This window comes from Nocardioides sp. BE266 (genome assembly GCF_031457855.1).
GTDB lineage: Bacteria > Actinomycetota > Actinomycetes > Propionibacteriales > Nocardioidaceae > Nocardioides.
On sequence record NZ_JAURTI010000009.1, the window covers coordinates 1 to 55837 of the forward strand.

At 70.9% G+C, this 55837-nt stretch carries 55 protein-coding genes and 5 tRNA genes (1 of these 60 cut by a window edge); 36 read left to right on the forward strand and 24 right to left on the reverse strand.

The features are described 5' to 3' along the window. Positions 1 to 86: 86 nt before the first annotated feature. Positions 87 to 557, reverse strand: coding sequence for a thioredoxin-dependent thiol peroxidase (gene bcp / locus J2X46_RS21125; protein WP_310254080.1), 471 nt, complete (start codon positions 555 to 557; stop codon positions 87 to 89). Continuing rightward, positions 554 to 1618 (reverse strand): HoxN/HupN/NixA family nickel/cobalt transporter, encoded by a 1065-nt coding sequence (locus J2X46_RS21130; RefSeq protein WP_310254082.1) that lies wholly within the window; start codon positions 1616 to 1618, stop codon positions 554 to 556. The genes bcp and J2X46_RS21130 overlap by 4 nt, the downstream gene beginning before the upstream one ends. 76 nt (positions 1619 to 1694) lie before the next feature. Between J2X46_RS21130 and J2X46_RS21135 the strand changes: the two genes are divergently transcribed. From J2X46_RS21135 to J2X46_RS21150, 4 genes are all read left to right on the forward strand, one after another. Continuing rightward, positions 1695 to 1943: a DUF3618 domain-containing protein gene (locus J2X46_RS21135; protein WP_310254084.1), complete on the forward strand. Its 249-nt coding sequence runs from the start codon at positions 1695 to 1697 to the stop codon at positions 1941 to 1943. A gap of 5 nt (positions 1944 to 1948) precedes the next feature. Next, a complete protein-coding gene (locus J2X46_RS21140; protein WP_310254086.1) occupies positions 1949 to 2296 on the forward strand; it encodes a co-chaperone GroES in 348 nt (115 codons plus the stop codon). Positions 2297 to 2306: 10 nt separating this feature from the next. Then, positions 2307 to 4295, forward strand: a complete 1989-nt coding sequence (locus J2X46_RS21145) for an NAD(P)-binding domain-containing protein (protein WP_310254088.1) — start codon at positions 2307 to 2309, stop codon at positions 4293 to 4295. Between the two features lie 87 nt (positions 4296 to 4382). Next, the gene (locus tag J2X46_RS21150; protein WP_191280429.1) at positions 4383 to 4529 is read left to right on the forward strand and encodes a GPGG-motif small membrane protein; all 147 of its coding nucleotides are present in this window, start codon (positions 4383 to 4385) and stop codon (positions 4527 to 4529) included. Positions 4530 to 4583: 54 nt separating this feature from the next. On the opposite strand, the gene J2X46_RS21155 is transcribed toward J2X46_RS21150, so the two are convergent. From J2X46_RS21155 to J2X46_RS21165, 3 genes are all read right to left on the reverse strand, one after another. Next, positions 4584 to 4656: transfer RNA gene (locus J2X46_RS21155), tRNA-Lys, on the reverse strand. A 66-nt stretch (positions 4657 to 4722) separates the two neighbouring features. After that, positions 4723 to 6291 carry an NAD(P)/FAD-dependent oxidoreductase gene (locus tag J2X46_RS21160; protein ID WP_310254091.1) on the reverse strand — a complete coding sequence of 523 codons (1569 nt, stop codon included), beginning with the start codon at positions 6289 to 6291 and terminating at the stop codon, positions 4723 to 4725. Further along, positions 6288 to 7376, reverse strand: a complete 1089-nt coding sequence (locus tag J2X46_RS21165; protein ID WP_310254094.1) for an NAD(P)-dependent alcohol dehydrogenase — start codon at positions 7374 to 7376, stop codon at positions 6288 to 6290. Before J2X46_RS21165 ends, J2X46_RS21160 begins: the two co-directional genes overlap by 4 nt. 161 nt (positions 7377 to 7537) lie before the next feature. On the opposite strand from J2X46_RS21165, the gene J2X46_RS21170 reads away from it, so the two are divergent. Continuing rightward, positions 7538 to 8428 carry a universal stress protein gene (locus tag J2X46_RS21170; protein WP_310254096.1) on the forward strand — a complete coding sequence of 297 codons (891 nt, stop codon included), beginning with the start codon at positions 7538 to 7540 and terminating at the stop codon, positions 8426 to 8428. Positions 8429 to 8435: 7 nt separating this feature from the next. Here J2X46_RS21170 and J2X46_RS21175 read toward each other — a convergent pair whose 3' ends face one another. From J2X46_RS21175 to orn, 4 genes are all read right to left on the reverse strand, one after another. Next, entirely contained in the window at positions 8436 to 8618 is a 183-nt protein-coding gene (locus J2X46_RS21175; RefSeq protein ID WP_310254098.1) for a hypothetical protein, read from the reverse strand. A gap of 35 nt (positions 8619 to 8653) precedes the next feature. After that, the gene (locus J2X46_RS21180) at positions 8654 to 10108 is read right to left on the reverse strand and encodes a phospholipase D-like domain-containing protein (protein WP_310254100.1); all 1455 of its coding nucleotides are present in this window, start codon (positions 10106 to 10108) and stop codon (positions 8654 to 8656) included. Between the two features lie 185 nt (positions 10109 to 10293). Beyond that, positions 10294 to 10369: transfer RNA gene (locus tag J2X46_RS21185), tRNA-His, on the reverse strand. 47 nt (positions 10370 to 10416) lie between these two features. Beyond that, the gene (orn, locus tag J2X46_RS21190; RefSeq protein WP_310254102.1) at positions 10417 to 11049 is read right to left on the reverse strand and encodes an oligoribonuclease; all 633 of its coding nucleotides are present in this window, start codon (positions 11047 to 11049) and stop codon (positions 10417 to 10419) included. 75 nt (positions 11050 to 11124) lie between these two features. Between orn and J2X46_RS21195 the strand changes: the two genes are divergently transcribed. From J2X46_RS21195 to J2X46_RS21205, 3 genes are read left to right on the forward strand one after another with little or no spacing between them, the layout of a single operon-like run. Then, positions 11125 to 11688, forward strand: a complete 564-nt coding sequence (locus tag J2X46_RS21195; protein ID WP_310254104.1) for a MauE/DoxX family redox-associated membrane protein — start codon at positions 11125 to 11127, stop codon at positions 11686 to 11688. Beyond that, positions 11624 to 12400, forward strand: a complete 777-nt coding sequence (locus J2X46_RS21200; RefSeq protein WP_310254106.1) for a thioredoxin domain-containing protein — start codon at positions 11624 to 11626, stop codon at positions 12398 to 12400. Before J2X46_RS21195 ends, J2X46_RS21200 begins: the two co-directional genes overlap by 65 nt. A 24-nt stretch (positions 12401 to 12424) precedes the next feature. After that, complete coding sequence (locus J2X46_RS21205) at positions 12425 to 13453, forward strand: adenosine deaminase (RefSeq protein ID WP_310254108.1); 1029 nt, start codon at positions 12425 to 12427, stop codon at positions 13451 to 13453. On the opposite strand, the gene J2X46_RS21210 is transcribed toward J2X46_RS21205, so the two are convergent. The 3 genes from J2X46_RS21210 to J2X46_RS21220 all read right to left on the reverse strand — a co-directional run bounded on the left by J2X46_RS21210 (position 13432) and on the right by J2X46_RS21220 (position 16042). Beyond that, on the reverse strand, positions 13432 to 14358 hold the full coding sequence (locus tag J2X46_RS21210) for an aldo/keto reductase (protein ID WP_310254110.1): 927 nt from the start codon (positions 14356 to 14358) through the stop codon (positions 13432 to 13434). The genes J2X46_RS21205 and J2X46_RS21210 overlap by 22 nt on opposite strands. A gap of 133 nt (positions 14359 to 14491) precedes the next feature. After that, positions 14492 to 14567 (reverse strand) — tRNA-Arg (locus tag J2X46_RS21215). An 80-nt stretch (positions 14568 to 14647) separates the two neighbouring features. After that, positions 14648 to 16042 carry a dicarboxylate/amino acid:cation symporter gene (locus tag J2X46_RS21220; protein WP_310254112.1) on the reverse strand — a complete coding sequence of 465 codons (1395 nt, stop codon included), beginning with the start codon at positions 16040 to 16042 and terminating at the stop codon, positions 14648 to 14650. Between the two features lie 253 nt (positions 16043 to 16295). Between J2X46_RS21220 and J2X46_RS21225 the strand changes: the two genes are divergently transcribed. Then, on the forward strand, positions 16296 to 16976 hold the full coding sequence (locus J2X46_RS21225) for a hypothetical protein (RefSeq protein ID WP_310254114.1): 681 nt from the start codon (positions 16296 to 16298) through the stop codon (positions 16974 to 16976). 64 nt (positions 16977 to 17040) lie between these two features. Here J2X46_RS21225 and rlmC read toward each other — a convergent pair whose 3' ends face one another. Together rlmC and J2X46_RS21235 are read right to left on the reverse strand one after the other, a co-directional pair. Then, positions 17041 to 18195 (reverse strand): 23S rRNA (uracil(747)-C(5))-methyltransferase RlmC, encoded by a 1155-nt coding sequence (rlmC, locus tag J2X46_RS21230; protein WP_310254116.1) that lies wholly within the window; start codon positions 18193 to 18195, stop codon positions 17041 to 17043. Between the two features lies 1 nt (position 18196). Then, the gene (locus J2X46_RS21235) at positions 18197 to 19597 is read right to left on the reverse strand and encodes an aminopeptidase P family protein (protein ID WP_310254118.1); all 1401 of its coding nucleotides are present in this window, start codon (positions 19595 to 19597) and stop codon (positions 18197 to 18199) included. Positions 19598 to 19703: 106 nt separating this feature from the next. Between J2X46_RS21235 and J2X46_RS21240 the strand changes: the two genes are divergently transcribed. The 4 genes from J2X46_RS21240 to J2X46_RS21255 all read left to right on the forward strand — a co-directional run bounded on the left by J2X46_RS21240 (position 19704) and on the right by J2X46_RS21255 (position 24916). Then, positions 19704 to 20822: a PrsW family intramembrane metalloprotease gene (locus J2X46_RS21240; protein ID WP_310254120.1), complete on the forward strand. Its 1119-nt coding sequence runs from the start codon at positions 19704 to 19706 to the stop codon at positions 20820 to 20822. Then, positions 20819 to 22657 (forward strand): GTPase domain-containing protein, encoded by a 1839-nt coding sequence (locus J2X46_RS21245; protein ID WP_310254122.1) that lies wholly within the window; start codon positions 20819 to 20821, stop codon positions 22655 to 22657. The genes J2X46_RS21240 and J2X46_RS21245 overlap by 4 nt, the downstream gene beginning before the upstream one ends. Before the next feature lie 40 nt (positions 22658 to 22697). After that, positions 22698 to 24353, forward strand: a complete 1656-nt coding sequence (locus J2X46_RS21250; protein WP_310254124.1) for a YfjP family GTPase — start codon at positions 22698 to 22700, stop codon at positions 24351 to 24353. Positions 24354 to 24493: 140 nt separating this feature from the next. After that, entirely contained in the window at positions 24494 to 24916 is a 423-nt protein-coding gene (locus J2X46_RS21255; RefSeq protein ID WP_310254126.1) for a single-stranded DNA-binding protein, read from the forward strand. Positions 24917 to 24979: 63 nt separating this feature from the next. On the opposite strand, the gene J2X46_RS21260 is transcribed toward J2X46_RS21255, so the two are convergent. Together J2X46_RS21260 and J2X46_RS21265 are read right to left on the reverse strand one after the other, a co-directional pair. Then, positions 24980 to 25918 carry a hypothetical protein gene (locus tag J2X46_RS21260; RefSeq protein WP_310254128.1) on the reverse strand — a complete coding sequence of 313 codons (939 nt, stop codon included), beginning with the start codon at positions 25916 to 25918 and terminating at the stop codon, positions 24980 to 24982. After that, a complete protein-coding gene (locus J2X46_RS21265; protein WP_310254130.1) occupies positions 25915 to 26436 on the reverse strand; it encodes a SigE family RNA polymerase sigma factor in 522 nt (173 codons plus the stop codon). Before J2X46_RS21265 ends, J2X46_RS21260 begins: the two co-directional genes overlap by 4 nt. Before the next feature lie 124 nt (positions 26437 to 26560). On the opposite strand from J2X46_RS21265, the gene ettA reads away from it, so the two are divergent. After that, positions 26561 to 28243 carry an energy-dependent translational throttle protein EttA gene (ettA, locus tag J2X46_RS21270; protein ID WP_310254132.1) on the forward strand — a complete coding sequence of 561 codons (1683 nt, stop codon included), beginning with the start codon at positions 26561 to 26563 and terminating at the stop codon, positions 28241 to 28243. A gap of 117 nt (positions 28244 to 28360) precedes the next feature. On the opposite strand, the gene J2X46_RS21275 is transcribed toward ettA, so the two are convergent. From J2X46_RS21275 to J2X46_RS21285, 3 genes are all read right to left on the reverse strand, one after another. After that, positions 28361 to 28849 carry a MarR family winged helix-turn-helix transcriptional regulator gene (locus tag J2X46_RS21275; RefSeq protein ID WP_310254133.1) on the reverse strand — a complete coding sequence of 163 codons (489 nt, stop codon included), beginning with the start codon at positions 28847 to 28849 and terminating at the stop codon, positions 28361 to 28363. A gap of 16 nt (positions 28850 to 28865) precedes the next feature. After that, entirely contained in the window at positions 28866 to 30080 is a 1215-nt protein-coding gene (locus tag J2X46_RS21280) for an acetyl-CoA C-acetyltransferase (protein ID WP_310254134.1), read from the reverse strand. Positions 30081 to 30141: 61 nt separating this feature from the next. Further along, the gene (locus J2X46_RS21285; protein ID WP_310254136.1) at positions 30142 to 30738 is read right to left on the reverse strand and encodes a TetR family transcriptional regulator; all 597 of its coding nucleotides are present in this window, start codon (positions 30736 to 30738) and stop codon (positions 30142 to 30144) included. Between the two features lie 123 nt (positions 30739 to 30861). Here J2X46_RS21285 and J2X46_RS21290 point away from each other — a divergent pair, with 123 nt between their 5' ends. Both J2X46_RS21290 and J2X46_RS21295 read left to right on the forward strand, forming a co-directional pair. Then, a complete protein-coding gene (locus tag J2X46_RS21290) occupies positions 30862 to 31044 on the forward strand; it encodes a hypothetical protein (RefSeq protein WP_310254138.1) in 183 nt (60 codons plus the stop codon). Between the two features lie 65 nt (positions 31045 to 31109). After that, entirely contained in the window at positions 31110 to 31955 is an 846-nt protein-coding gene (locus J2X46_RS21295) for a thioesterase family protein (RefSeq protein ID WP_310254140.1), read from the forward strand. A gap of 3 nt (positions 31956 to 31958) precedes the next feature. On the opposite strand, the gene J2X46_RS21300 is transcribed toward J2X46_RS21295, so the two are convergent. Further along, positions 31959 to 32336 (reverse strand): globin, encoded by a 378-nt coding sequence (locus J2X46_RS21300; protein ID WP_310254142.1) that lies wholly within the window; start codon positions 32334 to 32336, stop codon positions 31959 to 31961. 43 nt (positions 32337 to 32379) lie between these two features. Next, positions 32380 to 33441: a mechanosensitive ion channel family protein gene (locus J2X46_RS21305; protein ID WP_310254144.1), complete on the reverse strand. Its 1062-nt coding sequence runs from the start codon at positions 33439 to 33441 to the stop codon at positions 32380 to 32382. Positions 33442 to 33471: 30 nt separating this feature from the next. Between J2X46_RS21305 and J2X46_RS21310 the strand changes: the two genes are divergently transcribed. Together J2X46_RS21310 and J2X46_RS21315 are read left to right on the forward strand one after the other, a co-directional pair. Continuing rightward, positions 33472 to 33837, forward strand: coding sequence for a hypothetical protein (locus J2X46_RS21310; RefSeq protein WP_310254146.1), 366 nt, complete (start codon positions 33472 to 33474; stop codon positions 33835 to 33837). Further along, on the forward strand, positions 33824 to 34210 hold the full coding sequence (locus J2X46_RS21315) for a DUF5130 family protein (protein ID WP_310254147.1): 387 nt from the start codon (positions 33824 to 33826) through the stop codon (positions 34208 to 34210). The genes J2X46_RS21310 and J2X46_RS21315 overlap by 14 nt, the downstream gene beginning before the upstream one ends. A 167-nt stretch (positions 34211 to 34377) precedes the next feature. On the opposite strand, the gene pepN is transcribed toward J2X46_RS21315, so the two are convergent. Further along, on the reverse strand, positions 34378 to 36918 hold the full coding sequence (pepN, locus tag J2X46_RS21320; protein ID WP_310254149.1) for an aminopeptidase N: 2541 nt from the start codon (positions 36916 to 36918) through the stop codon (positions 34378 to 34380). Positions 36919 to 37081: 163 nt separating this feature from the next. Here pepN and J2X46_RS21325 point away from each other — a divergent pair, with 163 nt between their 5' ends. The 12 genes from J2X46_RS21325 to tig all read left to right on the forward strand — a co-directional run bounded on the left by J2X46_RS21325 (position 37082) and on the right by tig (position 46938). Further along, a complete protein-coding gene (locus J2X46_RS21325; RefSeq protein WP_310254151.1) occupies positions 37082 to 37708 on the forward strand; it encodes a hypothetical protein in 627 nt (208 codons plus the stop codon). A gap of 100 nt (positions 37709 to 37808) precedes the next feature. Then, positions 37809 to 38408: a disulfide bond formation protein DsbA gene (locus tag J2X46_RS21330; protein WP_310254154.1), complete on the forward strand. Its 600-nt coding sequence runs from the start codon at positions 37809 to 37811 to the stop codon at positions 38406 to 38408. 87 nt (positions 38409 to 38495) lie between these two features. Further along, the gene (gene metG, locus J2X46_RS21335) at positions 38496 to 40298 is read left to right on the forward strand and encodes a methionine--tRNA ligase (protein WP_310254156.1); all 1803 of its coding nucleotides are present in this window, start codon (positions 38496 to 38498) and stop codon (positions 40296 to 40298) included. 30 nt (positions 40299 to 40328) lie between these two features. Further along, complete coding sequence (locus J2X46_RS21340; RefSeq protein ID WP_310254158.1) at positions 40329 to 40907, forward strand: hypothetical protein; 579 nt, start codon at positions 40329 to 40331, stop codon at positions 40905 to 40907. A gap of 14 nt (positions 40908 to 40921) precedes the next feature. Continuing rightward, a complete protein-coding gene (locus J2X46_RS21345; RefSeq protein WP_310254329.1) occupies positions 40922 to 41791 on the forward strand; it encodes an alpha/beta hydrolase in 870 nt (289 codons plus the stop codon). Between the two features lie 27 nt (positions 41792 to 41818). Beyond that, on the forward strand, positions 41819 to 42601 hold the full coding sequence (locus J2X46_RS21350) for a DUF3626 domain-containing protein (RefSeq protein ID WP_310254159.1): 783 nt from the start codon (positions 41819 to 41821) through the stop codon (positions 42599 to 42601). Positions 42602 to 42649: 48 nt separating this feature from the next. Then, positions 42650 to 43156, forward strand: coding sequence for a ribose-5-phosphate isomerase (locus J2X46_RS21355; RefSeq protein ID WP_310254161.1), 507 nt, complete (start codon positions 42650 to 42652; stop codon positions 43154 to 43156). Continuing rightward, entirely contained in the window at positions 43149 to 44045 is an 897-nt protein-coding gene (locus J2X46_RS21360) for a DNA-formamidopyrimidine glycosylase family protein (RefSeq protein ID WP_310254162.1), read from the forward strand. Before J2X46_RS21355 ends, J2X46_RS21360 begins: the two co-directional genes overlap by 8 nt. Then, positions 44042 to 45127 (forward strand): PP2C family protein-serine/threonine phosphatase, encoded by a 1086-nt coding sequence (locus J2X46_RS21365; protein ID WP_310254163.1) that lies wholly within the window; start codon positions 44042 to 44044, stop codon positions 45125 to 45127. The genes J2X46_RS21360 and J2X46_RS21365 overlap by 4 nt, the downstream gene beginning before the upstream one ends. An 85-nt stretch (positions 45128 to 45212) precedes the next feature. Continuing rightward, positions 45213 to 45286, forward strand: a tRNA-Gly gene (locus J2X46_RS21370). Between the two features lie 35 nt (positions 45287 to 45321). Beyond that, positions 45322 to 45394 (forward strand) — tRNA-Pro (locus J2X46_RS21375). A gap of 170 nt (positions 45395 to 45564) precedes the next feature. After that, positions 45565 to 46938 carry a trigger factor gene (gene tig / locus J2X46_RS21380; protein WP_310254165.1) on the forward strand — a complete coding sequence of 458 codons (1374 nt, stop codon included), beginning with the start codon at positions 45565 to 45567 and terminating at the stop codon, positions 46936 to 46938. Between the two features lie 87 nt (positions 46939 to 47025). Here tig and J2X46_RS21385 read toward each other — a convergent pair whose 3' ends face one another. After that, positions 47026 to 48189: a phosphotransferase gene (locus tag J2X46_RS21385; protein ID WP_310254167.1), complete on the reverse strand. Its 1164-nt coding sequence runs from the start codon at positions 48187 to 48189 to the stop codon at positions 47026 to 47028. A gap of 24 nt (positions 48190 to 48213) precedes the next feature. On the opposite strand from J2X46_RS21385, the gene J2X46_RS21390 reads away from it, so the two are divergent. From J2X46_RS21390 to J2X46_RS21410, 5 genes are all read left to right on the forward strand, one after another. Next, positions 48214 to 48639 (forward strand): MarR family winged helix-turn-helix transcriptional regulator, encoded by a 426-nt coding sequence (locus J2X46_RS21390; protein WP_310254169.1) that lies wholly within the window; start codon positions 48214 to 48216, stop codon positions 48637 to 48639. A 125-nt stretch (positions 48640 to 48764) separates the two neighbouring features. Beyond that, positions 48765 to 49370, forward strand: coding sequence for an ATP-dependent Clp protease proteolytic subunit (locus tag J2X46_RS21395; RefSeq protein ID WP_211732383.1), 606 nt, complete (start codon positions 48765 to 48767; stop codon positions 49368 to 49370). A 2-nt stretch (positions 49371 to 49372) separates the two neighbouring features. Further along, positions 49373 to 49981: an ATP-dependent Clp protease proteolytic subunit gene (locus J2X46_RS21400; protein WP_310254171.1), complete on the forward strand. Its 609-nt coding sequence runs from the start codon at positions 49373 to 49375 to the stop codon at positions 49979 to 49981. Positions 49982 to 50114: 133 nt separating this feature from the next. Beyond that, complete coding sequence (clpX, locus tag J2X46_RS21405; RefSeq protein ID WP_310254173.1) at positions 50115 to 51395, forward strand: ATP-dependent Clp protease ATP-binding subunit ClpX; 1281 nt, start codon at positions 50115 to 50117, stop codon at positions 51393 to 51395. Between the two features lie 133 nt (positions 51396 to 51528). Continuing rightward, the gene (locus J2X46_RS21410) at positions 51529 to 52380 is read left to right on the forward strand and encodes a hypothetical protein (protein WP_310254174.1); all 852 of its coding nucleotides are present in this window, start codon (positions 51529 to 51531) and stop codon (positions 52378 to 52380) included. A 244-nt stretch (positions 52381 to 52624) separates the two neighbouring features. Here J2X46_RS21410 and valS read toward each other — a convergent pair whose 3' ends face one another. After that, positions 52625 to 55237, reverse strand: a complete 2613-nt coding sequence (gene valS / locus J2X46_RS21415; RefSeq protein ID WP_310254176.1) for a valine--tRNA ligase — start codon at positions 55235 to 55237, stop codon at positions 52625 to 52627. 77 nt (positions 55238 to 55314) lie between these two features. On the opposite strand from valS, the gene J2X46_RS21420 reads away from it, so the two are divergent. Next, positions 55315 to 55837: the 5' portion of a GNAT family N-acetyltransferase gene (locus tag J2X46_RS21420; RefSeq protein ID WP_310254178.1), read on the forward strand. It continues 407 nt past the right edge of the window; 523 of the gene's 930 nt are visible here — the first part of the coding sequence; its start codon is at positions 55315 to 55317; its stop codon lies beyond the right edge, outside the window.

Genomic DNA, 55837 nt, shown 5'->3' on the forward strand with positions numbered 1-55837 from the left:
GACCGCACCAGACCAAGAGAGGCGCCGTCAGACCACGCCGGTCCGGCGGCGCCTCACCCTGCCCATTGACAGCGGGGCCCTACATATCAGTCGAGCCCGAGGTCCCGGCGCAGCTTGGCGACGTGGCCGGTGGCCTTGACGTTGTACTGCGCGAGCTCGACCTTGCCGGCCTCGTCGATGACGAAGGTCGAGCGGATCACGCCCTCGACCTCCTTGCCGTAGAGCTTCTTGGTGCCGTAGGCGCCGTAGGCCTGGTGCACCGCGAGGTCCTCGTCGGAGAGGAGGGTGAGCGTGAGGCTGTCGCGCTCGCGGAACTTGGCGAGCTTGGCCGGCTTGTCCTTAGAGACGCCGAGGACCTCGTAGCCGGCACCCCGCAGCGAGTCGAGGGAGTCGGAGAAGTCGCACGCCTGCTTGGTGCAGCCGGGGGTCATCGCGGCGGGGTAGAAGTAGACGATCACCTTCTTGCCGCGCAGGTCGGCCAGGCTGACCTGCTCCTCGGTGTCGCTGGTCAACGTGAAGTCGGGCGCCGTGTCCCCGGTGCTCAGTCGGTCGGTCATGCGAGTCCCTTCTCGAACTTCTCCTCGACGTGCCCGAGGTGGTACCACGCGACGCTCGCACCCCAGACAAGGACGAACAATGCCACGAGGCCGAACCCGACGTACTCCAGGTCGAGGCGACCCGCCCAGCCCAGGCCGGGCACCCACTCGGAGGCGAGCTGGACGAGCAGGAGCACGCCGATGGCCAGGGCGACCGTCACCGACAGGAGGGTGACCGTGAGGTTGTAGTAGATCTTGCGGATCGGCTTGAGGAAGGCCCAGGAGTAGGCGCGGCTCATCAGGATCCCGTCGAGGGAGTCGAACAGGATCATCCCGGCGCCGAAAAGCACGGGCAGCGTCATGATGGCGTACCAGGGCAGGGCGAACGCCGCCGTGCCGCCCGCGAGCACGAGCAGGGCGATCTGCGTCGCGGTGTCGAAGCCGAGGCCCATCAGCAGGCCCACCGGGTAGAGGTGGCGTGCCTTGCTCACGCGCTGGGTCGTGCGCTTGAAGATGCGCGCCAGGAACCCGCGGTTGTGCAGGTGGTGCTCGAGGTGCTCCTCGTCGAACGTGCCGGCCTTGAGGTGGCGGTAGGCGTGGATGATGCCGACCAGCGCGCTGAGGTTCATCAGGCCGATCGCGATCAGGAACGTCCCTGCGCTGATGGTGCCGACCGTCCCGAGGGTGCCCTGGAGGACCGAGCCGTCGTCCTGGACCGGGTCGGCGAGCGCGCGCACGCCGAGGGAGAGCAGCAGGCTGAGCCCGAAGACGACGCTGGAGTGGCCCATGCCGAACCAGAAGCCCGTGGCGGTGGAGGGTGCGCCGTCGCCGACGAGCTTGCGGGTCGTGTTGTCGATCACCGCGATGTGGTCGGCGTCGAAGGCGTGTCGCGCGCCGAGGAGGAACGCTGTGACGCCGAGTCCGACGCCGAACACGCCCGCGCTGCCGACCTCGAACTGCTGCGGCGCCACGACGGCGACGAGCACGCCCCAGCCGACGGCGTTGAGCGCGAGCACGGTGACCACCATCGCTGCGATGTGGCGGCGGTCGACGGCGGACCAGGGACGTGGATTGTTCCTCACCGTTCGATGCTATTGCATGTCACTTGCAACAAGCGTCCCGGGTCACGGGCGAGGGACGCGTTGATAGCCTTCCCGCGTGACCCAGGACCTGAGCGCGCTCGAGCGCGAGATCGAGGAGACGCGGCAGCGGCTCGCCTCGACCATCGACCAGCTCGCCTACCGTGCCCACCCGAAGACGATCGTCGGCCGCCAGGTGACGACGGTGAAGTCGAGCTTCGTCGACCTCGAGACCGGTGCTCCGCGCACCGACAACATCCTCAAGGTCGCCGGCGCCGTGGTCGGCGTCATCGTGCTGTTCGCCGTCGTCCGCAAGGTCGCCCGCTGAGCGCGATGTCCGGGGGCGCGATGTCCGGGGGCGACAAGAGCGCCCCGATCAAGATGCTGCACGACCGCGTGCTCGTCGAGGTGGACAAGGAGGCCGGCGAGCGCCGGTCCACGGGCGGCATCGTCATCCCCGCCACGGCGGCGATGGGCGCGCGCCGCCTCGCCTGGTCACGCGTGATCGCCGTCGGCCCGCACGCCCGGTCCGTCGAGGTCGGCGACCGCGTGCTCTTCGACCCGGAGGACAAGGCCGAGGTCGAGGTGCACGGCGAGGTCTACGTCGTCATGCGCGAGCGCGACGTCCACGCGGTCGCCGCCGAGCGCCTCGAGGGCGGCTCGACCGGTCTCTATCTCTAAGGAGCATCCGTTGGCCTACCTCGTCAAGCAGTCGCACCGCGCCGCGGCCGTCACCGCGCCGGTCCCGGTCGACGAGACCCTGCCCCGCGCCTGCGTGATCGGCGCGGGCTCCTCGGGCATCGCAGCGGCCAAGCACCTGTACCTCGCGGGCATCCCCTTCGACTGCTATGAGTTGGGCAGCGACATCGGGGGCACGTGGGTCTACGACAACTCCAACGGCCAGTCGGCCTGCTACGACACCCTCGAGATCAACACGTCCTGCCCGCGGATGGCGTACTCCGACTTCCCGATGCCGGAGGACTACCCGCCCTACGCGCGCCACGACCAGGTCCACGCCTACTTCGAGAAGTACGTCGAACACTTCGGGTTCCGCCACACGATCACCTTCGACACGACCGTCGAGGACGTCTCCCGCGCCGCCGACGGTCGCTGGGACGTCCGGATCAGCGGGCCTGACGGCACCGAGACCCGGACCTACGACGCGGTGCTGGTCGCCAACGGCCACCACTGGGACGCGCGCTGGCCCGAGCCGGCCTACCCGGGCGACTTCAACGGCGAGCAGATCCACGCCCACGACTACCGTTCCGGCGACCAGCTCGAGGGCCGCGACGTGGTCGTCGTCGGCGCCGGCAACTCCGCGATGGACATCGCCGTCGAGTCGTCCTTCCGCGCCCGTACGACGACGTGGTCGGTGCGCCGCACCGAGTGGGTGCTGCGCAAGTTCTTCCTCGGCAAGCCGAGCGACCAGGTCGCCCTGCCGGGCTGGTTGCCGTGGTGGGTGACCGCCGCCCGCCTGCGCATCGGCGCCACGGCCGCGGGCAGCATGGTGAAGTACGGCCTGCCCGCCCCGAGCCACAAGCCCGGCCAGTCGCACCCCGTGCAGTCCGAGCGGATCCGCGAGCGGCTCGACGCCGGCGCCGTCACCGCGCGCCCGGCGATCGAGCGGCTTGACGGCGACCGCGTGGTCTTCGTCGACGGGACGTCGGCCCCGGCCGACCTGATCATCTGGGCCACCGGCTACCGCGTGAGCTTCCCGTTCCTGAAGCCCGAGCTGGTCTCGGTCGAGGCCAACGACCTCCCGCTGTGGAAGCGCACGGTCCACCCCGACCTGCCCGGCCTGTTCTTCCTCGGCCTGCTGCAGCCCATCGGTGCGGTGATGCCGCTCGCCGAGGCGCAGTCGGCGTGGATCGCGGAGATGCTGGGCGGCGGCTACGTCCCGCCGGCCGACGCGGTGATCCGCCGCCAGATGGCCGCCGACCACGAGCGCGACACCAAACAGTTCTACGCCTCGCCGCGCCACACGATGGAGGTCGACTTCGACCACTACCTGTGGGACCTGGAGCGTGAGCGCGCCCAGGGCCGCGAGCGCGCGGCGGCGGTCCGCGCGCCTTTGGCCGCCGTGCCCTCCGTCCCTGCGCCGGCACCGCGTGGCCTGGCGCGCGTGCGTCGTACGGTCGCCGGGGTGGCGTTGCACGCGGTCCGCTGGAAGGCCGTCGGCGAGGTGCCGCAGCGCGGCGTGCTGGTGGGCGCGCCCCACACGTCCAACTGGGACTGGGTGCTGACCCTGCTGCTGGCCTGGCGCTACGGCATCACGATCCGCCTGCTGGTCAAGCAGGAGCTCTTCGTCGGCCCGCTGGGCTGGCTGCTGCGTCGTACGGGTGCGGTGAAGCTCGACCGCAAGAACCCCGCTGCGACCATCAAGGAGCTCCTGGCGGAGGCCGAGGGTGACGACCCGTGGCTGCTGGGGATCGCGGCCGAGGGCACCCGCTCGCGCGGTGAGTACTGGAAGTCCGGCTTCTACCGGATCGCCCAGCAGACCGGCCTGCCGATCACGCTCGCGTTCCTCGACGTGCCCTCGCGCACCGTCGGTTGGGGACCGACCTTCCACCCCACCGGCGACGTCGCCGCCGACATGGACGTGCTGCGCGCCTTCTACGCCGACAAGACCGGTTTCAAGCCGGAGGGATTCACGCCGCCGCGGCTGCGTGAGGAGGGCTGATTCCAGCCTCCCGCCCTAGGGGTGTGGGTCACTTTCTGCGCCGCTCCCGGAGGGCTAGGTTGAGCGGGCAACCGAAGGGAGCAAGCAATGGCATTTCTACTGTGGATCCTTGCCGTCATCCTCGTGGTGTCCGGCATCGTCTCGCTGATCCGGGGCCAGATGCTCTGGGGCATCGTCCTGATCATCGTCGGCCTGCTGGTCGGCCCGGGTGGAGTCAGCCTGTTCACGAAGTAGCACCCGCACAACGCGAAGAGCCGGTCCCCGAGGGACCGGCTCTTCGCTGTTCTGTACGCCATCAGGGACTCGAACCCCGAACCCGCTGATTAAGAGTCAGCTGCTCTGCCAATTGAGCTAATGGCGCAGGCGGTGAAGCGAGGACAACACTACCGCGTGGTGTCCGGCGCGCGAAATCGAGGGGGCACCCTGCTCAGAGGTCCGCCAGCACGGCCTGCGCGGCGTTGTGGCCGCCCAACCCGGAGACCGCGCCACCGCGGCGGGCACCCGACCCGCAGAGCAGCACGGAGTCGTGCTCGGTCTGCACGCCCCACTGCTGCGCGGGGGTATCGAGTCGGGCCCGGTTGGGCGCCCACGGCCACTCCAGGTCGCCGTGGAAGATGTGGCCACCCGGCATCGCGAGGTCCTTCTCGATGTCCTGCGGGATCTTCGCCTCGATGCACAGGTTGCCGTCGGCGTCGGTGGCCACGCAGTCCTCGATCGGTCCGGCGAGCACCGCGTTGAGCGATGCCAGCGCCCGGCTGGTGGCGAGGTCGCGCGCACCGGGGTCGGCGTCGAACAGCCCGGCCGGCGTGTGCAGGCCGAAGTAGGTCAGCGTGTGGGCCGAGCCGGCCCGGTCGCCGAGGATCGAGGGGTCAGTGAGGCTGTGGCAGTAGACCTCGCCCGGCATCGGGTCGGGAACCGCGCCACCGGCAGCGGCGTCGTACGCCCTCTCGAGCTGGGTGTAGTCCTCGGCGAGGTGGAGGGTGCCGGCGAAGGCGACCTCGGGGTCGGCGCCGGAGCGGAGCTCGGGGAGGCGGTCGAGGAGGAAGTTGATCTTCAGCTGCGAGCCGGCCGGCTTGGTCTCGGCGTCCTCGCCCTCGCCGAGCAGGATCCGCAGCACCCAGGGCGCGACGCCGGACAGCACCCGCCGGCCGGAGACCGAGCGCTCCTGCGAGCCGTCGTGGAAGGTCACCTCGGCACCGTCGGGACCGGCGGCGATGGCGCTCACGCCTGCGCCGGTGACGATCTCCGCGCCCGCCTCGATGGCGGCCTTCGCGAGCGCGTCGGTGACCGCGCCCATGCCGCCGACGGGGACGCGCCACTCACCGGTGCCGTTGCCGATCAGGTGGTAGAGGAAGCAGCGGTTCTGGATGAGCGAGGGGTCGTGCATCGACGCGAAGGTGCCGATCAGGGCATCGGTCGCGACGACCCCGCGGACGGTGTCGTCGGTGAAGCGGGAGGTGATCGCGCGTCCCAGCGGCTCGGCGACGACCTCCTGCCAGATCCGCTCGTCGACCAGCGAGCGCACGTCGCGCTCGAGGGGGAGCGGCTGCATCAGGGTGGGGGCGACGGCCTCGGCGAGCTCGCCGACCTCGGTGTAGAACGCCTGCCACGCGTCGTACTCCTCGTCCCCGCCGGTGAGCTCGCGGAACGACTCGCGTGTCGCCTCGCCCTCGGGGCGCTCCACGAGCAGGCCGCCGGCGCGGTCGCCGCGCACCCAGGGGGTGTACGACGCCGTGGTGCGCGAGGCCAGCCGCACGTCGAGGCCCAGGTCGGCCATCAGCTGCTCGGGCATCAGGCTCACGAGGTAGGAGTAGCGCGAGAGGCGTGCGGACTGGCCGGAGAAGGGCTCGACGGAGACGGCGGCGCCGCCGGTGTGGCCGAGGCGCTCGAGGACGACGACGCTCAGGCCGGCGCGCGCGAGGTAGGCCGCGGCGACCAGTCCGTTGTGGCCGCCGCCGACCACGACGACGTCATAGCTGTTGTTGCCGGGAGTCACCGGGCCAACGTAGACCCTCCGCCGCCGAACGAGTCGTTGGGCACGACGACGGCACGCCCGCGCACGTTGCCGTGCGCGAGGTCCTCGTAGGCACGCGGGGCGTCGTCGAGGGTGTAGATCGTGGTCTCGGCGTGGAGCAGCCCGCGCGAGGCCAGCTCGAGCACCTCGACGAGCTCCTGGCGATTGCCCCAGTAGGTCGTCTGCACGCTGGTCTCGTAGGGCAGGCCGAAGAACGACACGGGCAGGGTGCCGCCGGCGATGCCGACGATCGTCAGGTCGCCCAGCTGGCGCACGACCTGCGCGGCCGTCGCCAACGTCTCGTCGGACCCCACGAAGTCGAGCACCACGTCGACGCCGCGGCCCTCGAGCGTCGCGGCCCGCACCTGGGCGGCGGTGTCCGTGCCGGGTGCGAGCGCCATGTCGGCGCCGAGCGCGACGGCGTGCTCGCGTGCCTCCTCGCGCCCGTCGACCGCGATCACCCGGGCGGCGCACACGGCCTTCAGCACCTGCACGGCGAGGTGGCCGAGGCCGCCGACGCCGATCACGAGGGCGGTCGAGCCGGGGCCGAGCTTGCCGAGGGAGCGTCGTACGGCGTGGTAGGGCGTCAGCGCGGCATCGGTGAGTGGCGCGGCATCGACGACCTCGAGTCCGGACGGGAGCGGGACGAGGTGGCGCGCCGACGGCACCAGCATGAGCTCGGCCATCCCGCCGTCGAGGCCCAGACCGCCGCCCCCGCCGGGGATCGGGGCCAGGTCGGGCCGCTCGCAGTACGTCTCGAGGCCGGCGAGGCAGTGCTCGCACTGGCCGCAGCCCCAGGCGCCGACGACGGCGACGGGCTGGCCGATCTCGAGGCCGGTGACGCCCTCGCCGAGGGTGTGCACCCAGCCGGCGTTCTCGTGGCCGAGGGTGAATGGCGGCGACCACGGCAGCACGCCCGGCTCGAACTCGTGCATCAGGTGCAGGTCGGAGTGGCAGGCGCCCGCGGCGCCGACCTCGATCACGACCTGCCCGCGGCCCGGCTCGGGCGCCGGCACGTCCTCGAGCACCGCATCGCTCTTCCAGCTGTTCAGTCGCAGCGCCTTCACCGGATCCTCCTGGCTCGTCGGGACACCTCCAGCATCCCGCCGCGGACGGCTCGGGATCAGGGTCCCTCGGCGCCCGTGGTCGGGTCCTTGGTCCCTACGTGCCTCCGAGCGAGCGGGGGACCGTGGAGGTGGGAGATCTCGCGCGAGCGGAGGAGGACGCCATGATCGAGCACTCGGACAGTGCGGCGGCACCGCCGGTGGTGGTCGCCGTCGGTCCCGACGAGACGAAGGCGGCCGTGCGGTACGGCGCCGAGCAGGCCCTGCGCGCCGGCTGCCCACTGCACCTCGTGCACGCCGTGCCCGTGGTCCCGCAAGGACCCGAGACGGTGCTGATCACCGCGGAGGGCGTCGAGAAGTTCGGTCGGGAGAGCCTGGCGTTGGCAGCCGAGCAGGCGGAGGACGTCGTCCACGGCCTGGTCCCGGTGGTCGAGGTGCTCCGCCGCGGTGCTCCCGTGCCCGTGCTGGTGCGTGCGGCCAAGGAGGCCCGGATGGTCGTGCTGGAGCACCGGCACCTGTCCCGCCTGGCGCGTCTGGTGAACCGCACCATCGCCGGTGGCGTGGCCGCCCACACCCGCGTGCCCGTGGTCGCGGTGCCGACAGGCTGGCGGCCGTCCGGCGCCGACCCCGTGGTCGTGGTGGGCGTCGACGTCCCCGAGCGGTCGGGCGCGGTGCTGGCGGCCGCCAGCGCGGAGGCGCGGATCCGTGGCGCCTCGTTGCGCGTGGTGCACGCCTGGTCGCTGCCCGACCCCTATGACGGGCTGCGCATCAGCCCCGAGGAGGCGCAGCGCTGGACCGACCGGTCGCACGCGGAGATCTGCGCCGCCCTCGACGCGCTCGGCGACGTCGAGGTGGCGATCGAGGCCGACGTCCGGGTGCGCCGCGGCGGGGCGGTCGAGGCGCTGGTCGAGGCGGCCACCGACGCCGACCTCCTCGTCATCGGGCGCCACGACCCGCTGCTGCCGGTCGGCTCCCACATCGGTCCCGTCGCCCGCGCGGTGCTGCGCGAGGCGACCTGTCCCGTGCTCCTGGCGGCCCCGGAGGTTCGCCGCTAGCCGGCGGTCAGCGGCCGAAGAGCCGGGACAGGAAACCACCGCCGGATCCGGCTGCCGCCTTCTCTGCAGGCGTGTGCTGGCCGTTGCACCAGTCCCCGGCGGGCACGCCCGCCTTCACCTGCGCGACGTGCTGGCCGCAGCCGGCCCAGGTCGTGTTGCCGCAGGTCTTGCACCGGACTGCTCGGCACATGGGGTGGTGCTCCGTTCTGCTGGGTGGGGCGTGGCTCAGTCGGACTCCCAGTAGGGGCCCTTGCTCATGTGGTCGGGCTCGACCGTGGTCACGGGCCGACGCGTGGTGACGTACGTCTTGCGCAGCGTGCCGTCCGGCTGGCGCATCATCTGCGCCTGGCGGAACTCCGAGTAGGTGGTGGTGTAGGCGTCGCGCGAGTTGCGCTTGTGCTCCCACTGGTAGTTGAAGTTCGCGACGTACTTGCGCGCGACCCGCTTGCCCTGGACGGTCATCCAGATCTCGTCGTTGGCGGTGCTGAGGCTGGCCCAGTTCGACGACCCGGTCAGCACCATGTTGGTGCCGGGGATGCCGTTGTAGGTGCCCTGGATGACGAAGTACTTCTGGTGGCTGTAGTAGTCGAGGATCAGGTCGTCCTCGCCGTCGTGGTTGAGGTCGAAGTCGTCGTCGGTGTTGTAGTCCATGCCGGTGGACCGCAGCGGGATCCTGCCGCGTGCCGTGGGCGCGCCGAGGATCTGCTTGGTGTGGAAGCCGATGAGGCCGTAGCTGACCCGGAAGTCGCACCCCTCGGCGTACTTGTTGCGGATGGCCGTGGCCAGGTAGTCGCCGCGGCGGCCGCGCATGGTGTGCATCGACAGCACCAGCTTGGTCCGGGTCTGGCCGCCCGCGCCGTCGGGCGTCAGGCACTGGATGCGGTTGAGCATGTCGATGACGAGGTCGTTCTTCGGGCCGGACAGCTTGGGGAAGGCCCAGACCGTGGTCTTGTCGACCGAGTCGTCGCAGGCCGCGCCCGCGGGCGTGCCGCAGAAGTTGCGCGGCGGGCGGCGGGTGTCCCAGTCCTTCTTCATGTTGTTGAAGAGCGAGACGTACTGCCGGAACATCGTGTGGTCGCCGGAGGAGAAGTAGAGGTCGTTCCACTGGTGCAGGGCGGCGTTGAGCATCATGTTGGCCGACCCGACGGCGATGACGTCCTTCGACTTCCCGGACTGGGTGAAGGTGTAGAGCTTCGAGTGCAGGTTGTTGTACTCGTTCTGCGTGCTGCGGCAACCGGCCTTGCACTTGTAGATGAAGCTCTTCTTCTTGCGGTTGGTGCCGACCTCGGCCCGGATCGCCTGCATCGCGCGGGTGTCCTGGTGGTCGTTGAGCAGCATCTGGACCTTGACGCCGCGCTTGTGCGCGTCGATCAGCGCGTTGGCGACCGGCATCCGGTCGAAGGAGTAGACGGCGATCCGGATGATCCCGCGCCGGGGCGTGTGGCGGATCGTCTTGATGACCTGCTGCTCGATGGTGAAGTGGCCGGCCTTGCGGTGGGGGTCGTTGAAGAACGGGCCGTTGGGGGCCTTCCACCGGTGCTTGTGCTGCTGGGCGCGCGCGTCGGGCGCGGCGGTCTGGCTGCCGCCGTCGTCGGGGGACGCGGAGGACGGCACGACACCGGACCACGACAGGGCAACGACCAGGCACGCGACGACCCCGCGTGTGAAGGACCTCGGCACGGACACACCTTCCTCGGCCTCGCCGGCGAGGACGGTCCCTCGACACGTGCGGTGAGAAGCACGAACCGGGCGCGAGCTCGCCCCCGTGACACCTACTTGACGCGATGGAGGGGCGTCAGGTCAAAACGGCGCGCCCATGACAACGAGCGAGCCCCTGACCGCTGAGGCCAGGGGCTCGATCTGTTTGGGGTGAGTAACGGGACTCGAACCCGCGACATCCGCCACCACAAGGCGGCGCTCTACCAGCTGAGCTATACCCACCATCGTCTGCTCGCACGGATGCGAGGACGACGTGAAGTGTAGGGCAATCAGTCGCCAGATCCAGCATCGGGACCGAGACCGGTCAGCTGCCCGCCGTGGCGTGCCGCGATCTCCTTGGCCTGCGTGCTGTCCGGGCCGGGCTGCGGCACGAAGACGGCCTCGCGGTAGTAGCGCAGCTCCTCGATGCTCTCCTGGATGTCGGCCAGCGCACGGTGGTTGCCGCGCTTGGTCGGCGCCGAGAAGTAGGCGCGGGGATACCACCGGCGGGAGAGCTCCTTGATCGACGACACGTCGACGATCCGGTAGTGGAGGAACGACTCCAGGGTCGGCATGTCGCGGGCCAGGAACGAGCGGTCGGTGGCGACGGTGTTGCCGGCCAACGGCGGTCGGGTGCCGTCGGGGCAGTGCTCCTTGATGTAGGCCAGCACCTGCTCCTCGGCGTCCGCGAGGGTCGTACCGCCGGCGAGCTCCTCGAGCAGCCCGGACGTCTCGTGCATGGTGCGCACGAACTCGACCATCTGGTCCAGCGACTCCTGCGACGGCTTGACGATCACGTCGACGCCCTCGCCGAGGACGTTGAGGTCGAAGTCGGTGACCAGCGCCGCCACCTCGATCAGCGCGTCGGCGCCGAGGTCGAGGCCGGTCATCTCGCAGTCGATCCACACCAGTCTGTCGCTCACGAGCCGCCACCCTACAGATGCCCGGTGACGGTCGTTCTCAGGCTCGATTCAGGCTCACCTCCTACCCTTCGGCATGTGAAGGACTGGTTCGGCCTGGTCGCGAGGCTCGTGACGGGCGGCGTGTGGATCGTCGCCGGCGCCCTGAAGCTGCCGTACCCGGCCGACAGCGTCCGCGCGGTCAGGGCGTACGACCTCCTCCCGGAGGCGGTCGTGCCCGCCGTGGGCCACCTGCTGCCCGTCGTCGAGGTCGTCATCGGCCTGTGCCTGGTGCTCGGCGTCCTCGTGCGCAGTACGGCGACCCTGTCGGCGCTGCTGTTCGTGGCGTTCATCATCGGCATCAGCAGCGCGTGGGCCCGCGGGCTCTCGATCGACTGCGGCTGCTTCGGCGGCGGGGGCGAGATCCCCGACGCGGCGGCGAAGTACCCCGGCGAGATCGCCCGCGACGTGGGACTTCTGGCCCTGTCGGTGTGGCTCGTCGTCCGGCCACGCTCGCGACTGGCGCTCGACGCCGTCCTGTTCCGCACGACCCCTGACACCGATCTCGACACTGATCCAGACAACGAAGGAAGCCTCGATGGCGCAGAAGAAGAGCTCGCACAAGACCGCGCAGGAGAAGGCCGCCGCCCAGGCCCGGCGTGAGCAACGCCAGGCCCGCACGGAGCGGGCTCGCGAGCAGGCCGAGGAGCGCCGCAAGGCCGCCAAGCGCCGTGAGCAGCTGACCCGCGCCGGCATCATCGCTGCGGCCCTCGCGGTCGTGGTCGGCGGCTACTTCCTCGTGACGAGCCTCGGGTCCGACAAGCCCGACACGCCCCCGTCGGGTGCGACCGGCAGCTACGGCATGGTCGTCGGCGACGCCGACGCCCCGAAGTCGGTCGTCGTCTACGAGGACTTCCTCTGCCCCTTCTGCGGGCAGCTCGAGAAGACCGTGCGCGACCGGCTCGACGCCGCCGTCGAGGCCGGTGACGTCAAGGTCGAGTACCGCCCGCTGCCCTTCCTGGAGCGAATCGACGACTACTCACCGCGCTCGGCCAACGCCTTCGCCGTCGTCCTCGACGCGGCCGGTCCCGAGGTCGCCAAGAAGTTCCACGACCTGCTCTTCGAGAACCAGCCGTCGGAGGAGGGCCCGTTCCCGAGCGACGACGACCTCGTCGACCTCGCGGTCGAGGCCGGCGCGACCGAGGCCGACGTACGTCCCGGCATCGAGGACATGGCCTTCGAGGGCTGGGTCGACGCGGCCGGCGAGGCGGCGTCCAAGGCCAAGGTCAACTCGACCCCGACCGTGCTGATCGACGGCGAGAAGGCCACGGGGCAGACGATCGACCAGATCGCCGCGGAGATGGTGGGCAGCTGACGTCTGCCTGACACACTGCCGGGCGTGAGCCTCCAGAACTTCATCGCCGGCCTGCCCAAGGCCGAGCTGCACGTGCACCACGTCGGGTCGGCGTCGCCGCGGATCGTCTCCGAGCTCGCGGCGCGCCACCCCGACGCCGGCGTCCCCAGCGACCTCGAGGGGCTGAAGGAGTTCTTCACCTTCCGAGACTTCGCCCACTTCATCGACGTCTACCTCGCCGTCGTCGACCTGGTCCGCACGCCCGAGGACATCCGGCTGCTGACCTACGAGGTCGCCCGCGAGATGGCCGAGGGCCAGAACCTGCGCTACGCCGAGCTCACCTGCACGCCGTACACCTCCGTGGTGCGCGGCATCGCGATCCAGGCCTACACCGAGGCCATCGAGGACGCGCGGGTCGCGGCCGAGCGTGACTTCGGCCTGGTGCTGCGCTGGATCTACGACATCCCGGGCGAGTCCGGCCTCCCGGCCGCCGACGCGACCCTGGAGTTCGCGCTCGAGCACCGCACCGACGCGCTCGTCGGCTTCGGCCTGGGCGGTCCGGAAGTCGGCGTGCCGCGCGCGCAGTTCCAGGAGCACTTCGGGCGTGCCCGGGCCGAGGGCCTCCGGTCGGTGCCGCACGCCGGTGAGACCACCGGCCCGGAGACGGTCTGGGACTCGGTGAGGCTCCTCGGCGCCGAGCGGATCGGGCACGGCTGCTCCGCCGCCCAGGACCCCGAGCTGCTCGCGCACCTCGCCGAGACGGGGATCGCGCTCGAGGTCTGCCCGACGTCCAACATCGCCACCCGCGCGGTCGACCGGATCGAGGACCACCCGCTGCGCGCCTTCGTGGACGCCGGCGTCACGGTCACCATCAACTCGGACGACCCGCCGATGTTCTCCACCTCGCTCAACCACGACTACGAGGTCGCCGCCGGCCTCCTCGACCTCGACGAGGTGGGGGTCGCCGACCTCGCCCGGGCAGCCGTGGACGCCTCCTTCGCGCCCGACGACGTCAGGGCGCGGGTGCGCGGCGAGATCGACGCGTACGCCGCTCAGGCAGGCGCGTCGAGCTGAGCCATCGCCTCGTCGTCGAGCGCGAGCGCGCCGGCGGCGAGGGCCGAGTCGAGCTGCTCCGGGCTGCTGACGCCGAGGATCGGCTTGATCCCGCGGCGCACCAGCCAGGCCAGCACGACCACGCTCGGCGCGACGCCGAGGCGCCCTGCCACCTCGCCCAGCGCGGCCAGCCGGGCGGTCGTCCCCGGGTGGTCGTACGCCGCCGGCAACGGGCGGTCGGCGCGGTCGTACGCGCCCTGGATGAGCGGGCTGTAGGCCCAGACCTCGACCTCGGGGTGCTGCTCGACGTAGTCGCGGGTCTCCTCGGTGACCCAGCCGAAGCGGTGGTCCTTGCCCTCCACCGCGGCGCCCGGGCGCGCCTCGACGTAGGAGGTCGAGAGCTGGAGCGCGGTGATGGTCTCGAGCCCCTGCGTGATGGCGTCGATGCGCGCGCGCTCGACGAGCCAGGTCGGGTGGTTGGAGAGCCCGAGGCGGCGCGCGATGCCGTCGTCGACGAGGAGGCCCATCGCCTCGACGGTCTCCTCGATCGGGGTGTCGAGGTCGCGCGCGTGCGCCCAGAACAGGTCGATGGTCTCGACGCCGAGCCGCTCGCGGCTGGCCGTCGCTCCAGCGCGGACGACCGGGGCGGAGAGGCCCTCGACACCTCCTCCGTCGACCGGCTCGACGCCGACCTTGGTCGAGATCTCGACCTGCTCGCGGACGCCCGGGTTGGCGCGCAGCCACTCGCCGATCACGGTCTCGCTCTGTCCGCCGTGGCCGCTCTCGTGCGACCAGAAGGAGTAGCAGTTGGCTGTGTCGATCCACCGGCCGCCGGCCTCGACGAAGCGGTCGAGCAGCGCGAAGGACGCATCCCGGCCGGTGCGGGTGCCGAAGTACATGGTCCCCAGGACGAGGTCACTGATCACGCGCCGAAGATAACGCGCGGGGAGGGCCCGAGGACGTACTTGGCCCGGCGAACTCATACTCCGCCGGGCCTGATCAGATCCTCACGTGTGGGGACGCCCTGATCGGGGAGGCGCGGCGGCGTGTCGCGGTGTGTGGCGCCCCCGGCAGGACTCGAACCTGCAACCCACGGATTAGAAGGCCGTTGCGCTATCCGTTGCGCCACGGGGGCCGACGGCGGCCAGTATCCCAGCCCGGACGTGTGACGATGCGGCCGCCCGGGCGACCGCATCGTCACACGTCGTGCTGGGCTCAGGCCGCGGCGGTCGACGGCTCCCGCACCTCGGCGACGGTTTCCTCGCGCCACGGCGTACCGCTGCGCGGGGCGTCGTACGCCGCCTGGTCGAGGACGCCCTCGCGCTTGGCGACGATCGTGGGCACGAGCGCCTGGCCGGTGACGTTGACCGCGGTGCGACCCATGTCGAGGATCGGGTCGATCGCGAGCAGCAGGCCCACGCCCTCGAGGGGCAGGCCGAGGGTCGAGAGGGTCAGCGTCAGCATGACCGTCGCGCCGGTGACGCCCGCGGTCGCGGCGGAGCCGATGACCGAGACGAAGGCGATCAGGACGTAGTCGGTGATCGAGAGGTCGAGGCCGAAGAACTGCGCCACGAAGATCGCCGAGATCGCCGGGTAGATCGACGCGCAGCCGTCCATCTTCGTGGTGGCGCCGAGCGGCACCGCGAAGGAGGCATAGGCGCGCGGGACGCCCAGGTTGCGCTCGGTGACCGACTCGGTGACCGGCATGGTGCCGACCGACGAGCGCGACACGAAGGCCAGCGAGATCGCGGGCCAGGCGCCGGAGAAGAACTGCTTGACCGACAGGCCGTTGAGGCGCAGCAGCGCCGGGTAGACGCCCAGCAGCACGATCAGCAGGCCGGCGTAGATGGCGGCGGTGAAGGTGCCGAGCGAGCCGAGCGCGTCCCATCCGTAGGTCGCGACGGCGTTGCCGAGCAGCCCGACCGTGGCGATCGGCGCGAGCAGGATCATCCACCACAGCACCTTCTGCACCACGGCGAGAGCCGAGCGGACGAAGGTGAGGAACGGGTCGGCGGCCTCGCCGACCTTGAGGGTCGCGATGCCGGTGGCGATGGCGACGACGAGCAGCTGGAGCACGTTGAACGACATGCCGACGGTGCCGTCGCCGTTGTCGTACCCCTCGAGGCCGAGCACGTTGGCCGGCACGAGGCCGGTCAGGAAGTCGAGCCACGAGCCGGTGCTCGACGGGGCGCTCGCGGCGTCGGCGGCCACGCTGGTGTGCTCACCGGGCTGGAGCACCAGGCCGAGCGTGATGCCGATGGACACCGCGATGAGCGCGGTGATCGCGAACCACGCGAGCGTCTTCCACGCCAGCCGTGCGGCGCCGGTGACGTCGCGCAGGTTGGCGATCGAGGCGACGATCGCCAGGAACACCAGCGGAGGTACGACGGCACGCAGCAGCGTCACGAACGTGCCACCGACGGTGTCGAGGGTCTCCGTGAGCCAGTTGGGGTCGACCTCCCCAGTGGAAGCGTCGACGCCGTCCGCGCCGAGGCTGCGGGCGACGAGTCCGAGGACCACGCCGAGGACCAGTCCGATCAGGACCTGGACGCCGAACGAGGGGAGCCGGAAGCGGGTGGGCTTCTCCGTCTCTGTAACAGAAGTATTCATACTGAAAAGGTAACCTTTCGGAACCGCGCGGTCGCAACCGGTCGGCGGACGCTGCGGATGAGGGGGATCAGTCGGCGAGGCGTCCGAGGCGACACAGCGCGCTCTCGGTGCGGGCGAGGTCGACGGCACGACGCTGCGTCAGCAGGTCTCCGACGGAGGTGAAGGTGCGCACGTCGGGCCCAACCTGTGGAGGTCACCACGGATTCCGTGGTTCCGGTCACAGGTCAGGAAACGCCTGACTAGGGTTCGCCGCGTGATCAGACTCGCTCCACGGCTCATCGCCGCCATCGCCCCCCTCGCCCTCCTCGCCCCCGCCGCGGCCCACGCCGCCGAGGTGACCGTCTCCGATGTCGCCGGCGACGCCAAGGCCATCAACATGGGCCTCGCGCTGGGCGCCTTCCTCGGCTCCGGGGCCCCGGACGGCCCGATCTTCCTGGACGCCCCCGCCGAGACGTCCGCCGACGTCGCCAGCACCACGATCGACCACGCCAGGAAGCGGCTCACGCTGACCATGCACTTCCGCGACCTCGTCGAGGTCGAGGGTCACTCGGTCGAGTTCCGCATCCTCACGCCCGAGGGGCGATACGACCTGTCGGCAGCCTTCATCGGCGGTCGGACGGAGTCGGCCTTCTCGCCTGCTCGGTCGAGCGTGACCGTCTCGTCGGACGGCTCGGTGACCATGGGCCCCGAGTCCAGGCCCTGCCGGACCGTGAGGGCCCGCTACGACGCGGCTGCCGACACGCTGGTGGCGTCGGTGCCCACCGCCTGCCTCGGTGAGCCGAAGTGGGTGCAGGTCTCCGCCGGCGTGACCCGGACCAAGGTCACCCCGCAGGCCGACGGCTCGGCCAACGTCGCGGGCTACGTCGACGACGCCTTCCGCGGCGGTGTGAGCATGCGCAGCCTCGGACGCAGCCCCAAGGTCCGCCGAGGCTGACCCCTGCCTACGACAGAGGCCCGGTCCCCACGCGGGGACCGGGTCTCTGCGCGTCCGGTCGACGTCAGGTGCGCGCGAGGAGCACGATGACTTCGTAGTGGGTGGTGTGCGGGAACATGTCGAGCACCCGCGCCTGCACCGGCCGCAACGACGGCATCGCGGCGAGGTCGCGGGCCAGCGACTCGGCGTTGCACGAGGAGTAGACGACGTGCCGCACTCCCGACTCCTCGAGCCAGCCGGCCAGCTCGGCGCCGATGCCGCGCCGGGGCGGGTTGACCACGACGAGGTCGGGGACGGTCTGCTGCTCCAGCGCCCACTGCGTCGCGTCGGCCGCGACGAACGTGGCGCCCGCGACCTGCGCGTTCAAGGCTGAGCGGACTGCCTCGACCGACGTCTCCACGCCCACCACCACGCGGCCGTCGCCCACCAGGTGCAGGGCGAAGCCGCCGATCCCGCAGTAGAGGTCCCACACGGTGCGCACGTCCGGCAGGTCACCCACCCAGGTGCGCGCCTGGTCGTAGAGCGCCTCGGCGATCGCCGTGTTGGTCTGGAAGAACGACTGCGGACCGAGCCACGTCTCCACACCGGTGGCCAACCGCATCGGCATCGTCGACTCGGGCGTGAGCACGATCTCGCGCTCGCCCTCGAGCACCGCCTTGTGGTCGGGCTGGACGTTGATCGTCACCACCCGCAGCGCCGGCAGCGCCTCGCGCAGCTCGGGCAGCCGGGAGCGCACCCGCGCCTCGAGCGCCGTCGACCTCATCACCAGCCGCAACATCAGCTCGCCGTCGGGCGACTCGGTCAGCAGCACGTGCTTGAGCTCGCCGGCCCGCGCCGCGACGTCGTACGGCGTCAGGGCTGCGGTCGTGATCCACTCGGCGATGCGGTCGAGGGCCGCCCTCAGCCCGTCGGAGTGCAGGCCGCAGTCGTGCAGGTCGACGCCGGCGAGGTCACGGTCGAGGATGCCGAGCGTCGGCGCCTCGACGGTGCCGCCGACGGCCATCTTGGCCTTGTTGCGGAAGCCGGCCTCGGCACCGGCGACGGTCGGCAGCCACATAGGGGAGTCGACGAGAGAGCGCGCGTGCTCCTCCTTGTCGGCGAGCTGCCGGGCGCGCGGCACCTCCAGCAGCGTGCACGACCGGCACCGGAAGGCGTCGTAGTGGTGGCAACGGAGGCGACCGTCGACCGTCTCGAGGCTCGACGCCGGCGCTCCTCGCACCTCACCCACCGATGTGGCGGCCCATCCACTCCTCGACGTCGGCCGACGTGCGGGGGAGCGAGGCGGAGAGGTTCCGGTTTCCGTCGGCGGTGACGAGGATGTCGTCCTCGATGCGGATGCCGATGCCGCGCAGCTCCTCGGGGACGAGCAGGTCGTCCTCCTGGAAGTAGAGCCCGGGCTCGACGGTCAGGACCATGCCCTCGGCGAGGTCGCCCTTGGGGTAGATGTCGACCGACGAGCGACCGCAGTCGTGGACGTCCATGCCGAGCATGTGCGAGGTGCCGTGCAGGGTCCAGCGGGCGTAGACCTTCGACTCCGGGTCGAGCGCCTCCTCTGCGGAGACCGGGAGCAGGCCCATGTCGGAGAGGCCGTGGGCGAGGACGTCCATCGCGGCGTTGTGGGCGGCGAGGAACGCGGCCCCCGGACGTACGGCGTCGATGCCCGCCTGCTGCGCCTTCTGGACGAGGTCGTAGAGGTCGCGCTGCAGCGGCGTGAAGGTGCCGTCGACGGGGAGCGTGCGCGTGACGTCGGCGGTGTAGAGGTTGTGGCCCTCGACGCCCATGTCGAGCAGCACCAGCTTGCCGGGCTCGATCGAGCCGGTGTTGTCGATCCAGTGCAGCGTCGTCGCGTGCGAGCCGCCGGCGCAGATCGAGTCGTAGCCGATGTCGTTGCCCATCGCGCGGGCGCGGCGGAAGAAGGTGCCCTCGATCCAGCGCTCGCCGAACTCGCGCACCCGGTCCCACTCACGCACCGAGTCCTCGAAGCCGAGCGTGGTGATGTCGCAGGCCTGCTGGAGCTCGCCGACCTCCCACTCGTCCTTGACCAGGCGTAGCTCGTCGGCGACGCGGGCGAGGTCCTCGTCGGTGGTGATGTCGCGGGTCTTGCGGTCGTCGTCGAAGGACGGCAGGTCCTTGACGTGGCGCACCTCGATGCCGAGGGAGTCCGAGATCTCCTGTGCCGACGGGCGGCGCCCGGCCCAGAGCTCGCCGTACTGGCGGTCGCGGAAGAACTCGTCGGTGTCGCGCTCGGAGCGCGGGCGGGCGTAGAGCACCGACTCCCCGTCCTCGACGACGAGCACGGCGTCGCTGGTCTGGTTGCCGGTGAAGTAGGCGTGCGCGGTGTCGGCACGGAAGCGGTAGTCGGTGTCGTTGGCCCGCACCTTGTAGGTGCCGGCGGGCAGCACCAGCCGCTCGCCGGGGAACGCCTCGGCCAGCTTCGCCCGACGGGCGGCCGCCCAGTCGGCCACCGCGTGGCGCGGCAGCTCGAGGTCGCGGTTGCCCCAGCCCTCGCGCATGAATGCTGCGTAGGCGGCGGGGACGGCCGGGTCGTGCGACTCGGTCTTCGGCTGGTCGCCGGCGGTCTGGGCGGTCTCGGCGGGGTTCTCGGCAGTCGGCTCGCTCACGCCGCCACTGTACGACGCGCGCACGCGCGGGCACGAGGCGGACGAGGACCCTCGCAGGGGTGCGGCGGAGGGTGACGACGGTCGCTGCTCCGTTAGGGTCAGGGGCATGCATCGGGGTCGTCGCGACAGTGTTGCCTTCACCGTCGTGGTGGGCATCCTGGTCCTGCTCGGCGGGATCGCGATGGCGCTGGTCATCGGCCTCTCCGGCGCGCCCGGTTCGCTGGCTCTCGCCGCCCTGCTGGCCGCGGTTCCCGTCGGTCCGCTCGTGGGCTGCTTCATGTGGCTCGACCGCTACGAGCCGGAGCCGCGCAACCTCCTCGTCGCCGGCCTGCTGTGGGGCGCGTTCGTCGCCACCGCCGCGGCACTGGTGTTCCAGGGCATCGGGATGGCGGGCGGTGCGACCGAGCGCGACAGCCTCTCGGTCGTCGCGCCGATCACGGAGGAGGCCACCAAGGGCTTCTTCCTGCTGCTGCTCCTGTGGTGGCGCCGCCACGAGCTCGACGGCGTCCTCGACGGCATCGTGTACGCCGGCATGGTCGGCATCGGCTTCGCCTTCACCGAGAACATCCTCTACCTCGCCGCGGCCTACGACGGCACCGACGGCATCGGCCCGGGCGGCACCACGGCGCTCACCGGCACCTTCATCCTGCGCTGCCTGATCAGCCCGTTCGCCCACCCCTTCTTCACCGTCTTCACCGGCATCGGCGTCGGACTGGCCATCGCCTCGCGCCGCCTGGTCGTGCGCCTCCTCGCGCCGGTCGCCGGGTTCGCGATCGCCGCACTCCTGCACGGCCTCTGGAACACCTCGACCCTGTCGGGCACGGGCCACTTCTTCGTCGTCTACGGCACGCTGATGCTCCCCGCCTTCCTCGGCGTGGTCGCCTTCGCGATCTACCGCCGTCGCTCCGAGCGCCCGCTGCTCGCGCTGGCGCTCCAGGACGCCGCCGACCGCGGCCTGCTCCCGGCCACCGACATCCCGTGGCTGGTCGACCTCCGCGCGCGTCGCGGTGCCCGACGCTGGGCACGCCAGGCCGGTGGGCCACAGGGCGAGCGCGCGATGCGCGAGTACCAGGCCGCCGCCGTCGAGCTCGGCTACCTCCACCACCGCTACCTCCGCGGCACCGCGCCCGACGACTTCAGCGTCCGCGGCCAGGAGCACGTCGAGCAGCTGCGGCGGATCCGGCCCTACATCTCCTTCCCCGGACAGGTGGTGCCCACCCGATGAGCGAGCACGAGCCGGAGCAGCCGACCGGCGAGCAGGTGACCGAGCACTCCGACGACGCGGCGGACCAGACGCCGTTCCCCGGTCGTCGTACTCCTGACGCGACCACCGCGATGGTGACCGCGCTGGTCCGCCTGCGCGGTGCGCTCCAGGAGGCCCGACTGCCGCTCGAGCTCCCGGGCGCCGAGGACCAGCGGGCCTCGCAGGCCGAGATGGTCGACCAGCTCGAGGACTACGTCATCCCGCGCCTGATGACCCTCGACGCGCCGCTGCTCGCGGTGGTCGGCGGCTCCACGGGCGCCGGCAAGTCGACGCTGGTCAACTCGCTCGTCGGCACCCGCGTGACGATCCCGGGTGTGCTGCGGCCCACCACCCGCTCGCCCGTCCTGGTCCACCACCCCGACGATGCGAAGTGGTTCGGCCAGGACCGCCTCCTCCCCGAGCTCGAGCGGGTCTCGCGCCAGACCAACGACCCCGAGGCCCTCCAGCTGGTGTCGTCGACCGCGATGTCGCCGGGCCTGGCGATCCTCGACGCCCCCGACATCGACTCCGTCGAGGAGCGCAACCGGGTGCTCGCCGCCCAGCTCCTCGCCGCCGCCGACCTGTGGCTCTTCGTCACCTCCGCCGCGCGCTACGCCGACCAGGTGCCGTGGGACTTCCTCCGCAAGGCCGCCGAGCGCTCGGCCGCGGTCGCGATCGTGCTCGACCGCACCCCGCCGGACGCGGTCGACACCATCTCCACGCACCTCGCCCGGATGCTCGCCAGCCGCGGTCTCAAGGACTCTCCGCTCTTCAGCGTGGAGGAGGGCCCGGTGTCCGACATGGGCCTGCTGCCCTCGTCGTCGGTGATCGAGATCCGCCAGTGGCTCCAGGCCCTCGCGGAGGACCAGGAGGCTCGCGCGGCCGTCGTGCAGCAGACCCTGGACGGCGCGATCCGAACCCTCGGTCGTCGTACCCACACGGTGGCGGACGCCGCGACCGAGCAGACCGAGGCCGTACGACGCCTCCGCGACGACGCCAACGACGCCTACGACCGGGCCGTGACCGCGGTCGGCGAGGCCTCCGCCGACGGCACCCTCCTGCGCGGAGAGGTGCTCGCCCGCTGGCAGGAGTTCGTCGGCACGGGCGAGCTGCTGCGCTCGCTGGAGACGCGCGTCGGCTGGATCCGCGACAAGGTCGTCAACGCGGTCAAGGGCAAGCCGCAGCAGGCCGAGCGCGTGACCGTCGCCGTCGAGTCCGGTCTCGAGACGTTGATCCTCGAGCACGCCGAGGCCGCCGCCGAGCGCGCCGAGGCGTCGTGGCACAGCACTGCCGCCGGCCAGATCCTGCTCAAGGACGCGGGGGAGGACCTCGGCCGGGCGTCCCGCGACTTCCGACGCAAGGCCGAGCGCGCCGTGCGCGACTGGCAGTCCGACGTGCTGGAGATGGTCCGCACCGAGGGCGCCGACAAGCGCTCGACCGCGCGGTTCCTGGCGTTCGGCGTCAACGGCCTGTCGGTCGCGCTGATGGTCGTGGTGTTCGCGCACACGGCCGGCGTCACCGGTGCCGAGGCCGGCATCGCCGGAGGCTCGGCCGTGCTCGGCCAGAAGCTCCTCGAGGCGGTGTTCGGCGACCAGGCCGTGCGCTCGCTCGCCGACCGTGCGCGCCGCCGCCTGGAGGCGGCCGTGGGCGAGCTCCTCGACTCCGAGCGACGGCGCTACACCGACCTGCTCGACAGCCTCCAGGTCGCCCCGGAGGCCCCCGAGCGGATGCGCGCGGCGGCCCGCAAGGTCGACGACCTGCGGTATGCCGCGACGCACACCACCCAGGTTTCGGTGACCGAGGACACCGAGCCCTAGGGTTAAGGGTCCAAGTCCGCAAAGTGGCCGTGAGGGAGTCATGACGTCGTTGCTCGAAGGGGCCAAGAAGCTGGTCACCAGGAGCTCTGACATCGGTGCCCGCGTCGACGGCCTCGAGCGTGCCGCGGCTGCCGCGCGCGGACGCGTGGACGACGCCGTCGTCGACGACGCGACCGCGGTCGCCGCCCGCGCGGCCGGACGACTCAGGCTCTCCGCCGACCACACCGTCGTCGCCCTCGCCGGTGCGACGGGGTCCGGCAAGTCCTCGACCTTCAACGCCCTCACCGAGCTCGAGCTCGCGGCCGTCGGCGTCCGCCGTCCCACCACCTCGTGGGCGACCGCCTGCGTGTGGGGCAAGGAGGGCGCCGAGGAGCTCCTCGAGTGGCTCGGCATCCCCGCCCGCCACCAGGTCACCCGCGACTCGATGCTCTCCAAGGGCGACGAGGACGCCGAGATGCGCGGCGTGGTCCTGCTCGACCTCCCCGACCACGACTCCACCGAGGTCTCCCACCACCTCGAGGTCGAGCGACTCGTGCGGCTCGCCGACATGCTGGTGTGGGTCCTCGACCCGCAGAAGTACGCCGACGCCGCCATCCACGACCGCTTCCTCAAGCCTCTCGCGGGGCACGCCGACGTGATGCTGGTCGTGCTCAACCACATCGACACGGTGCCCGAGAACCGGCGCCAGTCCATGCTCGACGACGTACGCCGCCTGCTCGAGGCCGACGGCCTCGCCGGCGTGCCGGTGCTGCCAGTCAGCGCCCGCCAGGGCTGGGGCGTCGACGAGCTGCGCGCGCTCATCGTGAAGCGGGTCGCGGAGAAGAAGGCCACCCGGGCGCGCCTCGAGGCCGACGTCCGTGCCGCCGCGCAGCGCCTCCAGGCGGAGGTCGGCAGCGGCAAGGCGCCGACGCTCTCCCCGGAGCGCGTGGCCGCCCTCGACGACGCCTTCGCCGACGCCGCCGGCGTGCCGATCGTGGTGCAGGCCGTGGCCGACTCCACCCGGATCCGCGCCAACCGCGCCACCGGCTGGCCGGTCACGGCGTGGTTCTCCAGGCTGCGCCCCGACCCGCTCAAGAGGCTCCACCTCGACCTCGGCTCCTCCGGCAAGGAGCTCACCGGCACGGCGCGCACGTCCGTGCCGCGCGCGACCGGTGTGCAGAGTGCCCGCGTCGACCGCGAGGTGCGCGCCCTGGCCGACCAGGTCGGCGAGGGGATGGCGCCGTCGTGGGCCACCGCCGTGCGCGCGGCCTCGGTGTCGCGGCTGCCCGACCTCAACGACCGGCTCGACCGGGCCGTCTCCGCGACCGATCTCGGCGCCGCGAAGATCCCGGTGTGGGCCGGTCTGGTCCGGGTCCTGCAGTACCTCCTCATCCTCTCCGCCATCGTCGGAGCAGGCTGGCTGGCCCTGCTGGCGCTGGGCTCCTATGCCCGGCTCCCCGAGCCTCCGACGCCGGAGTTCGGGGCCTTCCCGCTCCCGACGCTGCTGCTCATCGGCGGGATCGGCCTGGGTCTGTTGCTCGCACTGGTGTGCCGCTGGCTGGTGTCGGCGACCGCGAAGACGCGCGCCCGCACCGCTGACAAGCGGCTGCGCGACGCGATCTCGGAGGTCTCCGGCGAGGTGGTCGTCGAGCCGATCCAGGCCGAGCTGACGTCGTACGCCGCCGTGCGCGACGGGTTGTCGGCCGCGCTGAAGTAGGCCGGCAAACGTCCACAGGGACGGCTGTTCGCGAGTTGTCCCCAGCCTGCTGGTGCTTGTGGTCGGCACTGTCGGCCGTGCTGACGAGCCTTTGCTGAGCGCGGCGGACCGACCGCCGCCGACACAGGAGGCATCGTGCGATGAACGACACCCAGATCACCCTGACCGGCTGGATCGGCGGCCCGGTCACGCTCCGCGAGCTCAGCGACGGGCGCCAGGTCGCCTCGTTCCGCGTGGCCTGCACGCCCTCGCGATTCCGCGACGGTGAGTGGGTCAAGGGCACCACGTCCTGGCACACCGTCAAGGCGTGGAACCGGCTCGCCGGCCACGTGGCTCAGTCGCTCGCCAGCGGTGACCCCGTCGTGGTGCAGGGGCGGCTGGTCGCCGACCTGTGGGAGCGCGAGGGCCGGCCCCAGACGTCCTACGAGGTCGTCGCCAGCGCCGTGGGCCACGACCTCTCCCACGGCACGACGACCTTCACCAAGCCGGTGCCGGTCGAGGCCGGGGTCGAGACCCGCGCCGACGAACGCGTCCCGCAGCCGACGGAGCAGGCGGCCGCCTGAGCCACGACCAGGACGGTGACGACCCGTCCGCCGGGTCGACCGGGTCGTCACGCGTGCCGTCGATCAGGGCTCGTACGACACCCATGCGTCGTTGCGGACGAGGTCCTCGAGCTGGTCCAGCGTCAGCGGCGGCTGCGTCGCCGACAGCGGCGAGTCGGCCCCCCACTTGTCGTCGAGCGTGTTGGCGCTCGCGGCATAGACAGTGCCGCCGTCGCGGCGCAGCACCACCTCGGTCATCACCGTGCCGCCCCAGCGGTTGGTGCGTCGCCGCCCGACGACGGTGCCCTGCTCGTCGCGGATCTGGGCGCACGTCGTGCGTCCGGAGAACTCCGCTTCGCAGCTGATGTCGGAGTCCGGTCCGCTCGGAGCGACGACGACCTCGTCACCCTCCGGCACCTCGACGCACGAGGTGGCCGACGAGAGCTCGGGCGCTTCGCAGCCGCGATCGGTGCCGCTGGTGGGTGCGACGGAGGTGCCTTCCTCGGTCACGGTGATCGGCTCGTCGACGTACGGCGACAGGATGACGTTGAGCGAGCCCGGGCCGGTGGCGCCCGACAGCTGGGAGCTGATCCACCCGTGGGCCGGACCGCCCTCGGGGGTGTCCGCCTCCAGCGGTCCCGGGTCGGTGACGGTGATGCCGTCGGGGAGGATCGCCTCCACGGTGGTGACCATCTCGGTGGCCGGCATGTCCCACCAGCCGCGAGGTGCCTCGGGGAGCGGGGCCGGTCCCGGGGTGGCGACGAGGTCGCTGCCGTCGCGGGCAGCGTCGCCGTTGCCGGGCAGGACCTGCTGTGCCGCCACGGCGGCGAGCACCGTCGCGGCTACCGCGGTCGACGCCAGCACGACGCGGCGGCGCGTGCGCAGCCGGCGGCCACGGGCCAGCGCGGCTGAGGACAGGTCGAGAGGAGGTCGGGTGCCCGACATCGCGGAGTCGATGACCCCGCGGACGTACTGCTCGTCGGACTCGGGCGTGGGCGTGGCGTCGGTGCGCTGGATGGTCATCGGTGTGCCTCCGGGGACAGGATCGGTTCGCGCACGTCGCCGAGCTGGGTGCGCAGCGCGGCCAGGGCGCGCAGGGAGCGGTTCTTCACGGCAGCGCTGCTCAGGTGCAGCGCGTGGGCGGTCTCCTCCACGGAGCGGTCCTCCCAGTAGCGCAGCACCACGACCGCGCGATCGATCGGCGCCAGCGTGCGGAGTGCCGCGAGCAGGGTCAGCCGGAGCGCCGGGTCCTCGTCCTTCGCCTCGGCGTCCTCCGGAGCGGCGACCGCCACCTCGGTGCTGCTGCGTCGTCGCCGGTCGCTCAGGAACGTCTTCAGCACGATCCCGCTGACGTAGGCCGTCGGGTCGTCGGCGGCGCTCACGCGGCGCCAGTTGACGTACGCCTTGGCGAGCGCCGACTGCAGCAGGTCGTCCGCGGCGGCCGACGAGGTCGTCAGCAGCCAGGCCTTCCGGTGGAGCTGCGGTGAGGCGGAGGCGACGAACGAGGTGAACTCCTCGTCGTCGCGGGTGCTCCCTCGCATCGGTCCCCCTTCTGCGGGCCTCCCCGATGGAGGCCGTCACCCTGCTCGACGCGGCGGGAGCCCGGTTGGTCTCAGGGTAGGCGCGATTGTCTGTGCGCAGGCCGTTCCCCGTAGGCTCGCCCGCATGGCTGAGTACGTCTTCACGCTGCGCAACGTGCGCAAGGCCCACGGTGACAAGGTCGTCCTCGACAACGTCACCCTCTCGTTCCTCCACGGCGCCAAGATCGGTGTCGTCGGACCGAACGGCGCGGGCAAGTCCACGCTGTTCAAGATCATGGCCGGGCTCGAGCACGCCAACAACGGCGACGCGATCAAGGACCCCGAGGCGACGGTCGGGATGCTCCAGCAGGAGCCCCCGCTGACCGAGGGCAAGACCGTCCTGGAGAACGTCGAGGAGGCGGTCGCCGACGTCAAGGCGAAGATGAAGCGCCTCGAGGACGCCTACATGGAGATGGGCGACCCCGACGCCGACCAGGACGCCCTCATGCAGGAGACCGGCGACCTGCAGACCGAGCTCGACAACATCAACGCCTGGGACCTCGACAGCCGTCTCGACCAGGCCATGGACGCGCTGCGCTGCCCGCCGCCCGACGTGCTGGTCGACAACCTCTCCGGGGGCGAGCGCCGCCGCGTCGCGCTGTGCAAGCTGCTCCTCGAGCAGCCCGACCTGCTGCTCCTCGACGAGCCCACCAACCACCTCGACGCCGAGTCGGTCCAGTGGCTCGAGGGCCACCTCAAGTCCTACCCGGGCGCCGTCATGGCGATCACCCACGACCGGTACTTCCTCGACAACGTCGCCGAGTGGATCGCCGAGGTCGACCGCGGCAAGATCCACGGCTACGAGGGCAACTACTCGACCTACCTCGAGACCAAGCGCGAGCGCCTCAAGGTCGAGGGCCAGAAGGACGCCAAGCGCGCCAAGATGCTCGAGAAGGAGCTGGAGTGGGTCCGCTCCAACGCCAAGGCCCGCCAGACCAAGAGCCGCTCGCGTCTCGCGCGCTACGAGGAGATGGCGGCCGAGGCCGACCGGATGCGCAAGATCGACACCTCCGAGATCAACATCCCGGCCGGTCCGCGCCTCGGTGACATCGTGCTCGAGGCCGACGACCTCGGGAAGGGCTTCGAGGGTCGCCAGCTCATGCACGACCTGTCCTTCAAGCTCCCGCGCGCCGGCATCGTCGGCGTCATCGGCCCCAACGGCGTCGGCAAGACCACGCTGTTCCGGATGATCACCGGCTCGGAGGAGCCCGACGAGGGCAAGCTGACCGTCGGCCAGACCGTCAAGCTGTCCTACGTCGACCAGAGCCGCGGTGGCATCGACCCGAACAAGAACGTCTGGGAGGTCGTCTCCGACGGCCTCGACTTCATCAAGGTCGCCAACTTCGAGATGAACAGCCGCGCGTACGTCGCGTCGTTCGGCTTCAAGGGCCCCGACCAGCAGAAGAAGGCCGGCGTGCTCTCCGGTGGTGAGCGCAACCGCCTCAACCTCGCGCTCACGCTGAAGATGGGCGGCAACCTGCTGCTCCTCGACGAGCCCACCAACGACCTCGACGTGGAGACCCTGTCCTCGCTCGAGGACGCGCTGCTCGACTTCCCCGGCTGTGCCGTGGTCACCTCGCACGACCGGTGGTTCCTCGACCGCGTCGCCACCCACATCCTCGCCTGGGAGGGCGACGACGAGGACCCGGCGAAGTGGTTCTGGTTCGAGGGCAACTTCGCGTCCTACGAGGAGAACAAGGTCGAGCGCCTCGGCATCGACGCCGCGCGCCCGCACCGGGTCACGCACCGCCGCCTCACGCGCGACTGAGACGAGCAGTCGGCCGCGAGGAACGAGCGGCCGGCGTGGGCTCGGCCAGGTCGAGTGAGCACGCGACCGAGGAACGAGGTCGCGCAAGGCTCGTATCGAGACCCGGCCGGGGAGCGGCTACCTGATCTCCGACTCCGGGTGGCGGGTGACCAGGTGGTCGGCCACCCGGTCGAAGACCCGACCGACGGCCGCGAAGTCCTCGTCGGCGACCAGGTCGACGAGGTTGCGCCGCACGCTCTCCACGTGGCACGGCGCGGCCTTGACGAGCAGCTCGTAGCCCTGGGCCGTCATCGTGGCGACCACGCCGCGGCCGTCCTCGGGGGTCGTCCCACGGGTGACGTAGCCGACCGCCTCCATGCGGGCGACGGTGTGCGTCACCCGGCTGCGCGAGTGCGCCATGGCGTCGGCGAGCTGCGCCATCCGCATCGCGCGGCCCGGGCGCTCGGAGAGCCGGACGAGCACTTCGTACTCGGTCAGCGACATGCTGAACTCACGCCGCAGGTCGTCGTCGAGGCGCTCCTCGAGCAGCGTCATGCCCATCATCAGCGCTCGCCACGAGTGCTGCTGGACGTCGTCGAGCCAGCGAGGCTCCCCCGGGGTGGTCATAGGGGGCAGCCTAGTGTCAGGAGAGGCGCTCGAGGATCAGCGCCATGCCCTGCCCGCCGCCCACGCACATGGTGATCAGGCCGGTGGACTTGTCGTGCCAGTCCAGGCTGTTCAGCATCGTGTTCTGCAGCCGGGCACCGGTCATGCCGAACGGGTGGCCGACCGCGATCGCGCCGCCGTTGACGTTGAGCCGGTCGAGGTCGATGCCGAGGTCCTGGTAGGACGGGACCACCTGCGCCGCGAACGCCTCGTTGATCTCCACGAGGTCGATGTCGCCGATGGACATCCCCGCGTACTTCAGCGCGTTTTTGGTCGCCTCGACCGGGCCGAGGCCCATGATCTCGGGGGAGAGGCCCGAGACGCCGGTGGACACGATCCGCGCGAGCGGCGTCAGGCCCAGCTCGGCGGCCTTGGTGTCCGACATGACGACCACCGCGGCCGCACCGTCGTTGAGCGCGCAGCAGTTGCCGGCGGTGACCACGCCGTCGGGGCGGAACACCGGATCGAGGCCGGCGATGGCGTCGTACGTCACTCCGGCGCGGGGGCCGTCGTCCTTGGTGACGACCGTGCCGTCGGGCGTCGTGACCGGGGTGATCTCGCGCTCCCAGAAGCCGTCGGCGATGGCCTTCTCGGCGAGGTTCTGCGAGCGGACGGCGAACTCGTCGAGCTCCTTGCGGTCGAGGCCGCGCAGGCGGGCGACGTTCTCGGCCGTCTGGCCCATCGCGATGTAGATGTCGGGGAGATTGCCGTCCTCGCGCGGGTCGTGCCAGTCCTGGCCGCCCTGGGCGAGCTCGTCGGTGCGCGCGCCGGCGTCGTCGAAGAGCGGGTTGCGGGTGCCGGGGATGTGGTCGGAGGTGCCCTTGGCGAAGCGGGACACGGTCTCGACGCCCGCGGAGACGAAGATGTCGCCCTCGCCGGCCTTGATGGCGTGGAAGGCCATCCGGGTGGTCTGCACGGAGGAGGAGCAGTAGCGGGTGATCGTGGCGCCCGGGACCTCGAGGCCGAGGAGGGTCGTGACGACGCGGGCCATGTTGTTGCCCGACTCGCCGCCGGGCAGGCCGCAGCCGAGCAGCAGATCCTCGATCGTGGCCGGGTCGAGCCCGGGGATCTTGTCGAGCGCGGCCTGGACGACGAGCGCGGTGAGGTCGTCGGGACGGAAGTCCTTGAGCGAGCCCTTGTTGGCGCGGCCGATGGGGGAGCGCGCTGCGGAAACGATCACTGCCTCGGGCATGGGAGAACTCCGGTTACTCGTCGGTCACTGTCTCCTCGCAGACTAGTCCGCGAGGCCTCCGTCAGGCAGTGCCGGGGTTGGTGCCGAGGCCCGCGAGCATGCTCTCGACGCTCTCGACGACGAACGCGCGCCGCCGGCGTACGGGCAGCATCAGCGACGCCAGCAGCACGCCGTCCAGCGCGGCCACGAGCGTCTCGGCGGACTGCCCGCCGTCCTTGCCCGCGGCCGCCAGCACCTCGCGGACCATCCCGACCAGGTCGTCGCGCCACTCGAGGAACCTCTCGGCGAGGTCCCCGTCGCGGGTGGCGGCGATGCTCAGCTCCAGGCGCGCCGTGAGCACGTCGGGGTGCTCCAGCCACCCCAGCAGCAGCCGGGACACCTCGGCGGTGGCGCGCTCGTGGTCGCCGGGGCAGGTCGCGAGGCGGGCGCCCATCGCCTGCACGTCGGCCGACATCCGCGCTGCCACGAAGTCCCCGAGCGCGCCGATCAGCGCGTCACGCGTACGGAAGTAGGCCGACGAGCTGCCCTCGGACAGGCCCGCTTCGCGGTCGACCGCGCGGTGGGTGAGCCCGCGGTTGCCCTGCCGGGCGAGCACCGTGGTCGCCGCGGCGAGGATCTCGCGCCGTCGCGGCGACAGCTCCTCGGTCGCTGGGCTCACCGTGCTCCCTCCCACTGCTGGCTCCGGTGACGCAGGACACTACCGGCCGGACTTGACCTACAGGTGTAGAAGCGTATGCTTCTACATACGTAGAAATTCTTCACCTGTAGAAAGGAACCGATCATGCAGCTCATCGACCCCACCGCCGTCATCACCCTCCTGGTCGCCGTCGGCATCGCCGCCCTGGCCGCCCTCACGATGGCAGCGGTCGCGCTCCCGTCCACCCTCCGCGTGACCCGCAAGGACCGCCAGGCCCGCCACGAGTCCATCCCGGCCTACTACGGGAAGCTCCACTTCGCGGCCTGAACGGCGCCCCGCCACTGGCTGACACCGCAACGCCCCGACCGTCTGCTTTCTGCGACGATCGGGGCGTGCGCCATTTGTACCGCTGCCCGCTCCGGTGGGCCGACCTGGACCTGCTGGGCCACGTCAACAACGTCACCTACGTCGACTACCTCCAGGAGGCGCGGGTGGACATGTTCCGCACCCACGCGCCGGACAGTCGCAGCGAGGACCTCGCCGAGGGCGTCGTGGTCGTCCGCCACGAGGTCACCTACGTCTCCTCGCTCACCTTCTCCTTCGAGCCCGTCTCCATCGAGTGCTGGGTCACCGAGATCCGCGCGGCGAGCTTCACCATGGCCTACGAGATCTTCGAGGAGGACGAGGCCGGCGACCGCACGGTCTTCCTGCGCGCCCGCACCGTGCTGACGCCGTACGTCTTCGCGAGCGAGCGCCCGCGCCGCCTCCACGACGAGGAGAAGGAGTCGCTCGGCCGCCTGCTGGAGCCGGAGGAGCCGGTCCGTGCGGTGAAGGCCCCCGAGGTCGTCGAGGTCCCGGGAGGGGAGTACCCCGTCCACGTCCGGTTCTCCGACGTCGACGTCTACGGCCACGTCAACAACGTGAAGTACTTCGAGTACTTCCAGGAGGCGCGCATTCAGCTGATGGTGGCCCAGGGGCGCGAGCTGGGCTCGGGCTACCACCTCGTCGTCGCGCAGACCGACGTCGACTACAGGCGCCCGATCCTGTTCCGCGCCGAGCCCTACGACTGCCGGACGTGGGTGTCTCACATCGGCAGCACGTCGGTCGTCTTCGAGTCGGTCGTGCGCGACGGCGACGAGCTGCTCGCCCGCGCCAAGGTGGTCGGCGTCTGCATCGACAACGAGACCGGTCGTCCGGCGCCCGTGCCCGAGGAGTTCCGCGCCTTCGTCACCGGGTGAGGCTCACTCCAGGGTGTTGACCATGAACTGGGCGGCGTGGGTGACGTAGTCCCAGAACCGGGCGTCCTGCTCGGGCGTGAGCTCGGCGGCGTCGAGGCCGGCGCGGAAGTGCACCAGCCAGCGCTGGGCTGCCGCCGGCGTGACCTCGAACGGCGCGTGCCGCATCCGCAGCCGCGGGTGCCCGCGGTTGTCCGAGTACGTCGTCGGGCCGCCCCAGTACTGCATGAGGAACAGCGTGAACCGCTCCTCGGCGGGACCGAGGTCCTCCTCGGGGTACATCGGACGCAGGACGTCGTCGGTGGCCACACCCTCGTAGAAGCGGTGCACGATGGTGCGGATCGTCTCCGCCCCACCGATCTCGTCGTAGAAGGTGTCGCTCACGGCTCCATTGTCCCGGTCGGCCCACACGCAGCGCGGGTCGGGGCTACGCGTCGTCGGTCGGCTCGGCGTGTGCGGCCGACGGCGCGCTCTCCTGCCAGGCGACGCGCTGGGCCACCGCGAGGTTGATGCCCTCGAGCTCGAAGCGCGACTTGACCCGCTCGCGCATCGTCCGCGCCACGGCCCACTGCTCGAGCGGGGCGGTCTTCAGCGTGACCCGTACGACGATGCCGTCGACGCCCAGGGACTCCACGCCCCAGACCTCGGGCTCCTCGATGATCACCCCGCGGTAGTCGTCGTCCTCCCACAGGTCGTGGGCGACCTCCTCGAGCACGCGGCGCACGTGGACGAGGTCCTCGGTGTAGCCGACGGTCACGTCGAGCACGGTGCGCGCCCAGTTCTGGCTCATGTTGCCGACCCGGAGGATCTCGCCGTTGCGGACGTACCAGACGGTGCCGTTGACGTCGCGCAGGCGCGTGACCCGCAGGCTGACGGCCTCGATCGTGCCGGAGGCCTCCCCGACGTCGACGACGTCGCCGACGCCGTACTGGTCCTCGAAGATCATGAAGATGCCGGACAGGAAGTCCTTCACCAGCGCCTGCGAGCCGAAGCCGAGCGCGACGCCGATGATGCCGGCGCTGGCGATCAGCGGGGCGATGTCGTAGCCGAGCTCGGAGATGAACATCAGCGCGATGACCGTGAACACGACGCCGCTGACGATGCTCTTGAGCAGCGAGCCCATCGTGGCGGCGCGTTGCACCCGACGAGTGAAGCCCGGGTCCTCGCGGAGGTTGAGGGCGGCGCCCATCTTGCCGCCGCTGATGGCGCGGCTGAGGCGGTTGGGCAGCACGCCGACCTCGGCGCGCTTGATGATCCGGTCGATGACCCGGTGGAGCAGCCACCGGACCAGGAGTCCGATCAGGATCAGTCCCAGCAGGGCCGTCGGCTTGCCGACGACCCAGTCGACCACGTCGGCCAGGCCTTCGTTGCCGGTGCGGTCGAGGACCCAGTTGCAGAGGACTCCGTCGGTGCACGAGGTCAGGGGGATGGTCTCGCTCCCGGAGACCTCGGTCACGTTCATGATCGGGGTGATGAGGGGGTGAGGCATGCCCGCCAGTATGCAGATAGCCTTGTACCCGTGAGCACCCCCGTCAGCGACTCCCACTCGTCCCGGCGACGTCTCCGCGCGCTCGTCCTGGCCGGCGCCCCGGCGCTGGCGCTGCTGGCCGCGCCGGCCCACGCCGAGATGGCCGAGGGCTGGGCACCGGTCGTCGACGTCGACGACCTGCATGCCCTCATGCTCCTCGTGGGCGGCCCGCTGCTGCTGTTCGTGCTGATCGCCCTGGCGGTCTACCTCCCCGCGATGATCCGCGGCGAGCGCCTGCTGCCCGACCACTCGGCCGGCGAGGGCCAGTGGATCGGCGGCCCCCGCCAGGGTGTCGCCGAGCTCCCCGCCGCCGACGGCGAGGACTCCCGAGCAGGTGGCGCCAGTGGCAGCTGGTGAGCTGCTGAGCGAGTCCGACCGGCTCGCCCTCGACCGGGTCATCCGCCTGGCCGAGCAGTCCAGCCGCTTCGAGTTCTCGGTCTACGTCGGCCCCGCCGAGGGCGACGACACCCGCGCGTACGCCACGCGCCTGCACAACCGGCTCGTCGCACCCGCGCGCAGCGTGCTGATCCTCGTCGATCCGCGCCGCCGGGTCACCGAGGTGGTCACCGGTGGTGACGTACGACGCCACCTGAGCGACGCCGAGGTCGAGCTCGCCGTCGTGTCGATGACCTCCGAGTTCGGCGCCGGCAACCTGCTCGCCGGCCTCCAGCGTGGCGTCGCCATGCTCGCCGACCACGCCCGCCCCCAGAACACCCTCCACGCCGGCTGATTGGCGCTCGCTCCGCGAGCGCGGGCTGGGGAGGCTGGGGCGATCCGGGCCCGAATGCTGACCGGGCACTTCGTGCCCGTCTGAAATGGTGACCGGGCACTTCGTTCCCGTGATGAGGAACGAAGTGCCCGGTCAGTGGGCCGGACGGGCACGAAGTGCCCGGTCGGTCAGCTGGCGTCGTACGCCTGGGCGGTGAGGGCCCGGGCGATCTCCGCGCGCGCCTCGCCGATGTAGCGCTTGGCCTGCTTGGGCGCGTCGGAGGTGGCGAGCCACTCGTCGAGGCGGGCGAGGGTGGCCTCGGAGCCGAGGGGCCTGGGGAAGCCGTACTCGAGGACCGTCGAGGCCTTGTGGAAGCCCAGCACGTCGACGAGGGTCTCCGAGGCGGTGAGGAACTTCTCGAGGTAGGGCTCGAGGACGTCCTCCTGGCCGAAGCGGAAGATCGAGAAGGCGATCTCGCGTGAGGTCTCGTTGGGCGTCGTCGGGTCGACGATCGCTGCCCAGGCCGCCTCCTTGGCCTCGGCCGTGGGCTGGGATGCCCGGGCCGCAGCTGCCTGCTCCTTGCCGGAGATGGTCTTGTCGACCTCGAGCTCGGCGTCGATCTCGGCGTCGCCGAAACGGCCGGACTTCGCGAGCGCGGTGATCAGCACCCAGCGCATGTCCTGGTCCATCGCGAGGCCCTCGACCGTGAACGACCCGTCGAGCAGGTGGATCAGGTCGTCGAGGGCGGCGTCGCTGTGGGCGGCGCCGGCGAAGGACCGGGCGAAGGTCAGCTGGTGGTCGCTGCCGGGCTCCGCGGCGAGCATGAGCTCGCGCAGGCCGGCCTCCCACGTCGCCTTGAGCTCGGGACGGTGGGCCGGGTCGGAGTAGAAGCTGACCGCCAGCGCCGTGGAGGCGGGGATGCGGGTCACGGCCCACGCGTCGCTCTCCTGGCCGATGTTGGCCAGCACGAGGTCGACCCAGTCGCGGGTGCGCATCTCGCCGTCGCGGGTCATGTCCCACGCCGCACCCCACACGATCGCGCGGGGCAGCGAGTCCTCGAAGGTCGACAGGTCGGAGATCGCCGTCGCGAGGGAGCGCTCGTCGAGGCGGATCTTGGCGTAGGCGTGGTCCTCGTCGTTGAGCAGCAGCAGCGCCGGCTGCTTGACCCTGACGAGCTCGGGGACCTCGGTGCGGTCGCCCTCGACGTCGATCTCGAGGTAGTCCCGCCGGACCAGGCGGCCGTCGACGTCGTCGTACAGGCCGATGCCGAGGCGGTGACGCCGCAGCGTCGGCCAGTCGGGGTGCGCCGACTGCGCGACGGCGAAGGAGGAGTACGTGCCGTCCTCGGCCAGCTCGAAGGCCGGGGCGAGGGTGTTGACGCCCGCGGTCTGCAGCCACTCCTGGGCCCAGCTGTCGAGCTCGCGCCCGGACGCCTTCTCGAGGGTGGCGAGCAGGTCCTTGAACTCCGGGTTGCCGTACTCCCAGTCCTTGAAGTAGGTGCGCAGGCCCTCGAGGAAGGGCTCGATGCCGACCCACGCGACGAGCTGCTTGAGCACCGAGGCGCCCTTGGCGTAGGTGATCATGTCGAAGTTGACCTCGACCGCGTGGAGGTCGACGTTGTCGGCCGCGATCGGGTGGGTCGAGGGCAGCTGGTCGGCGCGGTAGCCGGTCTGCTTGCGGGCGTTGGCGAAGCCGGTCCACGCGTCGTCGAACTCGGTGGCGTTGGCCTCGCACCAGTAGCAGGCCCACTCGGCGAACGACTCGTTGAGCCAGAGGTCGTCCCACCACTTCATGGTGACGAGGTCGCCGAACCACATGTGCGCCATCTCGTGGGTGATGACGGAGGCGCGGAACTCGAAGAACGAGCGCGGCTGGCGGCTGCGGGGGAGGTACTCGTCGCGCAGCGTCACGCAGCCGGCGTTCTCCATGGCGCCGGCGTTGTACTCAGGGACGTAGAGCTGGTCGTACTTCCCGAAGGGGTAGGGGTAGTCGAACTGCTCCTCGAAGAACTCGAAGCTCTGCTTGGTGAGCTTGACCAGCTCGGCCGTGTCCATGTGCTCCTTGAGCGACTGGCGGCAGTAGTGGCCGAGCGGGATGGTGCCGAACTTGCCATCGTAGGTGTCGAACTCACCGTGGTACTCACCGGCCACGATGGCCGTGATGTAGGTCGACATCCGCTTGGTGGTCGGGAAGCTCCAGACCGCGACGCCGTCCCCCGCGGGGGTCGGCTCGGGGGTCGGTGCGTTGGACACGACCACCCAGTGGGAGGGGGCGGTGACGGTGAAGGTGAAGACCGACTTGAGGTCGGGCTGCTCGAAGGTGGTGAACACGCGGCGCGCGTCGGGCACCTCGAACTGGCTGTAGAGGTAGACGCGGTCGTCGACCGGGTCGACGAAGCGGTGCAGGCCCTCGCCGGTGTTGGAGTAGGCGCAGTCGGCGGTGACGACGAGCGTGTTGGTCGCCTCGAGGTCGTCGAGCGCGATGCGGCTGTCGACGTACGCCGTCGCGGGGTCCAGGGTGCGTCCGTTGAGGGTGATGTCACGCACGGTGGGCGCGACCAGGTCGGCGAAGGTGCTCGACCCGGGCTCGCGGCAGGTGAACTCGAGGGTGGTGACGGAGGCGAAGGTGGTGTCTCCGGTGGTCAGGTCCAGGGCCACGTCGTACGACGTGACGTCCAGGAGGGCGGCGCGGGTGGCGGCCTCGTCCCGGGTGAGGTTGGTTCCAGGCATGGGCGCATCCTGCCACCCGGGTGGGCGACCCGCCCCTTGCCGGTCGGTCACGACTTCGTCTCACGATGTAACTGACTGTGACACTTCTGTTGACGAACCCGCGCTGACTCGGCAAGTTGGTGGTCACAACCGCACAAGCACCTGTCTCCGGGGAGGGAAGACAATGCTCACTGCTCGTACTCTCGCGCGCCGTCTCGGCCGCGTGATCGCCGTGGTCGCGCTGGCGACCGGGACGGCCTCCGCACTGCCGGCGCCGGCCCAGGCCGACCCGATCGTGCCGATCGACTGGAAGGTCGACGTCACCTCGCACCTGGTCAAGCTGAACAAGGACCTCGTCGTGCCGACGGGGACCTTCAAGGGCGGCTTCGACGTCGCCACCTGGCAGCTCACCGGCGCGCTGGCCCTGCCCGAGGCGACCTCTCGCCTCGACCTCGGCTCGCTGCCGCTGGCCAAGGTCACCCTGGCCATGGAGCAGACCGCTCCGGTCACCGGCGGGGTCGACCTGTTCACCATGACCGGCACCGCCCGGTCCACCTTCAACGTCCGCATCCTCGCGATCCGTCCGATGCTCACGCCGTGGGTCAACCTGGTGAACCCCGCCTGCGTCACGCGCACGCCCGTGGTCGCCGACCTCGGCGGCAAGGTCGACCTGCAGCTCGGCAGCACCTTCACCGGCACCTACGACCTGCCGAAGTTCACCGGCTGCGGCCTCGGTGTCACCGCGATCGTCAACCAGATCGTGTCGGGGTCGGGCAACAGCCTCACCGCGAAGTTCACGCCCGCGCACTGACGCGGCCCACGAACAGGTGGCGGGCGGCCCGCCGGGAGGGTCGGGCCGCTCGCTGCCGAGGGCGCGGAATAGTCGGGAGCGGTCGTGAATTGTGGTCAACATGGCTACCGCTGACCTCTGGTTCGACCCGCTCTGCCCGTTCGCCTGGATCACCTCGCGCTGGATCCGCGAGGTCGAGCAGGTCCGTGACATCGAGGTGCAGTGGCACGTGATGTCACTGGCGTACCTCAACAAGGACAAGGACATCCCCGACGGCTACCGCGAGATGCTGGCCGGCAAGGAGAAGCCGGTCCGGGTGGCGATCAAGATCGCGCAGGAGTACGACAACAAGACCCTGGGCGACTGGTACACCGCCATCGGCACCCGCCGCCACAACAACGGCGAGGAGCTCTCGCAGGAGACCGTCGCCGCGTCGCTGGCCGACGTCGGCCTCCCGGCCGACCTCATCGAGGCCTGGGACGACGAGTCGCTCGACGACGCCGTCGCGAAGAGCCACCACGAGGGCATGGACGCGGTCGGCGACGACGTGGGCACGCCCACCATCCACATCAACGACTCGGCCTTCTTCGGCCCCGTCCTGTCGAAGATCCCGCGCGGCGAGGAGGCCGGCGAGCTCTGGGACGGTGCCGTCGCCGTCGCGAAGTTCCCGTACTTCTACGAGCTCAAGCGCTCGCGCACCGGCGAGCTCGACTTCTCCTGACCCTCGTCCGGCCCGGTGCCGGACCCATCGTGATCACGGACGCCACCCGGGGAAACCGGGTGGCGTCCGGTCACTAGGCTTGCGCCCATGACTCGTGTCCTGTCCGCCGTCGCCTGGCCGTACACCAACGGCCCGCGCCACATCGGCCACGTCGCCGGTTTCGGCGTGCCCTCCGACGTCTTCAGCCGGTTCATGCGGATGGCGGGCCACGACGTGCTGATGGTCAGCGGCACCGACGAGCACGGCACGCCGATCCTGGTGCTCGCCGACAACGAGGGCATGCCCGCGCGCGAGCTCGTCGACAAGTACAACCAGGTGATCGTCGACGACCTCTGCGGACTGGGACTGTCGTACGACCTCTTCACCCGTACGACGACGGGCAACCACTACGCGGTGGTGCAGGAGATGTTCGAGACCTGCCGCCGCAACGGCTACATGGTCGAGGAGACGACGCAGACCGCGATCAGCCCCTCGACCGGTCGCACCCTGCCCGACCGCTACATCGAGGGCACGTGCCCCATCTGCGGCTACAAGGAGGCCCGGGGCGACCAGTGCGACAACTGCGGCAACCAGCTCGACCCCACCGACCTGATCGACCCGCGCTCCAAGATCAACGGCGAGACGCCTGAGTTCAAGGACACCCAGCACTGGTTCCTCGACCTGCCCGCGCTCGCCGACGCGCTGGGCGAGTGGCTCGACCAGCGCGAGGCGACCGGCCTCTGGCGCCCCAACGTCATCAAGTTCAGCCAGAACATCCTCAAGGAGATCCGGCCGCGCGCAATGACGCGCGACATCGACTGGGGCATCCCGGTGCCGGGCTGGGAGGACCAGCCGAGCAAGCGGCTCTACGTCTGGTTCGACGCGGTCATCGGCTACCTGTCGGCGTCGATCGAGTGGGCGCGCCGTCTCGGCGAGCCCGACAAGTGGCGTGAGTGGTGGAACGACGCCGAGGCGGAGTCGTACTACTTCATGGGCAAGGACAACATCGTCTTCCACTCCCAGATCTGGCCGGCCGAGCTGCTGGCCTACAACGGCCAGGGCGACAAGGGCGGCGAGCCGGGCACGTTCGGCACGCTCAACCTGCCGACCGAGGTGGTCTCCAGCGAGTTCCTCACCTTCGGCGACTCGCAGTTCTCCACCAGCCGCGGCAACGTGATCTACGTCGGCGACTTCCTGGCCCGCTACGGCCCCGACGCGCTGCGCTACTACATCTGCGCCGCCGGCCCGGAGACCTCCGACGCCGCCTTCACGTGGGCCGACTTCGTCACCCGCAACAACTCCGAGCTGGTCGCCGGCTGGGGCAACCTGGTCAACCGCACCGCGACGATGGTCGCCAAGAACTTCGGCGAGATCCCCGCGGCCGGGGCGCTGGAGGAGGTCGACGAGCAGGTGCTCGCCACCGTCCGTGAGGGCTTCACGACGGTCGGCGGGCTGATCGAGAAGCACCGGCTGCGCGCCGCGATCGCCGAGGCGATGCGCGTCGTCGGCGAGGTGAACAAGTACCTCACCGTCACCGAGCCCTACAAGATGAAGGACCAGTCGCAGCGCGAGCGCCTGGCGACCGTGCTCCACGTGGCGGCCCAGTGCGTGAGCGACTGCAACACCCTGCTCTCCCCGTTCCTGCCGCACTCCGCCAACCAGGTGCACGCCGCGCTCGGCGGCGAGGGCGAGCTCATGCCGATGCCCCGCGTCGAGCAGGTCGAGGAGCTGGAGCCCGACAACGGTGCCGGCCACGTGTCGTACTCCATCATCACGGGGGAGTACTCCGGCACGCCCGCGTGGGAGTCGCGGCCCGTGACGGTCGGTGCGCCGGTCGCGAAGCCGACGCCGATCTTCACCAAGCTCGACCCGTCGGTGGTCGAGGAGGAGCTCGCGCGGTTCGGCGCCTGAGCCGAGGGCGGCCTGACTAGGCTCTGCGGCATGTCCTCCGAAACCGCCGAGATGTACCTGCCGCACTTCGTGGTGAAGCAGAAGCTCACCATGATGATCAACCGCTACGAGATCTCGGAGTCCGACGAGGCGGGCAACCCGACCCGGCTGATGGCCCTGGCCGAGCAGAAGCGGATGGCGTTCAAGGAGCAGGTCACCTTCTACTCCGACGCCGGCAAGTCGCGGCCGGTCTTCGGGTTCAAGGCACGCAAGAAGCTCGACCTCAACGCCGGGTACGACATCACCGACGAGGGCGGCGCGCAGATCGGCTACTTCAAGAAGGACTTCGGCGCCTCGCTGCTGCGCTCGACCTTCCACGTGGAGGGCCCCGGCTACACGGGCACCGGCCAGGAGCGAAACCAGGTCGTCGGACTGCTGCGCCGTTTCACCGACGTCGACTTCCTGCCGATCCACTTCGACTTCCTCGACCCGAGCGGCCAGCCGCTGTTCTCCGTCGAGCGCAAGATGTCGATCGGCGACCGCTACCGCGTCACCGTGCCCGACCAGCGGGTCGACTTCCGGGTCGCTGCGGCGATCGCGGTCGGCCTCGACGCGCTCATGTCGCGCTGAAGCGCGTCGTGGCGATGTATCCCGAGGTCCGCGCGGCCGTCGCGGCGGACACCACGCCCGACCTCGCCGCGCCCGGGTTCGACCTCGCCGCGCACCGCGAGCAGCTGCGCCGGTTCAACCTGCGCCAGCCGCGCGAGGAGGTCGCCTCGGTCGAGGACGTCGACGCAGACGGGGTGCCCTGCCGGCTCTACACGCCGGCCGACCCGCTCCCGGGCCTCGCGGTCCACGCGCACGGCGGCGGCTTCGTGCTCAACGACGTCGACGTGCACGACGGTGTCTGCCGCCGCTTCGCCAACAGGCTGCGCCGGCCGGTGCTGAGCGTGGACTACCGCCGCCCGCCCGAGGCGAAGTTCCCCGCGGCGCCCGACGACCTCGACACGGTGGTCGGGTGGCTGCGCCGCGAGGGCCCGCCCGGGCCGTACGCCGCCCACGGCGACTCCGCCGGCGCCAACCTCGCGCTGGTCGCGGCGCTGCGCAACCCCGGCTTCTTCCGGGTGGTCGCGCTCATCTACCCCTTCCTCGACCCGCGCAGCAGCTTCCCGTCCTGGTCCGAGGGCGCCGAGTGGGGCTTCGACCCGTCGGAGGCGACCTGGTACTGGGAGCAGTACGCCCGCTCCGAGGCCGACTACGACGACCCCGACCTCGCGCCGCTCCTCTCCGACCGGCTCGACTCCCTGCCGCCGACGTTCGTCGCCACCGCCGAGCACGACCCGCTGCGCGACGAGGGCGAGGAGCTCGCGCGGCGGCTCGCCGAGGCCGGCGTCGAGACGGTCGGCATCCGCTGCCTGGGTCAGACCCACGGCTTCTGGAGGCACGCGCAGTTCACCGCCTCCGAGCCCCTGGTGCGCCAGGTCGCCGCCTATCTTGACCAGCATCTGGGCTGAGGGATCGGGTTGTCTCCCAGCATCGCCGTGCACTTCCATCCTGGCTGGCCGCACGGCGACCGCACCGTCATCGAGGCGATCGCGCGTGACGGCGCCTATCGCAGTCAGTGGGTCACCGGTACGTCCAACGGTGGGCTCACGGCAGCGCCCGGCGGGCATCGATGGCTGTGGGAGAGCAGGCTCTTCGCCGGCAGGTACGACGACGCCGATCCTGGCGCGCGACCGGTGTACGGCGCGTGGAACCGTCACGACGACCCCTACGGCGCCTCTCCGCGCTTCGGGTCGGCTTACCTCCGGCTGAGGTCAGAGGCAGTGGCGAGGTCGACGTTCTGCTGGCCCGACAGCGTCTACGAGCCGCGGGCGATCGGTGGCGCCGAGAAGCTGGAGGAGCTGTGCCGGCTCGCAGACGCCGGTCGACTGGATCCCCACCTGCTCCCGGCGACGGCGGCCGACCTCCCGCTCGACGACCCGTTGAACGACTACGTTGAGGCCCACGTCCACGACGGCCTGGACCTGGGCAGCGACGTCGAGGCCCTCGTCGTCGACCCCTCCGACCTGGACGAGCACACCGGCTCGCTCGCCGCCTTGGGCGCCCTCGGCATCCGGGTCGAGACACACCCGGGTTACGAAGTGGACGCCGCCGACATCGCGGAGGACTACCGCGGCGAGGTCCCGGTGCGGCTCGCGCGGCGCCTCGGTGGAGGGGTCACCCCGGCTCGGCTCGCCGCGGCTGCGCTGAGCGGCGAGCACGATCCACAGGCGGTCAAGTGGCTGTGGCACTGCCTGGCCCGCTTCGGTCGTGCTGTCTGAGGGTCGGCCGACGCCGTCGTCGTCCCACCCCTCTGGAACACTTTCCCCATGCGCGTTCACCTGGGTTCCGACCATGCCGGCCTCGAGCTGAAGGACCACCTCATGACCTGGCTGGTCGACCACGGCTACGAGCCGGTCGACCACGGGCCGTTCGTCTACGACGCGCTCGACGACTACCCCTGCTTCTGCCTGCGGGCCGCCGAGGGCGTGGCGGGCGACCAGGCCGAGGGCATCGAGAGCCTCGGTGTGGTGATCGGCGGTTCCGGCAACGGCGAGCAGATCTCCGCCAACAAGGTCGAGGGCATCCGCTGTGCGCTGGTGTGGTCGGAGGAGACCGCCGCCCTCGCGCGCGAGCACAACGACGCCAACGTGGTCTCGGTCGGTGGCCGGATGCACTCCGTCGACGACATGACCCGCTTCGTCGAGGTCTTCCTCACGACCCCGTTCAGCCACGACGAGCGCCATGTGCGCCGCATCGGCCAGGTCAGCACCTACGACGAGACCAAGGAGTTGCCGCCCCTCCCGGAGTCGGCGCTGCGCGGGCCGGATGCCTGAGGGGCACACCCTCCGTCGGCTCGCCGACGACCTGACCGCTGCGTTCGCCGGGCGCTCGGTCCGCGTCGCCTCGCCCCAGGGCCGCTTCGCCGCCGACGCCGAGCAGATCGACGGCCTCCACTTCCTCGGAGCCGACTCAGCCGGCAAGCACCTGTTCATCGAGCTCGACGGCGACCGGTTCGTCCACGTCCACCTCGGCCTGATCGGCCAGTTCGACGTGCACACCGGTGTCGAGGAGGTGCCCGCACCCGTGGGTGCGGTGCGGCTGCGCCTCGTCACGGTCCCCGTCGACGGCGCGCCGACGGCGTACGCCGACCTCCGCGGCGCCATCCTGTGCGACCTCGTCGGCCCCGCCCGGCGCGAGGAGATCCTGGGGCGGCTCGGCCCCGACCCGCTGCGGGCCGACGCCGACCCCGACCTCGCGTGGAGCCGGATCTCGCGCAGCCACCGGCCGATCGGCGACCTGCTCATGGACCAGAAGGTCCTGGCCGGCGTCGGCAACGTCTACCGGGCCGAGGTGCTCTTCCGGCACCGCATCCACCCCCTGCGCCCCGGCAACACCCTGCGCGTCGGCCAGTGGCGGGCGATGTGGGCCGACCTGGTCGAGCTGATGGCCGAGGGCGTGCGGTCCGGGCGCATCGACACCGTGCGCCCCGAGCACACCCCCGAGGCGATGGGTCGGCCGCCGCGCAAGGACGACCACGGGGGCGAGGTCTACGTCTACCGGCGCACGTCGATGCCCTGCCTGCTGTGCGGCTCGACCATCCGCACGGGTGAGCTCGTGGGACGCAACATCTTCTGGTGCCCCAAATGTCAACCAACCTTCCGCTCCCGCGCCGTACGATCTGCCAGCAACACCCCTGAGACGTCGCGAGGAGCTCGGCCATGAGTTCTTCCGCTGAGCGCCGTACGAACACCGGCACCGGCTCGCGGGTCAGCGCCGCCTTCGGCCGGGTGGTGCCGCGGGGCACGCGGATGCTGTCGGCGCTGGTGGTCTCGACCGTGCTCATCGGGCTGGCGATCTGGCAGTTCGAGACGTACGCCCCGCTCGTCACGCTTCTGGTGCCGCTCGTGGTCTCCAGCCTGGTGCTCGGCCCGCGCCAGCTGCCGTGGTTCGTGGTCTTCGTGCTGCTGATCCTCGCGGTCGTCGTGCCGACGCAGGAGATCACCGTCCGCACGACGGTGGCCGTCGTCATCATGTTCGGCCTCGGGTTCCTGGTGCTGCTCTCGTCCTTCCGCCGGTCGCGGCTGGGCGTGGCGGGCATCCAGGGCGAGCAGATGTTCGTCGACCTCCGCGACCGCATCCTGCGCCAGGGCGGCATCCCCGCCCTGCCCCCGGAGTGGTACGCCGCTGCCGAGCTGCGCTCCGCCGGTGGCACGCCCTTCGCCGGCGACTTCGTGGTGGCCTCGCGGGTCGGTGACCGGCTCGAGGTGGCGGTCGTCGACGTGTCGGGCAAGGGCCAGGGCGCCGGCACGCGCGCGCTGCTGCTCTCCGGCGCGATCGGTGGCCTGCTGAGCGCACTGCCACCCAGCGAGTTCCTCGCCGCCGCCAACACGTTCCTCCTCCGCCAGGACTGGGACGAGGGCTTCGCGACCGCCATCCACCTCTCCCTCGACCTCACCACCGGCCGCTACGACCTCCGCACCGCCGGCCACCCGCCCGCCGCGCTGCGCCACGCGGGATCGGGTCGCTGGGAGGTCGTCGAGACCGAGGGCCCGGTGCTCGGGCTCATCGACGACGCCACCTACGACGCCACCTCGGGGCAGATGCGCCCGGGCGACGCGCTGCTGCTCTACACCGACGGCATGGTCGAGACCCGCAACCGCGACATCAGCCTGGGCATCGACAAGATGCTCGGCCAGTTCGAGCGGCTGCTGCGCGGCGAGTTCGAGGGTGGGGCGTCCCGGCTCGTGGAGGCGCTGGGATCGCGCAACGACGACGCCGCGCTGCTGCTGGTCCACCGCCGCTGAGCGCGGGCCGGGCCGAATGGGGAGGGTGCCCGACGGTGTGGCACCATGACTCCCGCACCGGCGATGGAGACGTCGACCGGGGTGCGCGGATGTAGCTCAATGGTAGAGCCCCAGTCTTCCAAACTGGCTACGCGGGTTCGATTCCCGTCATCCGCTCCAAGCAGGCTCCACGGCACGTCGCGGGGCCGGTTTGGCGGGGCGTAGCGTAGTGGCTAGCGCGCCTGCTTTGGGAGCAGGAGATCGCAGGTTCGAGTCCTGTCGCCCCGACCGGTCGGCCACGGCACGGGCGTGATTCGGCCTGTGCCCCGCCCGTCGATAGACTGACGAGGTTTGCGGCCGTCGGCTTCCCCCGTGCGTGCGGCCGTGCCGATCCCCGTACGACCCCATGGACGACTCATGTGGTCCGCCCATTGACCTTTCAGCATCAGGAGACATTTGTGAAGAGCGCCGTCGAGACCTTGAGCCCAACCCGGGCCAAGCTGACCGTCGAGGTGCCCTTCGAGGAGCTCAAGCCGAGCCTCGACGCGGCCTACCAGAAGATCGCGAAGCAGATCAACGTCCCGGGCTTCCGCCGCGGCAAGGTCCCGCCGGCGGTCATCGACCGCCAGGTCGGTCGCGGCCCGGTCCTCGACGAGGCGATCAACGCCGTCGTCCCGCAGCAGTACATGGCCGCGCTCCAGGAGCACGACCTCGAGCCGCTGGCCCAGCCCGAGATCGAGGTGACGAAGTTCGAGGACAACGAGTCCCTCGAGTTCACCGCCGAGGTCGACGTCAAGCCCGACTTCGAGCTGCCCGCCTACGACGGCCTCGAGGCCAGCGTCGAGGACATCGAGATCACCGACGCCGACGTCGAGGAGCAGGTCGAGGCGCTGCGTGAGCGCTTCGGCACCCTCGTACCGGTCGAGCGCGCAGCCGCCGACGGCGACTTCGTGACCATCGACCTCACCGCCGCCAAGGACGGCGAGACCGTCGAGGGTGGCGAGGTCACCGGCATGTCCTACAAGGTCGGCCGCGGCGGCATGATCGACGGCCTCGACGAGGCCCTCGTCGGCCTGTCCGCCGGCGACGACACCACCTTCGACTCCGAGCTCGTCGGTGGCGACCTGGTCGGCGAGCCGGTCCAGGTGACCGTGAAGGTGACCGCCGTCCAGGAGCAGCAGCTCCCCGACGTCGACGACGAGTTCGCCCAGCTCGCCTCCGAGTTCGACACCGCCGAGGAGCTCACCGCCGACGTGCGCGAGCGCCTCGGCCGCGGCAAGCGCCTCGAGCAGGCCGCCGCCGCCCGCGACGCGGTGCTCGAGGCCCTCCTCGAGAAGGTCTCCATCCCGCTTCCCGAGGTGATGGTCACCGACGAGCTCAACGCGCGTCGCCAGAACGTCGAGCAGCAGCTCGGCTTCGCCGGCATCACCATGGAGAAGTACCTCGAGGACGAGGGCCAGACCCAGGAGGAGTTCGAGGCCGACCTCGAGCGCCGGGTCCGCGACGCCGTCGCCGCCCAGTTCATCCTCGACAAGATCGCGAAGAAGGAGGAGTTCGGCATCGACCAGGCCGAGCTCTCCGAGCACCTCGTGCGGCGCGCCCAGCAGTCCGGCCAGGACCCGCAGGAGTTCGCCAACCACATGTTCGAGCACAACCACATCCCCGAGCTCGTGCAGGAGATCCTGCGCGGCAAGGCGCTCGCGACGATCGTGGAGTCCGCGACCGTCAAGGACGCCTCGGGCAACGTGGTCGAGCTGAAGAACCTGCGCCCCGACGGCACCATCGGCGACCCCGCCGAGGAGGCTGCTGCCGAGGAGCCCGCCGAGGCCTGAGCCTCCGCGCACCTAGCGACCGGCGTCCACCCCTAGGGTGGGCGCCGGTCGCCATTCCCCCTGGTCTTGCTGGCCCCCGCGTGCGCGTCAGGCGGTGGCGGCCAGCACGTCGAGCGCGTAGCGGGCCAGTCCCGCGCGCTGCGCCACGTAGTGGGCGACGGCGTCCTGGTCGTCCTCGCCCAGCGCCTCGACCGGGATGCTCGGCATGCCGTTGAAGAGCATCAGGCACACCGCGTGCGAACGCCGGAGCACGGCGGGGTCGACCGCAGCGCCCTCGGCCGCCAGCCCGTCGGCGTACGCCGTCAGGCACGCCTCGGCGCGCTCGGGCAGGTCCTCGGCACCGCACCGGCGCATCTGGATCTCGCCGACGAGCAGCTGGGAGAGGTCGAAGCCCACTGGCTGGGGCCGCCAGAACCCGTAGTCGATCAGGGTGAAGCCGTCGGCCCCGGGGTGGCGCAGCAGGTTGTTGGGGCACGCGTCACCGTGCGAGGCACGGTGGGGGAGGGCGGCGAACTCCTGCGCGAGGCGGTCGACGCCGTTGATCGCCGCCGCCAGCTCCTCGCGCAGGGGCCCGAAGTGCTCGGCCACGGCCGGGTGCTGCCAGACACCCTCGTCGGCGAAGAGCGGAAAGACGGTGTGGGCGAGCCGACCGTCCACGAAGAAGTGGATCAGCCACGGCTGGGGGTCGAGGGCGGCGAGCTCGTCCACCCGGGGGCTGCCCGACATCCGGCCGAGCAGGTGGGCCGCCCTCGTGTAGGTCTCGTCGGTCCACGGGGTCGCGTCGGACTCGACCGACTCGAGCCAGAGCACCGCCGTGTCGTCGGGCCGGTCGTCGATCCGGAGGGCCCTCGGCATCGTGAGGCCGTCGGGCAGGCGCTCGGCGAGGTCGGAGCCGTAGACGAGGACCTCCGAGCGCCAGGGCACCGTGGTCGAGGCCCACTCGGCCACCTCGGGCGGGACGAAGGCGAACATCGGGGAGTGCCGCCAGTGGCGCACCGCCTTGACGAAGAACGTGAACGGCCGGGCTCCGTGACCGGTGTCGGCATGGCCGCGGACCCAGGTCCGCGAACCAGTCAGCATCGACTCGAGGTCGTAGTCGACCGCCTCGGCCGCCGAGTCGACCAGGGAGACCTCCGGTACGCCCCAGAGGTCGGCGACCAGCGACGCCAGCTCGCTGTCGGTGACGTCGGCGTCCCCCAGGAGCTCACGCCGGGGACGTACCGACCCGCCGGGCGTGAAAGTTGCTTTCATGGTCAAAGAAGGTAAGTTGCTTTCATGACTGGTGTCAAGAGGATTCCCGCGGCGGAGCCGCACCTCCCGATGCTGATGGGGATGCTGTTCGGGCGGGTGCGCGACCGGCTGGCCGTGGAGGCGCCCGACCTCCGCCCCTCGCAGCTGCGCGTGCTCGAGTGGCTGCCGCCCGAGGGCATGACGATCAGCGAGCTCGCCGAGTGCGTCGACATGACCACCCAGGGATGCGGCCAGTTCGTACGACAGCTCGCGGAGCTCGGCATGGTCGAGGTGGCCGTCGCCGAGCACGACGCGCGTGCGCGGCGCGTCACGATCACCCCGGCCGGCCGGGAGGCCCTGGGGCGGGCCTCCGCGGTGCTCGAGGCCTGCGACGCCGCGTGGGCCGAGCAGGTAGGGCGGGAGCGCTACCGCGTGTTCCGCGAGGTGCTGGAGGAGGTCGCGCTCGGCTGACGTGTCGGTTCGGCGGGAGGAATCCGCTGTGGGCGAACAGGGTGGGTCTTCGCGTGGAAGTGTCCGTCCTTCCGGCTAGTGTCGCCAGCGTGAACCAGAACTCCAGCCCAGCCCTCTCGCCTGAGATGAACGGCGCCGGTGGGATGTATGGCCTCGACGACCACATCTACCAGCGCCTCCTCCGCGAGCGCATCGTCTTCCTCGGCTCGGAGGTGCGCGACCAGAACGCCAACGCGATCTGCGCCCAGCTCCTCCTGCTCTCCGCCGAGGACCCGGAGGCCGACATCTTCCTCCACATCAACAGCCCCGGTGGCTCGGTGGACGCCGGCATGGCGATCTACGACACGATGAACTACATCCCCAACGACGTGGCGACGGTCGGCATGGGTCTCGCGGCCTCGATGGGCCAGTTCCTGCTGTGCGCCGGCACCAAGGGCAAGCGCTACGCCCTGCCCCACGCGCGCATCATGATGCACCAGCCCTCCTCGGGCATGGGCGGCTCGGCCTCCGACATCAAGATCCAGGCCCAGCAGTCCCTGCACATCAAGAAGGTGCTGCTCGACCTGATCGCCGAGCACACCGGCCAGACCGTCGAGCAGGTCGTCGCCGACGCCGACCGCGACCGGTGGTTCACCGCCGACCAGGCGGTCGAGTACGGCCTGGTCGACCAGGTGATCACCAGTGCCCGCGAGGCAGCCGACGAGGGTCGCCCGGCCCGGAAGCAGGACTGAACATGAACTACTACATCCCGCAGTGGGAAGAGCGGACCTCCTACGGTTTCCGCCGCATCGACCCCTACGCCAAGCTCTTCGAGGAGCGGATCATCTACCTCGGCACGCCGATCAGCGACGACGTGGCCAACGCGGTCATCGCCCAGCTGATGTGCCTGGAGACGATGAACCCCGACACCGACATCAGCATCTACATCAACAGCCCCGGTGGCTCGTTCACGGCGCTGACCGCGATCTACGACACGATGAAGTTCATCAAGCCCGACGTGCAGACCGTGTGCCTGGGCCAGGCGGCCTCCGCAGCGGCGATCCTGCTCGGCGCCGGTGCCAAGGGCAAGCGGATGGCGCTGCCCAACAGCCGCATCCTGATCCACCAGCCCTACACCGAGGGCACGTTCGGCCAGACCTCCGACATCGAGATCCAGGCCAACGAGATCCTGCGGATGCGCGAGCTGCTGGAGAAGATGATCGCCGACTCGAGCGGCAAGGACATCGACCAGGTCAGCCGTGACATCGAGCGCGACAAGATCCTGACCGCCGAGCAGGCTGTGGAGTACGGCCTCATCGACGCGGTCATCGAGTCCCGCAAGGGCGCCCCGGCGCTCGCCTGACACACCAAAAACATGATCGGCGACATCTCGTGTCCGGCCCCCGCAGGGGGCCGGCTCGGGGTACCGTCGTGGGGCCCGTTGCAGGGTGATGACAGCCGGGCTCCCCGACCGGCGAGACTGGAGGACACGACTCGTGGCACGTATCGGTGACGGCGGCGACCTGCTCAAGTGCAACTTCTGCGGAAAGAGCCAGAAGCAGGTCAAGAAGCTCATCGCGGGACCCAACGTCTACATCTGCGACGAGTGCATCGAGCTCTGCAACGAGATCATCGAGGAGGAGCTCGCCGAGGGCTCCGAGGTGAGCCTCGAGGAGCTCCCGAAGCCTCGTGAGATCTTCGAGTTCCTCAACTCCTACGTCATCGGCCAGGAGCACGCGAAGAAGTCGCTGGCCGTCGCGGTCTACAACCACTACAAGCGCGTCCAGGCGGGCCTGCAGCCGGTCTCCGGCAAGGCCAAGGACGACGTGGTCGAGGTCGCGAAGTCCAACATCCTCGTCATCGGGCCCACCGGCTGCGGCAAGACCTACCTCGCCCAGACCCTCGCCCGGATGCTCAACGTCCCCTTCGCGATCGCCGACGCCACGGCGCTGACCGAGGCCGGCTACGTCGGCGAGGACGTCGAGAACATCCTCCTCAAGCTCATCCAGGCCGCCGACTACGACGTCAAGAAGGCCGAGACGGGCATCATCTACATCGACGAGATCGACAAGGTGGCCCGCAAGGCGGAGAACCCCTCGATCACGCGCGACGTCTCCGGCGAGGGCGTCCAGCAGGCGCTGCTGAAGATGCTCGAGGGCACCACGGCCTCGGTGCCCCCGCAGGGCGGGCGCAAGCACCCGCACCAGGAGTTCATCCAGATCGACACCACCAACATCCTGTTCATCGTGGGTGGTGCCTTCGCCGGGCTCGAGCAGATCATCGAGCAGCGCGTGGGCAAGAAGTCGCTCGGCTTCACCGCCGAGGTCCGCGGCGCCGCCGAGCGCGAGGCCGACGACCTGCTCGCCCAGGTGCGACCGGAAGACCTCACCAAGTTCGGCCTGATCCCCGAGTTCATCGGTCGCCTGCCGCTCATCGCGAGCGTGAGCAAGCTCGACCGCGAGGCGCTCGTGCAGATCCTCACCGAGCCGCGCAACGCGCTCATCAAGCAGTACCAGAAGCTCTTCGACCTCGACGGCGTCGAGCTCGAGTTCACCGACGACGCGATCGACTCGATCGCCGAGGCGGCACTCGAGCGGGGCACCGGTGCCCGCGGCCTCCGCGCGATCATCGAGGAGGTCCTCCTCTACGTGATGTACGACGTCCCCTCCCGCGGCGATGTCGGCAAGGTGATCGTCACCCGCGAGGTGGTCGAGGACGACGTCGCCCCGACGCTGATCCCGCGCGAGTCCGAGGCCAAGAAGAAGAAGTCGGCCTGATCCCAGGCTCCCCACCCACCCGGGGTGACTAGCCCCGACTAGTCATTTCGGACTATTCGGGACTAACGACCGTGCCCCTGCGTCATGGCCCGGAGACACTGGCGTCTCACCCGTCGTGTGGGAAGGGGAACCCGTGGGGATCGATCAGAAGCGGCCGCTCGCCGGCTTCGCACTGGTCGCGGTGCTCTGTGCCGTGCTGATGACCTTCTCGGTGGCGCGCGGCTGGGGAGTGGACCTGTTCCACCCGGGCCGACCGATCGTGGCCGCCGCCCACGGTGACGCCGCCCCGCGCACCCACGCACGGCCCGCACGGCAGGCTCCGGCGACTCCCGTGAGCGTCCCGACCGAGCTGAGCACCCAGCCCCTGGGCACCGCCTCCGGCGCCCCGGTGACGAAGGTCTCGGCCCATGCCGGACCCGCTCGCTCGCGAGGGCGGTCCGAGGACACCGCCTCGACGACGGTGACCGCCTCGACCACGTCGACCAGCGACTCGGACGTCGAGCAGACCGACCAGCAGACCGACACGCAGGCCGACCGGGCCGCCGAGCGTGCGATCCGTCAGGCGCTGCGCGAGGCCGAGAAGGCCCAGCGCAAGGCCGAGCGCGACGCGGCCAGGACGGCCCGTCACGCGGAGCACGAGGCCGCGAAGGCCACCCGGCAGGCCGAGCGCGAGGCGGCCCAGGCTGCTCGTGCGGCCGAGCGCGAGGCGGCCAAGGCCCAGCGGCAGGCGGAGCACGAGGCGGCCAAGGCCCAGCGGCAGGCGGAGCACGATGCGGCCAAGGCCGCCCGTGACGCCGAGCGCGAGGCGGCGAAGGCCGCCAAGGAGGCCGAGCGCGAGGCGGCGAAGGCCCAGCGGCAGGCCGAGCAAGAGGCGGCGAAGGCCGCCAAGGAGGCCGAGCGCGAGGCGGCCCAGGCTGCCCGTGAGGCGGAGCGCGCGGCCGCAGAGGCCGCCCGGGACGCCGCGAAGGCCGCTCGTCACCCCTGAGGTGGACTAGCCCATCTCGGGCCTGTCGAAAACTTCTCGCCGGAACCGTGTCATGGACCGGCGTGATCCGCGTCTCGTTGGCATGTGGGGCGAAGACCCGTTACGGGCAGACGAGAAGCGACCGATCATCGCGGCGGTCCTGGTGGCTGTGCTCTGCCTGGTCCTGATGCTCCTCATGTGAGCCGGCGTGCCCGGCTGCGGCCTCGTGGGTCCGCAGCCGGGTTCGCATCCTGACCGGCGCCGGTCAGCCCTCGGTCGGCGCCAGCTCCGCGCTCACGCGCAGCTCGGTGGCCGCGTCGTCGGTGGTGAAGACGAGCTCGCCGACGATCGTGCCGACCGCCCGCAGGTCGTCCTCGGCCTGCTGGGCCGCCGTGACCAGGCCCTCCGGGCCGGTGATCTCGACCCGCGACAGCGGCGCCCGCATCTTGGCCTTGGCCTGCGACTTCGCGCCCCGGATGCCGGTCAGCGCCGCCGCCACGGCGTCGAGCACGAGCGGCTGGGACGCCGCGGCAGACCCGAGGTCGGCGGCCGTCGGCCACGCGGCGTGGTGGATGGAGCCGTCCTGCCACCACGACCACACCTCCTCGGTGGCGTACGGCAGGAAGGGCGCCAGCAGCCGCAGCTGGGTGTGCAGCGCGATGGCCAGCGTGGCCTTGGCCGACTCGGTCGCGGCGCCGCCGTCGGCGTCGTACGCGCGCTCCTTGACCAGCTCGAGGTAGTCGTCGCAGAACTCCCAGAAGAACTTCTCGGTGACCTCGAGGGCGGTCGTGTAGTCGTAGGCGTCGAACGCCTCGGTGGCCTTGCGGACCACGATCTCGAGCCGGCCCAGGAGGGCGCAGTCGACCGGCGCGCTGACGGCGCTGGGGACCAGCGTCGTGGCGCCGACGTTGCCGAGGACGAACTTCGACGCGTTGAGCACCTTCATCGCCAGTCGGCGGCCGACCTTCATCTGCGACTCGTCGAAGGGCGAGTCGAGGCCCGGGCGACCGATCGCGGCACGCCAGCGGACGGCGTCGGCGCCGTAGGTGTCGAGGATGTCGGTCGGGACGACGACGTTGCCCTTGGACTTCGACATCTTCTTGCGGTCGGGGTCGACGATGAAGCCGGAGATCATCGCGTGCGACCACGGCACGACCTGGAACTCGTAGTCGGCGCGGACCACGCGCGAGAAGAGCCAAGTGCGGATGATGTCGTGCGCCTGGGTGGCGAGGTCGTAGGGGAAGACCCGCTGGAACAGGTCGTCGTCCACCTCCCACATGCCGGCGATCTGGGGCGTGAGCGAGGAGGTCGCCCAGGTGTCCATCACGTCGGGGTCGCCGACGAAGCCGCCGGGCTTGCCTCGCTGGTCCTCGGTGTAGCCGCCGGGGGCCTGCGTCGACGGGTCGATCGGGAGCTGGTCCTCGGTGGGCAGCAGCGGGTGGTCGTGGTCGGGCTCGCCGTCGGCGTCGAGGGGGTACCAGACCGGGAACGGGATGCCGAAGAACCGCTGGCGCGAGATCAGCCAGTCGCCGTTGAGGCCGCCGACCCAGTTGTCGTAGCGGTGCTTCATGTGGGCGGGGATCCAGGTGATCTCCTCGCCGCGGACCAGCATCTCCTTGCGGAGCCCGGCGTCGCGACCGCCGTTCTTGATGTACCACTGGCGGGTGGCGACGATCTCGAGCGGCTTGTCGCCCTTCTCGTAGAAGTTCGCCATGCGCTGGGTGGCCTTCGGCTCGCCGTCGAGGTCACCGGACTCGCGCAGCAGCGCGACCATCGCCTCGCGGGCGCTGAAGGTCGTCTTGCCCGCCAGCTGCTCGTACGCCGACTCGGCGGAGGCCAGCCACTCGGGGGTCTCGCGGAGGATGCGGCCGTCGCGGCCGACCACGGTGCGGATGGGCAGGTCGAGCTCGCGCCACCACATGACGTCGGTGAGGTCGCCGAAGGTGCAGCACATGGCGATGCCGGCGCCCTTGTCGGGCTCGGCGGCGGGGTGGGCGAGGACCGGGATCTCGACGCCGAAGACCGGCGAGGTGACCGTGGTGCCGAAGACGTCCTGGTAGCGCTCGTCGTCGGGGTGCGCGATCAGCGCGACCACGCTCGGGATGAGCTCGGGGCGCGTGGTCTCGATGTGGATCGGGCTGCCGTCGGCCTTGTGGAACGCGACGCGGTGGTAGTGACCGGGGTAGTCGCGGGCCTCGAGCTCGGCCTGGGCGACGGCGGTCTGGAAGGTGACGTCCCACAGGGTCGGGGCCTCGGAGAGGTAGGCCTCGCCGCGGGCGTAGTTGCGCAGGAACGCGCGCTGGCTGACCGTGCGGGAGTGGTCGCCGATCGTCGTGTAGGTCGGGTTCCACTGGACCGACAGGCCGAGCTGGCGCCACAGCGCCTCGAAGGCCTTCTCGTCCTCGACGACGAGCTGCTCGCACAGCTCGATGAAGTTGGGTCGGCTGACCGACACCTGGCGCTTCGGGTCCGGCTTCTCCGGCGGGGTGAAGTCGGGGTCGTAGGGCAGCGTCGGGTCGCAGCGGACGCCGAAGTAGTTCTGGACGCGACGCTCGGTCGGCAGGCCGTTGTCGTCCCAGCCGATCGGGTAGAAGACGGCCTTGCCCTGCATGCGCTGGTAGCGCGCGATGAGGTCGGTGTGGCTGTAGGAGTAGACGTGGCCGACGTGCAGCGAGCCGCTCACGGTCGGCGGCGGGGTGTCGATGGAGTAGACGTTCTCGCGCGGCTGGGTGCGGTCGAAGGCGTAGGTGTCGTTGTCGGCCCACGCCTTGGACCACTTGTCCTCCAGGCCCTCCAGCGCCGGACGCTCCGGTACGACGACAGCACGCGGATCGGTGCTGGTCGTCTCCGGGGCAGGGGTGCTGGGGTTCTCAGTCATGCCAGAAGTCTATTGACGGGCCTCCGGCCTGCGAAAACGAGTATCGACCGGGCGGTCGATCGCCCTAGCGTGCAGCCATGGACGACGCCCTCACATTGGAGTTCTTCGCCAGCCCGCGACCCTTCCTCGACGCGGCCGGTGCGCTGCTCGAGGCGGAGCCGGTGCTGGGGAGCGTGATCGCCAGCGTGAGCCAGCGGGTCGAGCGCGAGCTGGACGCCGGGATCGACTCCTGGGCCGATGTGGACGCGCCGTTCGCGCGATGGTGGCTGGTCGTCCGCGACGGCTCCGGTCAGGTCGTCAGCGCCGTGATGCGGACCGCGACGTTCAAGCCCTACCCGACCTTCGCGCTGCCGATGCCCGACGCGGCCGCCCGCGCGCTGGCGGCCGCGCTGCACGAGCGCGGCGAGCTCCTCGGCGGCGCCAACGGCGCGCTCCCGGGCGCGGAGGTGCTGGCCCGCACGACGGCGGAGCTGGCCGGGGCAGAGCTGGTCACGGACAAGGCGACCCGGCTCTGGGAGGCCACGTCCGTCGACGTCCCGCCGGCGCCCGAGGGCCGCCTGCGGCAGGCGACGGAGGACGACGCGGAGCTGGTGCTCGCGT

Coding starts and splice junctions, on each gene's coding strand:
- bcp (WP_310254080.1), bottom strand. CDS start 557: ATGACCGACCGACTGAGCACCGGGGACACGGCGCCCGACTTCACGTTG.
- J2X46_RS21140 (WP_310254086.1), top strand. CDS start 1,949: ATGTCCGGGGGCGCGATGTCCGGGGGCGACAAGAGCGCCCCGATCAAG.
- J2X46_RS21150 (WP_191280429.1), top strand. CDS start 4,383: ATGGCATTTCTACTGTGGATCCTTGCCGTCATCCTCGTGGTGTCCGGC.
- J2X46_RS21170 (WP_310254096.1), top strand. CDS start 7,538: ATGATCGAGCACTCGGACAGTGCGGCGGCACCGCCGGTGGTGGTCGCC.
- J2X46_RS21175 (WP_310254098.1), bottom strand. CDS start 8,618: ATGTGCCGAGCAGTCCGGTGCAAGACCTGCGGCAACACGACCTGGGCC.
- J2X46_RS21200 (WP_310254106.1), top strand. CDS start 11,624: ATGGCGCAGAAGAAGAGCTCGCACAAGACCGCGCAGGAGAAGGCCGCC.
- J2X46_RS21220 (WP_310254112.1), bottom strand. CDS start 16,042: ATGAATACTTCTGTTACAGAGACGGAGAAGCCCACCCGCTTCCGGCTC.
- J2X46_RS21240 (WP_310254120.1), top strand. CDS start 19,704: ATGCATCGGGGTCGTCGCGACAGTGTTGCCTTCACCGTCGTGGTGGGC.
- J2X46_RS21245 (WP_310254122.1), top strand. CDS start 20,819: ATGAGCGAGCACGAGCCGGAGCAGCCGACCGGCGAGCAGGTGACCGAG.
- J2X46_RS21250 (WP_310254124.1), top strand. CDS start 22,698: ATGACGTCGTTGCTCGAAGGGGCCAAGAAGCTGGTCACCAGGAGCTCT.
- J2X46_RS21255 (WP_310254126.1), top strand. CDS start 24,494: ATGAACGACACCCAGATCACCCTGACCGGCTGGATCGGCGGCCCGGTC.
- J2X46_RS21260 (WP_310254128.1), bottom strand. CDS start 25,918: ATGACCATCCAGCGCACCGACGCCACGCCCACGCCCGAGTCCGACGAG.
- J2X46_RS21265 (WP_310254130.1), bottom strand. CDS start 26,436: ATGCGAGGGAGCACCCGCGACGACGAGGAGTTCACCTCGTTCGTCGCC.
- ettA (WP_310254132.1), top strand. CDS start 26,561: ATGGCTGAGTACGTCTTCACGCTGCGCAACGTGCGCAAGGCCCACGGT.
- J2X46_RS21275 (WP_310254133.1), bottom strand. CDS start 28,849: ATGACCACCCCGGGGGAGCCTCGCTGGCTCGACGACGTCCAGCAGCAC.
- J2X46_RS21280 (WP_310254134.1), bottom strand. CDS start 30,080: ATGCCCGAGGCAGTGATCGTTTCCGCAGCGCGCTCCCCCATCGGCCGC.
- J2X46_RS21290 (WP_310254138.1), top strand. CDS start 30,862: ATGCAGCTCATCGACCCCACCGCCGTCATCACCCTCCTGGTCGCCGTC.
- J2X46_RS21305 (WP_310254144.1), bottom strand. CDS start 33,441: ATGCCTCACCCCCTCATCACCCCGATCATGAACGTGACCGAGGTCTCC.
- pepN (WP_310254149.1), bottom strand. CDS start 36,918: ATGCCTGGAACCAACCTCACCCGGGACGAGGCCGCCACCCGCGCCGCC.
- J2X46_RS21325 (WP_310254151.1), top strand. CDS start 37,082: ATGCTCACTGCTCGTACTCTCGCGCGCCGTCTCGGCCGCGTGATCGCC.
- J2X46_RS21330 (WP_310254154.1), top strand. CDS start 37,809: ATGGCTACCGCTGACCTCTGGTTCGACCCGCTCTGCCCGTTCGCCTGG.
- metG (WP_310254156.1), top strand. CDS start 38,496: ATGACTCGTGTCCTGTCCGCCGTCGCCTGGCCGTACACCAACGGCCCG.
- J2X46_RS21340 (WP_310254158.1), top strand. CDS start 40,329: ATGTCCTCCGAAACCGCCGAGATGTACCTGCCGCACTTCGTGGTGAAG.
- J2X46_RS21345 (WP_310254329.1), top strand. CDS start 40,922: ATGTATCCCGAGGTCCGCGCGGCCGTCGCGGCGGACACCACGCCCGAC.
- J2X46_RS21355 (WP_310254161.1), top strand. CDS start 42,650: ATGCGCGTTCACCTGGGTTCCGACCATGCCGGCCTCGAGCTGAAGGAC.
- J2X46_RS21360 (WP_310254162.1), top strand. CDS start 43,149: ATGCCTGAGGGGCACACCCTCCGTCGGCTCGCCGACGACCTGACCGCT.
- J2X46_RS21365 (WP_310254163.1), top strand. CDS start 44,042: ATGAGTTCTTCCGCTGAGCGCCGTACGAACACCGGCACCGGCTCGCGG.
- J2X46_RS21385 (WP_310254167.1), bottom strand. CDS start 48,189: ATGAAAGCAACTTTCACGCCCGGCGGGTCGGTACGTCCCCGGCGTGAG.
- J2X46_RS21390 (WP_310254169.1), top strand. CDS start 48,214: ATGACTGGTGTCAAGAGGATTCCCGCGGCGGAGCCGCACCTCCCGATG.
- J2X46_RS21395 (WP_211732383.1), top strand. CDS start 48,765: ATGAACGGCGCCGGTGGGATGTATGGCCTCGACGACCACATCTACCAG.
- J2X46_RS21400 (WP_310254171.1), top strand. CDS start 49,373: ATGAACTACTACATCCCGCAGTGGGAAGAGCGGACCTCCTACGGTTTC.
- valS (WP_310254176.1), bottom strand. CDS start 55,237: ATGACTGAGAACCCCAGCACCCCTGCCCCGGAGACGACCAGCACCGAT.